This is a genomic window from Arthrobacter liuii (assembly GCF_014639275.1).
GTDB lineage: Bacteria > Actinomycetota > Actinomycetes > Actinomycetales > Micrococcaceae > Arthrobacter > Arthrobacter liuii.
On record NZ_BMFW01000009.1, the window covers coordinates 55763 to 108863 of the forward strand.

General features: G+C 65.7%; 60 protein-coding genes, 3 tRNA genes, 2 pseudogenes and 1 riboswitch (1 of these 66 only partly in view). Of the genes and pseudogenes, 41 read left to right on the top strand and 24 right to left on the bottom strand.

Annotated features, from left to right (window positions below; all coding sequences use genetic code 11):
- The 3 genes from IEW19_RS11430 to IEW19_RS11440 form a co-directional block, all read right to left on the bottom strand.
- A protein-coding gene (locus IEW19_RS11430; RefSeq protein ID WP_188571751.1) for a metallopeptidase family protein crosses the window boundary here: on the bottom strand, positions 1–166 show its 5' portion. 296 nt of this gene lie to the left of the window's left edge; only the first 166 of its 462 coding nucleotides appear in the window; its start codon is at positions 164–166; its stop codon lies off the left edge, out of view.
- Between the two features lie 9 nt (positions 167–175).
- Entirely contained in the window at positions 176–1183 is a 1008-nt protein-coding gene (locus IEW19_RS11435; protein WP_373283594.1) for a DMT family transporter, read from the bottom strand.
- Positions 1184–1267: 84 nt separating this feature from the next.
- Positions 1268–2284, bottom strand: coding sequence for a PHP domain-containing protein (locus IEW19_RS11440; RefSeq protein ID WP_188571752.1), 1017 nt, complete (start codon positions 2282–2284; stop codon positions 1268–1270).
- A 163-nt stretch (positions 2285–2447) separates the two neighbouring features.
- Here IEW19_RS11440 and IEW19_RS11445 point away from each other — a divergent pair.
- The 8 genes from IEW19_RS11445 (at position 2448) to IEW19_RS11480 (ending at position 5183) form a co-directional block, all read left to right on the top strand.
- Positions 2448–2520: transfer RNA gene (locus IEW19_RS11445), tRNA-Glu, on the top strand.
- Positions 2521–2610: 90 nt separating this feature from the next.
- Positions 2611–2684, top strand: a tRNA-Asp gene (locus IEW19_RS11450).
- 48 nt (positions 2685–2732) lie between these two features.
- Positions 2733–2808: transfer RNA gene (locus tag IEW19_RS11455), tRNA-Phe, on the top strand.
- Between the two features lie 117 nt (positions 2809–2925).
- Positions 2926–3375 carry an Asp23/Gls24 family envelope stress response protein gene (locus tag IEW19_RS11460; protein WP_188571753.1) on the top strand — a complete coding sequence of 150 codons (450 nt, stop codon included), beginning with the start codon at positions 2926–2928 and terminating at the stop codon, positions 3373–3375.
- Positions 3372–3563 carry a hypothetical protein gene (locus IEW19_RS11465; protein WP_188571754.1) on the top strand — a complete coding sequence of 64 codons (192 nt, stop codon included), beginning with the start codon at positions 3372–3374 and terminating at the stop codon, positions 3561–3563. The genes IEW19_RS11460 and IEW19_RS11465 overlap by 4 nt, the downstream gene beginning before the upstream one ends.
- Positions 3560–3940, top strand: coding sequence for a hypothetical protein (locus IEW19_RS11470; RefSeq protein ID WP_188571755.1), 381 nt, complete (start codon positions 3560–3562; stop codon positions 3938–3940). The genes IEW19_RS11465 and IEW19_RS11470 overlap by 4 nt, the downstream gene beginning before the upstream one ends.
- Complete coding sequence (locus IEW19_RS11475) at positions 3937–4575, top strand: Asp23/Gls24 family envelope stress response protein (protein ID WP_188571756.1); 639 nt, start codon at positions 3937–3939, stop codon at positions 4573–4575. Before IEW19_RS11470 ends, IEW19_RS11475 begins: the two co-directional genes overlap by 4 nt.
- Positions 4572–5183 carry a hypothetical protein gene (locus IEW19_RS11480; RefSeq protein ID WP_188571757.1) on the top strand — a complete coding sequence of 204 codons (612 nt, stop codon included), beginning with the start codon at positions 4572–4574 and terminating at the stop codon, positions 5181–5183. The genes IEW19_RS11475 and IEW19_RS11480 overlap by 4 nt, the downstream gene beginning before the upstream one ends.
- A 30-nt stretch (positions 5184–5213) precedes the next feature.
- On the opposite strand, the gene IEW19_RS11485 is transcribed toward IEW19_RS11480, so the two are convergent.
- A complete protein-coding gene (locus IEW19_RS11485) occupies positions 5214–7022 on the bottom strand; it encodes a glycoside hydrolase family 13 protein (protein ID WP_229748438.1) in 1809 nt (602 codons plus the stop codon).
- Positions 7023–7162: 140 nt separating this feature from the next.
- Between IEW19_RS11485 and IEW19_RS11490 the strand changes: the two genes are divergently transcribed.
- The 5 genes from IEW19_RS11490 to IEW19_RS11510 all read left to right on the top strand — a co-directional run bounded on the left by IEW19_RS11490 (position 7163) and on the right by IEW19_RS11510 (position 11847).
- Positions 7163–8452: an ABC transporter substrate-binding protein gene (locus IEW19_RS11490; RefSeq protein ID WP_188571758.1), complete on the top strand. Its 1290-nt coding sequence runs from the start codon at positions 7163–7165 to the stop codon at positions 8450–8452.
- 7 nt (positions 8453–8459) lie between these two features.
- A complete protein-coding gene (locus tag IEW19_RS11495; protein ID WP_188571759.1) occupies positions 8460–9497 on the top strand; it encodes a carbohydrate ABC transporter permease in 1038 nt (345 codons plus the stop codon).
- Positions 9494–10393 (top strand): carbohydrate ABC transporter permease, encoded by a 900-nt coding sequence (locus tag IEW19_RS11500; RefSeq protein ID WP_188571760.1) that lies wholly within the window; start codon positions 9494–9496, stop codon positions 10391–10393. The genes IEW19_RS11495 and IEW19_RS11500 overlap by 4 nt, the downstream gene beginning before the upstream one ends.
- Positions 10393–10638 (top strand): hypothetical protein, encoded by a 246-nt coding sequence (locus IEW19_RS11505; protein WP_188571827.1) that lies wholly within the window; start codon positions 10393–10395, stop codon positions 10636–10638. Before IEW19_RS11500 ends, IEW19_RS11505 begins: the two co-directional genes overlap by 1 nt.
- 156 nt (positions 10639–10794) lie before the next feature.
- On the top strand, positions 10795–11847 hold the full coding sequence (locus IEW19_RS11510) for a LacI family DNA-binding transcriptional regulator (protein ID WP_188571761.1): 1053 nt from the start codon (positions 10795–10797) through the stop codon (positions 11845–11847).
- A 35-nt stretch (positions 11848–11882) separates the two neighbouring features.
- Here IEW19_RS11510 and IEW19_RS11515 read toward each other — a convergent pair whose 3' ends face one another.
- The gene (locus tag IEW19_RS11515; protein WP_188571762.1) at positions 11883–12767 is read right to left on the bottom strand and encodes a DUF8083 family protein; all 885 of its coding nucleotides are present in this window, start codon (positions 12765–12767) and stop codon (positions 11883–11885) included.
- A 34-nt stretch (positions 12768–12801) separates the two neighbouring features.
- Entirely contained in the window at positions 12802–13608 is an 807-nt protein-coding gene (locus tag IEW19_RS11520) for an exodeoxyribonuclease III (RefSeq protein WP_188571763.1), read from the bottom strand.
- 161 nt (positions 13609–13769) lie between these two features.
- Between IEW19_RS11520 and IEW19_RS11525 the strand changes: the two genes are divergently transcribed.
- The 4 genes and pseudogenes from IEW19_RS11525 (at position 13770) to IEW19_RS11540 (ending at position 17387) form a co-directional block, all read left to right on the top strand.
- Entirely contained in the window at positions 13770–14894 is a 1125-nt protein-coding gene (locus IEW19_RS11525; RefSeq protein ID WP_188571764.1) for an enoyl-CoA hydratase/isomerase family protein, read from the top strand.
- A complete protein-coding gene (gene mmsB, locus IEW19_RS11530) occupies positions 14887–15906 on the top strand; it encodes a 3-hydroxyisobutyrate dehydrogenase (protein WP_188571765.1) in 1020 nt (339 codons plus the stop codon). Before IEW19_RS11525 ends, mmsB begins: the two co-directional genes overlap by 8 nt.
- Positions 15903–16679, top strand: a complete 777-nt coding sequence (locus IEW19_RS11535; RefSeq protein WP_188571766.1) for an enoyl-CoA hydratase — start codon at positions 15903–15905, stop codon at positions 16677–16679. Before mmsB ends, IEW19_RS11535 begins: the two co-directional genes overlap by 4 nt.
- 36 nt (positions 16680–16715) lie before the next feature.
- Positions 16716–17387, top strand: a pseudogene (locus IEW19_RS11540) (DedA family protein).
- Positions 17388–17552: 165 nt separating this feature from the next.
- Here the strand turns inward: IEW19_RS11540 and IEW19_RS11545 are convergent.
- From IEW19_RS11545 to IEW19_RS11570, 6 genes are all read right to left on the bottom strand, one after another.
- On the bottom strand, positions 17553–17888 hold the full coding sequence (locus IEW19_RS11545; RefSeq protein ID WP_188571767.1) for a hypothetical protein: 336 nt from the start codon (positions 17886–17888) through the stop codon (positions 17553–17555).
- A gap of 115 nt (positions 17889–18003) precedes the next feature.
- Entirely contained in the window at positions 18004–18207 is a 204-nt protein-coding gene (locus IEW19_RS11550; protein ID WP_009357211.1) for a cold-shock protein, read from the bottom strand.
- Positions 18208–18371: 164 nt separating this feature from the next.
- Positions 18372–19565, bottom strand: a complete 1194-nt coding sequence (locus IEW19_RS11555) for an acetyl-CoA acetyltransferase (protein ID WP_188571768.1) — start codon at positions 19563–19565, stop codon at positions 18372–18374.
- Entirely contained in the window at positions 19562–20233 is a 672-nt protein-coding gene (locus tag IEW19_RS11560; RefSeq protein ID WP_188571769.1) for a CoA transferase subunit B, read from the bottom strand. The genes IEW19_RS11555 and IEW19_RS11560 overlap by 4 nt, the downstream gene beginning before the upstream one ends.
- 29 nt (positions 20234–20262) lie before the next feature.
- The gene (locus IEW19_RS23930) at positions 20263–20397 is read right to left on the bottom strand and encodes a hypothetical protein (RefSeq protein WP_268236252.1); all 135 of its coding nucleotides are present in this window, start codon (positions 20395–20397) and stop codon (positions 20263–20265) included.
- A 32-nt stretch (positions 20398–20429) separates the two neighbouring features.
- The gene (locus IEW19_RS11570) at positions 20430–21146 is read right to left on the bottom strand and encodes a CoA transferase subunit A (RefSeq protein ID WP_188571770.1); all 717 of its coding nucleotides are present in this window, start codon (positions 21144–21146) and stop codon (positions 20430–20432) included.
- A 164-nt stretch (positions 21147–21310) separates the two neighbouring features.
- Here IEW19_RS11570 and IEW19_RS11575 point away from each other — a divergent pair, with 164 nt between their 5' ends.
- Positions 21311–22102, top strand: coding sequence for an IclR family transcriptional regulator (locus tag IEW19_RS11575; protein WP_188571771.1), 792 nt, complete (start codon positions 21311–21313; stop codon positions 22100–22102).
- 103 nt (positions 22103–22205) lie between these two features.
- Here IEW19_RS11575 and nadE read toward each other — a convergent pair whose 3' ends face one another.
- On the bottom strand, positions 22206–23060 hold the full coding sequence (nadE, locus tag IEW19_RS11580) for an NAD(+) synthase (RefSeq protein WP_188571772.1): 855 nt from the start codon (positions 23058–23060) through the stop codon (positions 22206–22208).
- An 84-nt stretch (positions 23061–23144) separates the two neighbouring features.
- On the opposite strand from nadE, the pseudogene IEW19_RS23500 reads away from it, so the two are divergent.
- The 5 genes and pseudogenes from IEW19_RS23500 to IEW19_RS11600 form a co-directional block, all read left to right on the top strand.
- A pseudogene (locus IEW19_RS23500) lies at positions 23145–24395 on the top strand (FAD-dependent oxidoreductase); the annotation flags it as partial.
- A 48-nt stretch (positions 24396–24443) separates the two neighbouring features.
- The gene (pyrE, locus tag IEW19_RS23505) at positions 24444–25028 is read left to right on the top strand and encodes an orotate phosphoribosyltransferase (protein WP_229748446.1); all 585 of its coding nucleotides are present in this window, start codon (positions 24444–24446) and stop codon (positions 25026–25028) included.
- A 144-nt stretch (positions 25029–25172) separates the two neighbouring features.
- Entirely contained in the window at positions 25173–25919 is a 747-nt protein-coding gene (locus IEW19_RS11590) for a GAF and ANTAR domain-containing protein (protein WP_229748439.1), read from the top strand.
- An 81-nt stretch (positions 25920–26000) separates the two neighbouring features.
- Positions 26001–26621, top strand: coding sequence for a hypothetical protein (locus IEW19_RS11595; protein WP_188571775.1), 621 nt, complete (start codon positions 26001–26003; stop codon positions 26619–26621).
- Positions 26622–26691: 70 nt separating this feature from the next.
- Positions 26692–27732, top strand: coding sequence for an alpha/beta hydrolase (locus tag IEW19_RS11600; protein ID WP_188571776.1), 1041 nt, complete (start codon positions 26692–26694; stop codon positions 27730–27732).
- Here IEW19_RS11600 and IEW19_RS11605 read toward each other — a convergent pair.
- On the bottom strand, positions 27729–28565 hold the full coding sequence (locus tag IEW19_RS11605; protein WP_188571777.1) for an HAD-IIA family hydrolase: 837 nt from the start codon (positions 28563–28565) through the stop codon (positions 27729–27731). The two genes, IEW19_RS11600 and IEW19_RS11605, sit on opposite strands and share 4 nt — an antisense overlap.
- Positions 28566–28635: 70 nt before the next feature.
- Here IEW19_RS11605 and IEW19_RS11610 point away from each other — a divergent pair, with 70 nt between their 5' ends.
- From IEW19_RS11610 to IEW19_RS11625, 4 genes are all read left to right on the top strand, one after another.
- Positions 28636–29313 carry a TrmH family RNA methyltransferase gene (locus IEW19_RS11610; protein WP_229748440.1) on the top strand — a complete coding sequence of 226 codons (678 nt, stop codon included), beginning with the start codon at positions 28636–28638 and terminating at the stop codon, positions 29311–29313.
- Positions 29314–29422: 109 nt separating this feature from the next.
- Positions 29423–30361 carry a putative endonuclease domain-containing protein gene (locus IEW19_RS11615; RefSeq protein WP_188571779.1) on the top strand — a complete coding sequence of 313 codons (939 nt, stop codon included), beginning with the start codon at positions 29423–29425 and terminating at the stop codon, positions 30359–30361.
- Between the two features lie 185 nt (positions 30362–30546).
- Entirely contained in the window at positions 30547–31566 is a 1020-nt protein-coding gene (gene fbaA, locus IEW19_RS11620; protein ID WP_188571780.1) for a class II fructose-bisphosphate aldolase, read from the top strand.
- Positions 31567–31989 carry a DUF3151 domain-containing protein gene (locus IEW19_RS11625; RefSeq protein WP_188571781.1) on the top strand — a complete coding sequence of 141 codons (423 nt, stop codon included), beginning with the start codon at positions 31567–31569 and terminating at the stop codon, positions 31987–31989.
- Between the two features lie 71 nt (positions 31990–32060).
- On the opposite strand, the gene IEW19_RS11630 is transcribed toward IEW19_RS11625, so the two are convergent.
- Together IEW19_RS11630 and IEW19_RS11635 are read right to left on the bottom strand one after the other, a co-directional pair.
- Positions 32061–32690: a uracil-DNA glycosylase family protein gene (locus tag IEW19_RS11630; RefSeq protein ID WP_188571782.1), complete on the bottom strand. Its 630-nt coding sequence runs from the start codon at positions 32688–32690 to the stop codon at positions 32061–32063.
- 208 nt (positions 32691–32898) lie between these two features.
- A complete protein-coding gene (locus tag IEW19_RS11635) occupies positions 32899–34107 on the bottom strand; it encodes a cobalamin-independent methionine synthase II family protein (RefSeq protein ID WP_188571783.1) in 1209 nt (402 codons plus the stop codon).
- 13 nt (positions 34108–34120) lie between these two features.
- Positions 34121–34225: riboswitch (SAM riboswitch) on the bottom strand.
- Between the two features lie 220 nt (positions 34226–34445).
- Between IEW19_RS11635 and IEW19_RS11640 the strand changes: the two genes are divergently transcribed.
- The 6 genes from IEW19_RS11640 (at position 34446) to IEW19_RS11665 (ending at position 39264) form a co-directional block, all read left to right on the top strand.
- A complete protein-coding gene (locus tag IEW19_RS11640) occupies positions 34446–34982 on the top strand; it encodes a M14 family zinc carboxypeptidase (protein ID WP_188571784.1) in 537 nt (178 codons plus the stop codon).
- 202 nt (positions 34983–35184) lie between these two features.
- Positions 35185–36474, top strand: coding sequence for an adenylosuccinate synthase (locus IEW19_RS11645; protein WP_188571785.1), 1290 nt, complete (start codon positions 35185–35187; stop codon positions 36472–36474).
- Positions 36475–36651: 177 nt separating this feature from the next.
- Entirely contained in the window at positions 36652–37026 is a 375-nt protein-coding gene (locus IEW19_RS11650; RefSeq protein WP_188571786.1) for a DUF1508 domain-containing protein, read from the top strand.
- Positions 37027–37314: 288 nt separating this feature from the next.
- Positions 37315–37866 carry an RNA polymerase sigma factor gene (locus IEW19_RS11655; protein ID WP_188571787.1) on the top strand — a complete coding sequence of 184 codons (552 nt, stop codon included), beginning with the start codon at positions 37315–37317 and terminating at the stop codon, positions 37864–37866.
- A complete protein-coding gene (locus IEW19_RS11660; protein WP_188571788.1) occupies positions 37863–38819 on the top strand; it encodes a hypothetical protein in 957 nt (318 codons plus the stop codon). The genes IEW19_RS11655 and IEW19_RS11660 overlap by 4 nt, the downstream gene beginning before the upstream one ends.
- Positions 38820–38838: 19 nt before the next feature.
- Entirely contained in the window at positions 38839–39264 is a 426-nt protein-coding gene (locus IEW19_RS11665) for a CoA-binding protein (RefSeq protein WP_188571789.1), read from the top strand.
- A 15-nt stretch (positions 39265–39279) separates the two neighbouring features.
- Here IEW19_RS11665 and IEW19_RS11670 read toward each other — a convergent pair whose 3' ends face one another.
- Positions 39280–40311, bottom strand: coding sequence for an isopenicillin N synthase family dioxygenase (locus IEW19_RS11670; protein WP_188571790.1), 1032 nt, complete (start codon positions 40309–40311; stop codon positions 39280–39282).
- A 45-nt stretch (positions 40312–40356) separates the two neighbouring features.
- Here IEW19_RS11670 and IEW19_RS11675 point away from each other — a divergent pair, with 45 nt between their 5' ends.
- From IEW19_RS11675 to IEW19_RS11695, 5 genes are all read left to right on the top strand, one after another.
- The gene (locus tag IEW19_RS11675) at positions 40357–40770 is read left to right on the top strand and encodes an MmcQ/YjbR family DNA-binding protein (protein WP_188571791.1); all 414 of its coding nucleotides are present in this window, start codon (positions 40357–40359) and stop codon (positions 40768–40770) included.
- Positions 40763–41311, top strand: coding sequence for a DUF1990 domain-containing protein (locus tag IEW19_RS11680; RefSeq protein ID WP_188571792.1), 549 nt, complete (start codon positions 40763–40765; stop codon positions 41309–41311). The genes IEW19_RS11675 and IEW19_RS11680 overlap by 8 nt, the downstream gene beginning before the upstream one ends.
- The gene (locus IEW19_RS11685; RefSeq protein WP_188571793.1) at positions 41308–41628 is read left to right on the top strand and encodes a putative quinol monooxygenase; all 321 of its coding nucleotides are present in this window, start codon (positions 41308–41310) and stop codon (positions 41626–41628) included. The genes IEW19_RS11680 and IEW19_RS11685 overlap by 4 nt, the downstream gene beginning before the upstream one ends.
- Before the next feature lie 15 nt (positions 41629–41643).
- Positions 41644–41937 carry a DUF503 domain-containing protein gene (locus tag IEW19_RS11690; RefSeq protein WP_188571794.1) on the top strand — a complete coding sequence of 98 codons (294 nt, stop codon included), beginning with the start codon at positions 41644–41646 and terminating at the stop codon, positions 41935–41937.
- Positions 41938–42060: 123 nt separating this feature from the next.
- Positions 42061–43002: a type IV toxin-antitoxin system AbiEi family antitoxin gene (locus tag IEW19_RS11695; protein WP_229748441.1), complete on the top strand. Its 942-nt coding sequence runs from the start codon at positions 42061–42063 to the stop codon at positions 43000–43002.
- A gap of 70 nt (positions 43003–43072) precedes the next feature.
- Here IEW19_RS11695 and purL read toward each other — a convergent pair whose 3' ends face one another.
- Genes purL through purS form a run of 3 tightly spaced genes read right to left on the bottom strand, consistent with a single transcriptional unit; the run spans position 43073 to position 46405 of the window.
- The gene (gene purL / locus IEW19_RS11700) at positions 43073–45382 is read right to left on the bottom strand and encodes a phosphoribosylformylglycinamidine synthase subunit PurL (RefSeq protein ID WP_188571795.1); all 2310 of its coding nucleotides are present in this window, start codon (positions 45380–45382) and stop codon (positions 43073–43075) included.
- Positions 45379–46152 (bottom strand): phosphoribosylformylglycinamidine synthase subunit PurQ, encoded by a 774-nt coding sequence (purQ, locus tag IEW19_RS11705; protein WP_188571796.1) that lies wholly within the window; start codon positions 46150–46152, stop codon positions 45379–45381. The genes purL and purQ overlap by 4 nt, the downstream gene beginning before the upstream one ends.
- 1 nt (position 46153) lies before the next feature.
- The gene (gene purS, locus IEW19_RS11710; protein ID WP_015935902.1) at positions 46154–46405 is read right to left on the bottom strand and encodes a phosphoribosylformylglycinamidine synthase subunit PurS; all 252 of its coding nucleotides are present in this window, start codon (positions 46403–46405) and stop codon (positions 46154–46156) included.
- Between the two features lie 266 nt (positions 46406–46671).
- Between purS and IEW19_RS11715 the strand changes: the two genes are divergently transcribed.
- Both IEW19_RS11715 and IEW19_RS11720 read left to right on the top strand, forming a co-directional pair.
- Entirely contained in the window at positions 46672–46857 is a 186-nt protein-coding gene (locus tag IEW19_RS11715; RefSeq protein ID WP_188571797.1) for a hypothetical protein, read from the top strand.
- Positions 46858–47110: 253 nt separating this feature from the next.
- The gene (locus tag IEW19_RS11720; protein WP_229748442.1) at positions 47111–50242 is read left to right on the top strand and encodes a S8 family serine peptidase; all 3132 of its coding nucleotides are present in this window, start codon (positions 47111–47113) and stop codon (positions 50240–50242) included.
- Positions 50243–50314: 72 nt separating this feature from the next.
- Here IEW19_RS11720 and IEW19_RS11725 read toward each other — a convergent pair whose 3' ends face one another.
- The 4 genes from IEW19_RS11725 to IEW19_RS11740 all read right to left on the bottom strand — a co-directional run bounded on the left by IEW19_RS11725 (position 50315) and on the right by IEW19_RS11740 (position 52677).
- Complete coding sequence (locus IEW19_RS11725) at positions 50315–50647, bottom strand: subtilase-type protease inhibitor (protein ID WP_188571798.1); 333 nt, start codon at positions 50645–50647, stop codon at positions 50315–50317.
- Entirely contained in the window at positions 50644–51597 is a 954-nt protein-coding gene (locus IEW19_RS11730; protein ID WP_188571799.1) for a 3-methyladenine DNA glycosylase, read from the bottom strand. The genes IEW19_RS11725 and IEW19_RS11730 overlap by 4 nt, the downstream gene beginning before the upstream one ends.
- Positions 51554–52132 carry an SSI family serine proteinase inhibitor gene (locus IEW19_RS11735; RefSeq protein WP_188571800.1) on the bottom strand — a complete coding sequence of 193 codons (579 nt, stop codon included), beginning with the start codon at positions 52130–52132 and terminating at the stop codon, positions 51554–51556. Before IEW19_RS11735 ends, IEW19_RS11730 begins: the two co-directional genes overlap by 44 nt.
- Positions 52133–52209: 77 nt before the next feature.
- Positions 52210–52677, bottom strand: a complete 468-nt coding sequence (locus tag IEW19_RS11740) for a MarR family winged helix-turn-helix transcriptional regulator (protein WP_229748443.1) — start codon at positions 52675–52677, stop codon at positions 52210–52212.
- 78 nt (positions 52678–52755) lie between these two features.
- Here IEW19_RS11740 and IEW19_RS11745 point away from each other — a divergent pair, with 78 nt between their 5' ends.
- The gene (locus IEW19_RS11745) at positions 52756–52998 is read left to right on the top strand and encodes a hypothetical protein (protein WP_188571801.1); all 243 of its coding nucleotides are present in this window, start codon (positions 52756–52758) and stop codon (positions 52996–52998) included.
- Positions 52999–53101 lie beyond the last annotated feature (103 nt).

Here is a 53101-nt window from a genome sequence, read left to right on the forward strand (position 1 = left end):
CAAGCTTGTCCGGAATACTGTCCAGGGCATCCTGGACGGCGGCCTCAAACTCGTCAGGGGACATGCTGAAACCGGGCGCTTGTCCATCCGGGGGGTGGTGGTCCGGCGTGGGCCCGTCGGGCCCGGAGGGGACGATCGGCAGGCCCGGAGGAAGGCTGGTTGGCATACTCCGACTCTAGCGTCGAGCAGGCTGGCCGCCCCGTTCTGTCAGCGCCCGTTCCGTAAGCGCCCGGCCTCCCCGGGTCCTGCGCCGGGTCAGCCCCACGCCCACCAGGCACACCAGGCCGCCCACCAGCCCCCACGCGGTGGGAATCTCGCCGAGCAGCACCCAGGAGATGAGGACCGTGGTTCCGGGGACCAGGTAGGTGGTGGCGGCGAGCTTACCCGCGTCCACCAGGGACAACGCGTAGGCCCACGTGGTGAAGGCGATGGCGGTGGGAAAGACGCCCAGGTACACCAGGGCCCACGTCGCCTGCGCCGGGGCGGCCTGCACTTCGGACGCCAGCTGCCCGGCGAAGGGCAGGCAGCACAGCGCCCCCACTACGATGCCGAACCAGGTTGCCTGTGCTGCCGGGAATTTCCGCACCACTGGCTTCTGGATGATGACGCTGACTGAGGCGAGCACCGCCGCAAGGAGGCAAAGCGCCACACCTGCCAGGTCCGCCGTCGAACTTTCCCCTGGGGAATGCGGCTGTCCTGAACCAAAGGCGATCAGCGCCACGCCGGCGAACGCCACGGTGCTGCCAATGAGCAGCCAGCGCGGGAAGCCCTCCTTGAGGAAGACGCCGGCCATGATCGCCACCAGGATCGGGTTGACGTTGATCAACAGGGCGCTGGTGCCGGCATCCAGGATGTGCTCGGCGGCGTTAAGGGCCACGTTGTAACCGCCAAACCACATCACGCCATAGGCCAGGATGGGCAGCCATTCCCGTCCCTTCGGCAGCATCCGGCTCTTGAGCAGTTGAGGCACCACCAGGAAGGCCAGGACGACGGCGGCAATCGCCAGCCTGCCCAGCGCCAGGGAGCCAGGGGAGAAGTGCGGGCCGATGGCCCGGATGCCCACGAACGCCGAGGCCCACAGCACCACGGTAACCACCATGGCGGCCACGCCAAAGGCCTTCACGGGAGCAGCCGCCGCGGCCGGGGGAGTGGGTGGTCTGCTGGCGGGGCTGGTGGAAGGCATGAGACAAATGTACGGCGGGGAAGGACGCAGGGCTGGCGGAAATCGGTCGACGCGGTGCCTTCGGCCAGTAGTTTTGCGCCCGCCTTATTTCTTGCGGGCCCAGGCAAGCAGGTCGTCCAGCGGCCAGGTAGTGACGATCCGCTCGGCCGGCACGTTGTTGCTGGCTGCCCGCTCGGCGCCGTACTGCAGGAAGTCCAGTTGCCCGGGTGCGTGGGCGTCGCTGTCGATCGAGAACAGGCAGCCCGCCTCCAATGCCAGCTGGATCAGGGCGTCCGGTGGGTCCTGCCGCTCCGGGCGGGAATTGATCTCCACGGCGACGTCGTGTTCGGCGCACGCAGCGAAGACTTCCTTGGCATCAAAGTCCGACGGCGGCCGGGTTCCGCGCGAGCCCTCTACCAGCCGTCCAGTGCAGTGGCCCAGGACATTGGTCTGCGGATCCCGGATACCCGCGAGCATCCGGGTGGTCATCGTCTTCCTGTCCGCGCGCAGCTTTGAGTGGACGCTGGCCACGACAATGTCCAGGCGGTCCAGCAGCCCGGGTTCCTGGTCCAGCTCGCCGGACTCCAGGATGTCCACCTCGATTCCGGTCAGGAGCCGGGTACCCCCGCCATTGCCGTTGATGCCTGCCACCACCTCCAGCTGATCCAGCAGGCGCCCGGCCGAAAGCCCGTTGGCGATGGTGAGGTTGGGGGAGTGGTCGGTCAGGGCCAGGTACTCCCTGCCCAGCACCTCCGCCGCGGCCACCATCAAGTCGATGGGGGAGCCGCCGTCGGACCATTCGCTGTGGCTGTGCAGGTCGCCCCGCAGGGCCTCGTGGATTTCGGCCCCGCCGGAGGCGAGCGGCTGGGCGCCCTTCTCCCGGAGGTCTGCCAGGTAATCGGGAACCTGCCCGTCCACCGCCTGCCGGATCACGGCGAAGGTCCGGTCACCGATTCCCTTCATTGATTTGAGCCGCCCGGACCAAGCCCGCTCGGCCACTTCCCCAGGCCCGAGGGGGCTGATGGCGGCGGCCGCCTTGCGGAAGGCCTGGACCTTGAACGTGGCGGCGCGTCCGCGCTCCAGCCAGAAAGCGATCTCGTTGAGCGCTGCGACGGCATCCATCTGTCCATCTTTACCTGTCTGGCGCCCAACGGAGCGGTTTTCCGCCGATTTTGGAATATTCCCGCATAGCCCCTATAGTTGTTGAGTCCAGTTCGGAGAAACGCAAAGGACAAAGACGGAAAGCCTCGCTTGACGCCTTTTATTTTGTTCCGAACGGGTTCTGGCCCCCATCGTCTAGCGGCCTAGGACACCGCCCTTTCACGGCGGCGGCACGGGTTCGAATCCCGTTGGGGGTACGCAAGGAACTGGTCAGGCAGGCTGAAAAAGTCTGGTAGGCTGGAAGCCTTGAAAAAAGCGGTAGGGATACCGCAAAGCAAGAAAATCAAGGCCCTGTAGCGCAGTTGGTTAGCGCGCCGCCCTGTCACGGCGGAGGTCGCGGGTTCAAGTCCCGTCAGGGTCGCTCTGATTGTTGGAAGAAATTCCGGCTGTCATGGTGACTAGTCACCTAGGCTCTGTAGCTCAGTTGGTAGAGCGTTCGACTGAAAATCGAAAGGTCACCGGATCGACGCCGGTCGGAGCCACCACTGGGAAGCATCAGTTCTTCGGAGCTGGTGCTTTTCTGCTTTAACCCTTTGACCACTCTTCCCGCGCAGTGTCACAGCCTGGGGATAGGGTGGAAGCAACAGAAGGGGGAGTGCCTGATGGAATACCAGAACCCACAACCCGTGGTGCCAAACCGTCCAGCCACCAGCCCGGCTCCGGGTCCGGGCCGGACTGTAATTTCCGAGACCGCTGTGGCAAAGGTGGCGGGAATAGCTGCGCGGGCGGTACCCGGCGTCTACTCCCTGGGTTCGGGCCCGTCCCGTGCCCTGGGTGCCATCCGGGACGCCGTCGGAAGTTCTGACCACGCCGCGGGTGTCCACGCGGAAGTGGGCGAAACGCAGGTAGCCGTGGATATCACCCTGGTAGCCAGCTACGGAACGCCTCTGCATGCGCTGGCCAATGCCGTCCGCGTTGCCGTTTACCACGCGGTGGAGGAACTGGTTGGGCTGCAGGTTATCGAGGTGAACGTCGAGGTCACTGACGTCTACGTGCCGCCGCCGGTCAAAACAACTGCCCCGGCTGCTCCCGAACGGGAGGCGCTGCTGTGAACCTCACCGTTACAGGCACGGCCATGGGCGCCTTCGTGGCATTCATGTCCCTGCAGTTCGGCCTTTGGGGCTTCCTTGTCTCCCTGCTCTTCATGGCCATTGGAGCGCTCCTGGGCCGTGCCGCCGAAGGCAAGCTTGACCTGCGCGGCGTATTCGATGCCATCACCGGCCGGCGCTCGTCCTCATGAGCTCGCCCGCGCCGGTTGTGCGTGGGCAGGCGCTCAGCGGCCATAACCGGATCAGCACCCAGGCGTTGACGAGCCTCGCCAAGGCAGCTGCGGCGCAGGCATTGGGCGTTGACGCCCAGGACGTGCGGGCGGACTGGACGGACGACGACGGCCTGCTGGCTTTGTCCCTCGTCGCCCCCATCAGCATCCCGCCTCTGCAGTCCGTGGTGCTGGATCCCGCAACAGTGGACGCGTCAGGGGGGCCCATCTGGGATCGCGCAGTCAGGGCCAAGGCAAGCATCCTGGCGACGGTCTCGGAACTGAGCGGTTCCCGGTTGAGCCGGGTGGACATCCGCGTTAGCGGGGCAAGGATCAGTACAGGAGGGCGGGTGCGGTGAGCAGCAGCGTGGAAAACCGCCAGTTGAACAGCGGATCGCAGAGCAGCAACGGCCCCGACATGCGCAGGGTCGTATACCGCGAGACCCATTCGTCGCGGGCTGCAGTGTCGGTTGCCGGTGCCACCCTTGTCCTGGTGCTGGCGGCCTACGGCGTCCTCGAATCCGGGGTCCACGCTGTGGGGCAGCCGGCATGGCTGATTGAGCCGCAAGCGGCGGCCCAGCGCATCGTGGACCTTCCGGCCGGAATCCCGCCGCTGCTGCTGGTGGCGATCGGCGCCGTGCTCGCCATGTTGGGACTGATCTTCCTCCTCAACGGGGTGCTCCCGGGGAAGCGCGCCCGCCATCTCCTGGCCGGTGCGCCGGGGGAGCGGCTTCCGGCCGTGGTGGTGGATGATGAGGTGATCGCATCTTCCCTGGCACGTCGCGCCCGGCTCGCGGCCAACGTCACTCCAGACCAGGTCATGGTGATTGTTTCCCAGCGGCAAGTGCTGGTGAATGTCCGCCCCACCTCCGGCATCCCCGTGGACCTGGACAGGGTGCTTGATGCCGTGCGGGATGAGCTTGACCAGATGCTGCTGGATCCGCCCCCTGTTCCCCGCGTCAATGTGGCCCCGTCAGGGGTGATCGGAGCATGAACAGCACCCCGGCACTGCTCAACCGCATCCTGCTCACCGTGCTCGGCCTGATCTTGCTGGCGACGGGGGTTCTGCTGGTGCTGTTGGCAACGGTGCCTGCCATGGGATCGTGGTGGCACTCCTGGTCCGCCGGGGTATGGGGTGGGATCAACCGGCTCTTCGACGCCACCCGGTTCCCCGGCCGGCCCGAAAGCTGGCTGTGGATCGTAGTGGCCCTTGCGTTGCTGGCACTGATGGGGCTCATGGTTGCCTGGATCGCCCAGCAGGGAAAGGGCCGGTCAAACTTCTTGGCCGCCGAATACGATCCCGGGAATACTCCGGGCGACGTCCAAATTGGCGGCGGGGTCGCAGAGCAGGCGCTCAGGCATGCCCTTGAGGGACGGCCGGACCTTGCCGGTGCCACCGTAACCACCTATGGCGTGAAAGGATCACCGGCGTTGAAGGTGCGTCTCCTGCCGCGCCAGGGTGTGGCACCGCACCTGCTCGCAGCCGAGGTCTCGGGACTCCTGGACGCCCTGGAAGCCGTGGTGGGCAAGCAGATACCGGTCCTTATCCACATCGGGGCCGGCGCGCGGACGCGCTTTAGCCGTGCGGAACGCGTTCGCTGAACTCTTCTGCAGCCGCTGCTCCCTTTGCGGCTACTGGACCCGTTGGAGATAGACAGTGCAGTCCACGGGAACTTCCCGCATTGCTGCCCGGTCTTCGGCGGGTTCGGGTCCGCTGGACAGCGCAACGGCATAGCCGTCGGGCACGGGGGCGGAGGCGAAGCCCATGTTGGACACCACCACCACATCTCCGTTCCGGAACGCCAGCAGCCCGCTGTCAGGCTCGTGTTCGTCAGTCCACTCCACGGTGCCGCTGCCCAGCTGCTGGCTTGACCTGAAGGCAAGGGCCGCCCGGTACAACTCCAGTGTGGAGCCTTCCTCTCCGTCCTGCTGGTCTGCGGCCAGGGGGCCGAAACTTCCCGGCTGGGGCAGCCAGGGCCCGGAAGCGTCCGCGGAAAGTGTCCCAGAGAAGCCAAAACCGGGCTGGTCCCCGGCCCACGGAAGGGGGACGCGGCAGCCGTCACGGCCGATTTCGGCGCCCTGCGTCCGGAAGAACGTTGGGTCCTGCCTGGCAGCGTCGGGAAGTGTCGTGTGTTCCGGAAGCCCCAGCTCCTCGCCCTGGTAAAGGTAGGCCGAGCCCGGCAGCGCCAGGGCAACCAGCGTCGCGGCACGTGCCCGGGCAAGGCCCAGGGCCGCGTCGGGCTGTTCGTCTTGGGCGCCAATGCCTTTGGGGAAAGTGGTGGGGTCCTTGAGCCCGAACCGGGTGGCGTGCCGCACGGTGTCGTGGTTGCTGAGCACCCAGGTACACGGAGCCCCCACGGATGCTGCCGCTGCCAGGGATGCGTCGATGGCTTCTGCCATGCGCTCGGCATCCCATCCGGCCAGCAGGAAATCGAAGTTGAAGGCCTGCTGCATTTCATCTGGCCGGACGTACCGGGCCAGGCGCTCGGCAGGTTCCACCCAGGCCTCAGCCACCATCATCCGGTCCCCGCCATATTCGGCCAGGACCCGGTTCCAGTCCCGGTAGATGGCATGAACCCCATCCTGGTCGAAGAAGGGGGACGGCGGATACATCGGGGACACCGCCCTGTGCGGTTCCTGGGCATCAGTGTGGGCATGGGGAGCATCACCCGGCAGGTGGCTCTCCAGCCGCGGAGCGGAGGTTCCTTCCACCATGGCTGCCACGCCCTCCCAGTCCGGAAGTCCTGCCTCCTTAACCAGGCCGTGGGCAACGTCCACCCGGAAACCGTCCGCGCCACGGTCCAGCCAGAAGCGCAATACCGAGCGCATTTCCTCCTGCACTTCCGGGTTTTCCCAGTTCAGGTCAGGCTGCTTGGTGTCGAAGAGGTGCAGGTACCACTGGCCCGGCGACCCGTCGGCGTCGGTTAACCGGCTCCAGGCAGGGCCGCCGAAAACAGATTTCCAGTTATTGGGGGCGCGTTTGCCGTCCCCGGATCCCGGTACCTCGTCCTTGCCATCCCGGAACATGTACCGGTTGCGTTCCGGGCTTCCCGGGGCCGCCGCGAGGGCCTCCCGGAACCACACGTGTTCGTCCGATGTGTGGTTGGGAACCAGGTCCACGATGACCTTCAGGCCGCGGCGGTGAGCTTCCTGCAACATGGCATCGAAGTCGGCCAGGGACCCAAAAAGCGGGTCCACTTGCCGGTAGTCTGCTACATCGTAGCCGCCGTCGGCCTGCGGCGACTTGTAGAATGGGGACAGCCAGATGGCGTCCACTCCCAGCCCCGCAAGATAGGGGAGCCGGTCAAGGACACCGCGGATGTCGCCCATCCCATCGCCGTTGCCGTCGGCAAAGGACCGGGGATAGATCTGGTAGACGACGGCGTCCGTCCACCAGGCATAGGGCATTTGGCGGGGCTCCGGAACGGTTGGGTCGGGCATTTGGTTCCCCTCTGATAACTTTTTGATGTAAACGCTTGCATTCTCGACAGCAACGTTACTAGTGTGATGGTCACCACATCAACCTCACCTAGCAAACGCACTGTCGACTTACTTGTCACTCAGCGAGGAGCTTCAAGCTAATGAAAACCCCGAGATTCCTGCTTCCGGCTGCTACCGCCGGCATTCTGGCCCTGACGTTGTCCGCCTGCGGTGGCGGAGGTGGAGGTGGCACCACGGGCGGCGGAGGCAGCGACGCCGATCAAAACCTTGACGCCCGCGGCCCCATCACGTTCGTCCAGGGCAAGGACAACAACAATGTGATCCGCCCCCTCATCGATAAGTGGAATGCGGCTCACAAGGATGAGCAGGTCACCTTCAAGGAGCAGACCGACCAGGCAGACCAGCAGCACGATGACCTGGTCCAGCACTTCCAGGCCAAGCAGTCCGACTACGACGTGACCGACGTGGACGTCGTTTGGACGGCAGAGTTTGCCGCCAAGGGGTGGCTGCAGCCGCTGAAGGACAAGATGGCGGTTGACACGGGTGCCATGCTCCCGGCCACAGTGAACAGTGCCACCTATAAAGGCACTCTGTACGCCGCACCGCGCACTTCCGATGGCGGTATCCTCTTCTACCGCAAGGACCTGGTTCCCAACGCGCCCAAGACCTGGGACGAGATGATGGGCATGTGCTCCGTCGCCAAAGCCAACAACATCGGCTGCTACGCGGGACAGTTCAGCAAGTACGAGGGCCTGACTGTCAATGCTTCCGAAGCCATCAACTCCGCCGGCGGCTCAGTCCTTGACAAGGACGGCAAGCCCAGCCTGAACACCCCAGAGGCAAAGGCGGGCCTGGGTAACCTGGCCACGGCCTACTCGAATGGCAACATTCCCAAGGAAGCAATCACCTACAAGGAAGAGGACAGCCGCCAGGCGTTCCAGAGCGGCAAGCTCCTGTTCCTGCGCAACTGGCCCTACGTCTACAGCCTCATGAGCACTGAAGGTTCGTCGGCTGTGAAGGACAAGTTTGGCATGGCTGCCCTTCCGGGCAAGGACGGCCCCGGTGCCTCGTCCCTGGGCGGCCACAACACCGCAATCAGTGTCTACTCCAAGCACAAGGCCACCGCCCTGGATTTCGTGAAGTTCCTGACCTCCGCCGAGAGTGAGAAGTTCTACGCTACGCAGGGCTCGCTGGCTCCGGTCCTTGGATCGCTGTACACGGACCAGGACCTTGTCGCCAAGCTGCCCTACCTGCCGGTCCTGAAGACGTCCATCGAGAAGGCTGTGCCCCGTCCCGTGACGCCTTTCTACCCGGCTGTTACAAAGGCAATCCAAGACAACGCATACTCCGCAATCAAGGGAGAGAAGTCAGTGGAAACCGCACTTTCTGACATGCAGAAGTCCATCGAGTCCGCCGGTGCGGGATCGTAGTTCTGCCATGGCAACCGAGCTAGGCCCGACGCCGGTCAAGGCACCGGCGTCGGGCGGTACCCCCGTCCATCACGCCCCTAAGGGTGTGGGGGAAGACAATAGGATCGCAAGCCAGGGCCGCTGGGCGGCCTGGCTGCTCGCCCCGACCATCGTCGCCCTGGCCGTGGTGATCGTTTACCCCATCATTAGCGCCATCGTCATGTCGTTCCAGAAGGACGCCGGCCTGGATCCCGCTACCGGCCTGTTCACCGCAGGCGGACCGGCAGGCATCCAAAACTACGTGAACTGGCTTGCGCAGCAGTGTTCGGCGCCATCGGGCGGAACCGTCGCCTGTCCGCCCGGCACCCTGGGCGGACAGTTCTGGTCCGCCACGGCCACCACGTTCTTCTTCACAGTGGTGACGGTGGCGTTCGAAACCGTCCTGGGCTTCTGGATGGCCATGATCATGGCGCGCACGTTCCGAGGCCGGAGCCTGGTCCGCGCCGCCGTGCTGGTGCCGTGGGCCATCCCTACCGCCGTGACGGCCAAGCTTTGGTTCTTCATCTTCGCTTTTGAGGGCATCGCCAACAAGCTGTTCAACACCACTATCCTGTGGACGGGCAGCGAGTGGCCGGCCAAGTGGGCCGTGGTCATTGCGGACGTCTGGAAGACGACGCCGTTCATGGCGCTGTTGATCCTTGCCGGGCTGCAGATGATTCCGGCGGAAGTGTATGAGGCTGCAAAGGTCGACGGAACCACCGCCTGGCAGCGGTTCCGGTTGATCACCTTGCCGCTGGTAAAGCCGGCGCTCATGGTGGCCATCCTGTTCCGTACCCTGGATGCGCTGCGCATGTTCGACCTGCCGTACATCCTCACCGGCGGGGCGAACAACACCACCACCTTGTCCATCCTGGTGATCAACCAGATCAGGCAAGGCTTCAACTCGGCGGCAGCACTGTCCACCATCACATTCATCATCATCTTCCTCGTCGCCTTCATCTTTGTCCGCTTCCTCGGGGCAAATGTGGTTGAGCAGAGCGGCGCCTCAGGAAAGGGGAAGAAATGACCACGGCAACGGCAGACGCCTCAGCGCTGCGCGCCCAGCAGGACAAGGGCCGCAAGGCAGCCCAGAACCGCGAAAAATGGGCCCAGGGGCGCACCTATATCAGCGCCGTCGTGATCCTGTTCTGGTGCCTGGCGCCAGCCTACTGGATGGTGGTCACCGCGTTCCGCGAGGTCGGTTTCACCTACGACACGTCCATCCTTCCCACCCACGTCACCCTGGACAACTTCAAAACCGCTTTTGACACGTCGTTCGGCAACAGGTTCGGCCAGGCCCTGTTGAACAGTGTGTTCATCGGCGGGGTGGTGACGATTGTGTCCCTGCTGATCGGCGTGTTTGCGGCCTACGCGCTGGCCCGGTTGAATTTTCGTGGCAAGTTCCTGGTGCTCGGCTTCATCCTGGGAGCCTCGATGTTCCCCGGCGTTGCCCTGATCACCCCGCTCTTCCAGCTGTTCACCAACATCGGCTGGATGGGCACCTACCAGGCCCTGATTATCCCGAACATCTCCTTCGTGCTCCCGCTGACGGTCTACACCATGACCTCGTTCTTCCGGGAAATGCCGTGGGAGCTGGAGGAATCAGCCCGCGTCGACGGGTGCACGCAGGGACAGGCATTCCGTAAGGTCATCATGCCCCTGGCAGCACCGGCGATCTTCACCACGGCCATCCTGGCATTCATTTCGTCGTGGAATGAGTTCCTGATTGCCAGCCAGCTGTCCAGTGACGCAACCCAGCCGGTGACCGTGGCCATCGCCAACTTCGCCGGTGCACAGCCCAACCAGATCCCTTACACAGCCATCATGGCCGCAGGCACCATCGTCACCATCCCGCTGGTGATCCTGGTACTGGTCTTCCAGCGCAAGATTGTCGCCGGCCTCACGGCAGGTGCAGTCAAGTGATGCACAACGGTTCCCGTCCCCGTACACGGGGGGCGGGAAACCGCAGCCGGCTGGTCCGCTCGGGCGAAGATTTCGACATCATCATCGGCTTCCTCGCATTCTGGGCCCTGGTCCTCCTTGTAGTCACGGTGTGGATGGAAGTTACCGCCCAGCCCGCTCTTGGATGGGCGCTGGGACTGCTGGCAGCACTGCTGGCGTTGTATGGCATGGTCCGGCTGCGCCGAAAACTTCCCGCCCGCCGGTAGGCGCGCCGACCGCCACGGCAACCGCTGCAACAAGTGCCCGTCGTGGCAATGCGTGAGTTACCACTGCCCGTCCGCGTAATGGAAAAATACAGGGCCGGGGGGAACGCAGGGCCAGCCGGCCCTACGCCGAAAAGGAGTTAAAGAGGGGGACTCAGAGTGGCACGGACAACCGAAAGGTCCCAGCGGGGCGGCCATAATGGCGTCAGTATCGAGGACGTGGCGGCGGCCGCCGGAGTCTCAACAGCCACTGTCTCCCGCGCGGTGCGCGGGTTGCCCCGCGTCTCGCCGGCCACCCGGGAGAAGATCCTGGAGGTGGCCGGGAACCTGGGCTACGTGGCATCCTCCTCGGCCTCCGGCCTGGCCACGGGACGGACCAAAACCATCGGCGTCCTGGCTCCATTCGTCAGCCGTTGGTTCTTCTCCAAAGCCATTGAGGGCGCCGACCGTGAGCTGCATGCCCGGCACTACAACCTCTCACTTTTCAACCTGGGCGGCCACGGGAGCAACCGTGAGCGGCTCTTCAGCAAGACCATGGTCTACAAGCAGATCGATGCCCTCCTGGTTCTGTGTATGGCGCTTACCCACGAGGAGATCGAGCACCTGCAAAAGATCGACATCCCCCTGGTCGTGGTGGGAGGACACGTCGAGGAGTGCTTCTACATCGGCATTGACGACTATGCCGCCGCCTCCACGGCGGTCCGGCACCTGATCGACCTGGGGCACCGGGACATCGCCCTCCTGCATGGCGACGACGAGACCGACCTGAACTTCGACGTCCCCCGCGTGCGCATCCTGGCGTTCAAGGACGTCATGGCGGCGGCCAGCCTGCCCACCCGGCCCGAATGGGACGAATGGGGGGATTTTACGGTCCGCAGCGGCCAGGAGGCCTTCCGCCGCCTGTGGGCCAGGCCCGGAGAGAAGCCCACGGCAATTTTTTGCGCCTCGGACGAGATGGCCATGGGGGTCATCTTCGAGGCAAGCCGGATGGGCGTCAGCGTTCCCGGCGAACTGTCCGTAGTGGGCATCGACAACCACGATTTCGCTGAGGCCATGGGCCTGACTACCGTTGGACAACGCCCGGACGAGCAGGCAGAGCTGGCCACCAAGATGCTTCTTGACGAACTGGACGGCGAGTCCGGATCGGTCCGCTTCGCCGTGGCACCCCATGAACTCATCATCCGGCGCACCACGGCCCCGCCCAGGAATTAGCCCTGCCGAAGAATTGGGCCCGACCGGAAACCGAATCAGGACGCGCGCGCCAGTTGCCGGATGGGAATCCAGCGCGAGGCCAGCCGGCGGTAGGCCGCAGCGGCACCTGTCATGTCACCCTCCGCCAGGCATTCAATGCCGAGCCTGATATCCATGGGGGACTCGTCCGGATAGACCTTGTCCGCCACGGCGCCATAGTCCAGTTCCACCATGGAGTCCACGTGGAACTGCTCAAGCCATGCCGTCAGCTGGGCCAGGTCATCGAGCATGTCCAGGTCCGGGGCGGCGAGCGCCAAATTGGCCACGGCGTACCGGGCCCGCTCCAGGGCATCGGTGATGGAGGTCCAGACGCGGACGGTGAGGATGCGCCCGGCGGCCTCCACCACATCCTTGCGGTCGGATTCCATGAACAGCGAGAACCAGCTGAAGGGGATGCCCCAGGTGGAGGCCCGGGTGTGTACGCGGATGGATCCGTCCCGGGCCTTCACCAGGTCGATCCGCTCCTGGTGCCGGTCCCGTTGCTCCTCCGGGATCAGCAGTTCCGCCAGCGGTCCATGGATTCCCTCCATGAGGGCGTTGGCGGCCAGCCCGGCGCGCAGGACAAGCTGGCTGGGGCAGTACAGGAGGACGGGATCGGTGTCGGCGTCAGCACCGTCTTCGGACGTTCCGCCATCCGGAGCGGCGGTGACGCGCACCAGGTCGGTGCGCCCGGTGGGGAAAGGGTCCCCGCCGGAGCGGGTGATGCGTCCCAGCGAGGCCAGCAGTTCAGCGTTTTCGACGGCGGCACGCGAGACAGCGTGCGCCCCGGCCGCCTGCAGGGCGGGGCGTTGTTCCTCCGGGAAGGCTTCCAAGGGTTCGTAGACGCGCAGGGTGGAGGAAAAAGGCAGGCCTGCCTGGCCCCGGTAGAGGTTTCCCGTCATGACGGTCTCCTTGGATGGGTGCCGGGTGCAGTCATCAGTCCGCCAGTTCCACCAGCACCGGAGCGTGGTCCGAGGCGCCCTTGCCCTTGCGTTCCTCGCGGTCGATGGAGGCGCCGGTGACCCGCGCGGCCAGGGCCGGGGAAGCCAGGACGAAGTCGATCCGCATGCCTTCCTTCTTGGGGAACCGCAGCTGCGTGTAGTCCCAGTAGGTGTAGACGCCGGGGCCCGGCGTGTAGGGGCGCACCACGTCGGTGTAGCCGGCAGCTTCGAATGCGTGGAACGCCTCCCGCTCCGGCGGGCTGACGTGCGTGGACCGGTTGTTGATGAACAGCTCGATGTCCCAGACGTCGTCGTCGAAGGGTGCGATGTTCCAGTCACCCATCAGGGCCACCTGCGCCTGGGGGTTGTTCGTGACCAGGGCCTGGGCGTGTGTCTTCAGGCTTTCCAGCCACTTGAGCTTGTACGGCATGTGTTCGTCGTCCAGCGAGCGGCCGTTGGGGACGTAAAGGCTCCAGACGCGGACGCCGGCGCAGGTTGCAGCCATGGCACGAGCTTCCTGGACGGGATCCTTGCCGGCCTTGCCGAACATGGGCTGGTCCAGGAACGTCCGTTCCACGTCCTCGAGCCCCACCCGGGACGCGATGGCCACGCCGTTCCACTGGTTCACACCGAAGTGGGCCACCTCGTAGCCCATCCGTTCAAACAGCTCCCACGGAAAGTTCTCGTCCTTGCACTTGGTCTCCTGGATGGCCAGGACATCGCAGTCGCTGCGCTCGAGCCAGGCTTCAACACGGTCGGCACGGGCACGGAGCGAATTCACATTCCAGGTAGCTATCTTCACGGTTCCTAACTTACCTTGGCAGCCGCGCGCCGGGTAAAGCCTCGGAAGCCCCTGGCCCGGGATGCCCGTGCAGTTGGTCCCCGGCAGGAAAGGGCGGGTATATTCGCAACAGAATGAGCTGGATCACACATCCGGCCACCATGCGAAGGAGCACCCAGCCGATGACCGCAGCCACGGACAACACAAGTGACAGCGCGGCAGGGGGCCGGGGCGCGGAAGTGCTCTTTGGGCGCCGCGGCCGGCTCGGCGTCATTACCCTGAACCGGCCCCGCGCGGTCAATGCGCTCACGGCGGGAATGGTGGACCTGCTCCTGCGGCAGCTCACCGAATGGGCAGCGGACGACGGCGTGGCCACCGTCCTGGTGCAGGGCGCCGGGGAGCGGGGCCTGTGCGCCGGCGGAGACATCGTGGCCATGTACCGGGACATGCTGCACGGCGGAAACAGCACCGCGGAGTTCTGGCAGGCCGAGTACCGCCTCAACGCGCTGATTGCCCGGTACCCCAAACCATACGTTGCCCTCATGGACGGCCTGGTCCTTGGCGGCGGGGTGGGCATCTCGGCGCACGGTACCGTCCGTGTGGTCACCGAACGGACCAAGATGGGAATGCCCGAGACCACCATTGGGTTCGCGCCCGACGTCGGCGGGACCTTCCTGCTTTCGCACGCACCAGGCGAGGCGGGAACCCATGCGGCCCTGACCGGAGCGCATCTCGGCGCGGGGGATGCCCTGTTCCTGGGCCTTGCCGACCACTACGTTCCGTCGCAGGCGCTGCCCCGGCTGGTGGCGTCGCTGGAAAACGAAAGCCCGAAAGACGCCGTCGCCCGTTATGCCGGGGAACCCCCTGCTTCGGTGCTGGCAGGGCAGCGGGACTGGATCGATGCGTGCTACGCCTCGGACGACGCAGGGGAGATCGTTGCCCGCCTCCGGTCCTGGACCGGGCCCGGGCAGGACGATGCCGTTGAGGCCGCCAGGACGATCGAAGCCAAGTCACCCACGTCGGTCAAGGTCACCCTGGCGTCCCTGCGCCGTGCTGCAAACCTGAGCCTGGAAGAAGCCCTGGCCCAGGAGTACCGGGCAGGAATCCGCTTCCTGGCCGGACCTGATTTCCGCGAAGGAATCCGCGCCCAGGTGGTGGACAAAGACAGGAACCCGCAGTGGAAACCGGCAACGCTGGCCGAGGTGCTGCCCCACCAGGTGGACAGGTTCCTCCAGCCGCTGGACGGCGGGGAGCTGGACTTGCGGCCACGGCCGGAACTGCAAGTGGAGGAGCCAGACCATGCCTGAAAAAAGCCGCGTGGCCTTCCTGGGCCTTGGACACATGGGCGGTCCCATGGCCCGGAACCTGGTCCGGGCCGGTTACCGGGTGACCGGTTTCGACGTGGTGCCGTCCGCCCTGGAAGCGGCGCAGGCGCAGGGTGTTCCCGTGGCCGGTACGGCGGTGGCTGCATTGGCCGGCGCCGACGTCGTGCTGACGATGTTCCCCAGCGGGCAGCACGTCCTTGACGCCTACCGGGGCGGCGCTGGGCACCCCGGGCTGCCGGCGGAACCCGGACTGCTGGCCGCGGCGCCCCCTGGGACCATGTTCCTGGACTGCTCCACCATCAACGTCGACGAGGCCAGGGAAGCCGCCCGCCTGGCCATCGGGGCAGGCCACCGCTCCGTCGACGCTCCAGTGTCCGGTGGCGTGGTCGGAGCCGAGGCAGGGACCTTGACCTTCATGGCCGGCGGCGACGAGGCAGACTTTGAGGCGGTGCGGCCGCTCCTGGAGGTTATGGGCAGGCGCGCGGTGCACTGCGGCGGCCACGGGGCTGGACAGGCTGCCAAAATCTGCAACAACCTCATCCTGGGCGTCTCCATGATCGCAGTCAGCGAGGCTTTCGTCCTCGGCGAAAAGCTGGGACTGGCCCACCAGGCCTTGTTCGACGTCGCCTCCGCCGCGTCCGGCCAGTGCTGGGCACTGACCACCAACTGTCCCGTGCCCGGACCGGTCCCCACCAGCCCCGCCAATAGCGATTACCAGCCGGGGTTTGCCTCAGCGCTCATGGCCAAGGACCTCAATCTCGCCGTCAACGCGCTCCACGGCACTGGGGTGGCGGGACAGATGGGAGCGCTCGCAGCCCGGATCTACGATAAGTTTGCCGCGGAAGGTGGCGCGGGCCGCGACTTCTCAGCGATCATCACGGACATCCGCGGCGCATTGGAGCAGCAAGCCGGGGCAGCGGACGGGTCCACCGGCACGGAGGGTCCGCGCCGGCGCGGAACCACAACAGCACACGACGACGGGAGCCCCGAATGACGGAGTATGCCAACATCCTGGTGGAGCAGCAGGGCAGGGTAGGGCTGGTGACCCTCAACAGGCCCGCGGCGCTGAACGCGTTGAACAAAGCCACCATGGAAGAGTTGGTGGCCGCCGTCACCGCCATGGATTCCGATCCCGGCGTGGGTGCGGTGGTGATCACCGGCTCGGGCAAGGCCTTCGCGGCCGGAGCCGACATCAAGGAGATGGCGGAACAGGGGTATATGGACATGTACGCGGCGGACTGGTTCCGGGGCTGGGAGGACTTCACCCGGCTGCGGATTCCCACCGTCGCTGCGGTGTCAGGCTTTGCCTTGGGCGGCGGCTGCGAACTGGCGATGATGTGCGACCTCATCATCGCCGGCGACAACGCGAAATTCGGCCAGCCGGAAATCAACCTGGCGGTGCTGCCTGGAATGGGCGGATCGCAGCGGCTCACCCGGGCTGTGGGCAAGGCGAAGGCCATGGACATGATCCTCACCGGCAGGTTCATCGAGGCAGGCGAAGCGGACCGTTGCGGGTTGGTTTCCCGGGTGGTTCCGGCAGCTGATGTGGTGTCCGAGGCACTCAAAGTGGCCGGAGTGATCGCTGCCAAGTCGAAGCCTGCGGCGATGGCCGCGAAGGAGGCCGTCAACGCTGCCTTCGAAACAGGGCTGGCGCAGGGGGTCCTGTTCGAACGTCGGCTCTTCCACTCCCTGTTCGCCACCGAGGACCAGAAGGAAGGCATGGCGGCCTTCGCCGAAAAGCGCCAGCCGGAGTTCAAGCACAGGTAACCAGGGCCGGGAACGGGACAGGCGTATGTGGACATCATGACCGCTGCAGCCAGCCCCACTGAGGGACTCACAGGACTTGTGGGCTTTGCGGCCAGTGCCATCGACAATCTGGGGGAGTGGGGCGTGGGGGCCTTCACGCTCGCGGAGACGGTGGTACCTCCCATTCCCAGCGAGGTGATCCTGCCGCTGGCGGGCTACCTTGCCAACCAGGGCTCCCTGAACGTCTTCCTTGTCTTTGCCACCAGCACCCTTGGCGCATACCTGGGGGCGCTGTTGCTCTACTGGCTGGGAGCCAAACTGGGGCTGGAGCGCTCCATCCGATGGTTGTCCAAGCTGCCCTTGGTGGACCGTGAAGACTTCGAGCGTGCGGCAGGCTGGTTCCACCGGCACGGCAGGTCGTCCATCTTCTTCGGCCGGCTCCTGCCCGGCGCCCGCAGCCTGATTTCACTGCCGGCGGGAGCGGCCGCCATGTCCTTCGGAACCTTCAGCCTCTTTACCCTTGCCGGCAGCGGGCTCTGGAACGGCGCCCTGATCGGCCTGTGCTACCTCCTGGGTACCCAGTAGAGGCTCATCGAGGAGTATTCCCGGTTCCTGGACTATGCCGTCTACGCTGGATTGGCCGTTGCCGTGGTCCTGCTCGTCGTCCGCCGGACTAAAAGGGCCAAAGCTGGACGGGCGGGGACCAAGAACGCCCAGGACCAGCGCTGACCCCGGCCCGGCAGCTTGTGTCCTACAGGTGCTTCCCGGCAAAACTGCGGAGCGCGACCCGCGCGAAGCGCGCACCCTCCACTACGCCGTAATTCGCGGCGAAGCGTGGGTCTTCCGCATACACGTCCGCCAACCCCGCGAGGTATTCCTTGATGTGCTGGATCGTCAGGGGGCGGGCCGGTCGCGGGGTGCGCGGTGCCGGGCCTGGGCCACCAGCCGGGTGAACGCGAAAACAAAGACTGCCTCGATCAGCAGCATGAGGCCCAACAGCAGCCACTGTTGCCGGGCGATGAAGACGATGCACCCTGTCAGGGCCAGGATCGTTCCCAGTGCCAGCGCGTAGATGGCGAAGCCGACTGCGACCCGGGCGCTGCGTACCCCGGTGCGGAAGCCAAAGCCGTGCGGCTCGCCGCCGGGCTGTCCCGGGACGCGGTCAGGAGCGGCGGGGCCGAGCGCGTCGAACTCCTCCCACGGGTCCCTGTCCTGGTCCTGTCCGGTCATGGATCCATTATCCCAAAACCGAAAAGCACTGCCGCCCAAAAACAGCGGCTCCTCCAACGTGTGTTGGAGGAGCCGCTGGATGGGGTCCCGGCAGCTGCCGGTGCCTTCCGAAGACTTAGAGCGGGCGGATGTTCTCTGCCTGCGGGCCCTTGGGGCCCTGGGTCACATCGAATTCGACCTTCTGGTTCTCGTCCAGTGAGCGGTATCCGCTGGTGGCGATTGCCGAGTAGTGGGCGAAAACGTCAGCGGACCCGTCATCGGGGGCAATGAAGCCAAAACCCTTTTCGGCGTTGAACCATTTAACTGTGCCTGTTGCCATGGCTGCATTCCTTCATGTGACTCTGATTCTCTCCCCGGGAATCGCCCCGGGGTGTGCGGGAGTTAGTCCCCCACCTCCCCAACGTACGGGGCGCAGGGCCCGGGTGCAAGGGTAAGCGCCATAATCGGCCCTCAGCGCATGCCTTCACGGCGGATTGCGGTGGACTAGACGGCCTCGAGGATGCTGACGTAGTTGGCTATGCCCACGCCGCCCATATTCTGGACGGCAGCGCGGCGCGGAGCTGCGAGCTGCATGTCGCCCGCGGTGCCGGTGAGCTGCATGGCCGCCAGGACATGCTGCGACACCCCGGTGGCGCCGACCGGGTGGCCTTTGGCTTTGAGGCCGCCTGAGACGTTGACCGGCAGCTTTCCGTCCTTGAACACCCAGCCCTCATCAAGCGCCCTGGCCCCCTGGCCAGGTTCGGCCAGGCCCATGGCCTCATACATGACCAGCTCGGCAATGGTGAAGCAGTCGTGGACTTCTGCGAGGTCCAGGTCCTCGATCCCGACGCCGGCCATCGCCAGGGCACGCTGCCAGGAGACCCGGGTGGCCTCGAAGGCCGTGGGGTCCCGGCGTGCGGCAGGGAAGAAGTCGTTGGCCTGGCCGAAGCCTGCGAGCCGCACGGGGGAGGCCGTTCCGCCCGTGGCGGAGGTGGACAGCACGACGGCGGCAGCACCGTCGGAGACGGGCGAACAGTCAGTGCGGCGCAGGGGATCGGCAACCATCGGGTTCTTGTCCGATACCGTCCGGCAGAACTCCTCGCCGAGGTCCTTGCGGAGCTGGGCGTACGGGTTGTCCACGCCGTTGCGGTGGTTCTTGGCCGCGATGGTGCCCAGGACATCGCCAAGCCTCCCGTCCGTGTCATAGCGCTTGGCGTAGTGCTTGGCCACCTCGGCGAAGAGACCCGTGAAACCCGTGGTGGAGGGCTTGCCGGCCGTGTCGTAGTCGGCGCCGAGCAGTGCGGCACCAACGACGTCGGCGCCGGCGTGGGTCATCTTTTCGGCGCCGATGACCAGGACAGTCCTGGCAGTCCCGGCCAGCAGCGACTTGGTGCCCTGCTGGAATGCGGCTGAGCCCGAGGCGCAGGCGTTCTCCACGCGGGTGGCGGGAACGTTGGCCAGGTCCGGGGAGACCTGCAGCGCCAGCGAGGACGGGAACGCCAGCGGCATCATGCCGGAGTTGAACTGGCCCACATAGATCTCATCGATTTGGCCGGGTTCTATCCCCGCCGTGCTGATGGCGTCCGTGGCCACCTGCACGATCAGTGATTCCAGGGTGTCGTCGGCAAGCTTCCCGAACCTGCTGTGCCCCCAGCCGGTAATCAGGACATCCTTGCCGAACTGGTCCTTCAGGCTCATGCCGCCACTTCCTTCTCATCCAGCCGGATGTCGAAGCCGGCTTCGGTCTTCTCCCGGATCTCCTCTTCGGAGACCCCCGGTGCCAGCCTTGTCAGCGTGAGCCGCCGGCCGCCGTCGTCCGTCCTGTAAAGGTCGAAGACAGCGAGGTCGCTGATGATCCGGTCCACGCAGCTGAGCCCGGTCAGGGGGAGCGTGCATTCGCGGACGATCTTCGCGGTGCCGTCCTTGGCATTGTGCTCGGTGAGGACCACCACGCGCGGTGTTCCGGCCACCAGGTCCATGGCCCCGCCCATGCCCTTGACCATCTTGCCCGGGATGGTCCAGTTGGCCAGGTCGCCGTTGCCGGAGACCTGCATGGCGCCCAGGATGGCCACCTTGACGTGGCCGCCGCGGATCATGCCGAACGAGGTGGCAGAGTCGAAGATGCTCCCGCCCGGCAGCACCGTGACGGTCTGCTTGCCGGCGTTGATGAGGTCCGCGTCCTCCTCGCCTTCATAGGGGAACGGTCCCATGCCGAGCAGGCCGTTCTCGCTCTGCAGGACCACCCGCACGCCCTCGGGCAGGTTGTTGGCCACCAGCGTGGGGATGCCGATCCCGAGGTTCACGTAGTCGCCGTCGTTCAGTTCCTCGGCCGCGATCGCAGCCATTTCATCCCTGGTCCATCCCATGGGTTTCTCCTTAGTCTTGTTGGCTGTACTCAGTTGGGTATTACCGGCGGCGCGAACTCGAACGTCATTCCCAGCAGCCAGGCCAGCAGCAGGACCACCGGCAGGTGGAACAGGAACTGCTGGAACGTGAAGCCCACCAGGTCCCCGGCGCGCAGGCCCAGCACTGCCAGCAGCGGCAGCCGGGTCAGCCTGGCGGTCAGGCCGGGACAAGGCCTGCGCGCTGCCTGACCGTCCGCTGCTCGATGTCCTTGGCCCGGTCCGTGGCCTGCACCAGCCGCTGGACGAAGACGCCCGGGGTGGCGATGTGGTTCGGGTCCAGGCGGCCGGGTTCCACGATCACCTCCGCCTCGGCGGCGGTCAGGATCCCGGCCGTGGCCACCACCGGGTTGAAGTTCCGGGCCGTGTAGCGGTAGATGAGGTTGCCGTCCGTGTCCGCGGTGTGGGCGTGGACCAGTGCGACGTCGGCCCGGATGGCACGCTCCTGGACGTACGTTTCGCCGTCGAACACCTCGTGCGGCTTGCCTTCGGCAACCAGCGTTCCCACACCAGTCTTGGTGTAGAAGGCCGGGATGCCGGCGCCGCCGGCGCGGAGCCGCTCCGCCAGGGTGCCCTGCGGGGTGAATTCCACCTCAAGCTTGCCGGCGAGGTACTGCTCGGCAAACAGCTTGTTTTCGCCCACATAGGAGGCGATCACCTTGCGGACCTGGCCCGCCTCGATCAGGATGCCGAGCCCCTTGCCGTCCACCCCCATGTTGTTGGAGACGACCGTAAGTTCCCGCACGCCGGAATCGCGGACGGCTTCGATCAGGTCGGCGGGGATGCCGCTCAAGCCAAACCCACCGACGGCGAGGGTGATGCCGTCCTGCAGGGCCCCTTCCAGGGCTGTGGCGGCAGAAGCCTGGACTTTCTTCATGACGTCTCCTCGTTGAGCGCGGTGGTGTCCACTTAGTGGACGCCGGGGATCTGAGTTTGGAGACTACGGGTGCGCGGACGTGGGTGTCAAGAATCACCAATCCGCGCCTTATAGTGTGGACGGTACGATGCATTGCATCCATATTGTGGACATTAGGAGGGGTTATGGCTGCAGCGCCGGTGCAGGGCGCCCAGGTGGTAACGCGGATCGCGGGGCTGCTGCGGCTGGTGGGCACGAGCGCCGAAGGGATGCCGCTCGCGGCCCTGGTCCGGGAATCGGGCCTCACCCGCCCAACGGTCCACAGGCTCCTGGCGTCCCTTGCCGCGGAAGGTTTGCTGGACCACGACCCCGTCACGGGCAACTGGGTCCTGGGCCCGGAAATCCTGCTCATGGGGTCGGTCGCGTCGGCCCGCTTCCCGATGGAGGACATTGCCCGGCCCAGCCTCCGCAGGCTGGCCCAGGCTACGGGCGAGAGCGCCTTCTTCTCCATCCGCCGCGGCGCCGAGACGGTGTGCCTTTTGCGTGAGGAGGGAAGCTTCCCTGTCCGGTCCTTTGTCCTGCATGAGGGCGTTCGGTTTCCGCTCGGGGTTGCGTCGGCCGGAACGGCCATCCTGGCCTTCCTGCCCAAAAGCGAGCAGGAGGAACTGCTCAGCCACTGGAGTGAACACGCACGGGCCTTCGCCGCGACCCACACGCCTGCACTGGTTAGGGAGAACCTGGCCCGCACCCGGTTGGCCGGTTACTCGGTGAACCCCGGGCTGGTGCTGGAGGGAAGCTGGGGGATGGGCGCTGCGGTGTTCGACCGTTCCGGCAAACCGGCCTGGGCGCTGTCGCTGACCGGCATCGAACCGCGTTTCAAGCCCGAACGGCAGGAGGAGTTGGGAGGCCTCCTGATGGCGGAGGCGCACCGGATCACCCAGCAGCTCGGCGGCGACGGCCGGCGGCGGACCCGCTGAGTCTCCCCGGCTTTGCTTGGGAAGTACGACGGCGGCCCGCGCCTTCCCGGTGCGGACCGCCGTCGTACTCCCCAAAGATGGGGAAAACCAGCGACTCGGCTGGTTACAGTCCCGCGCGGGCCTCCTCCGGGCCCTGGTCTTTCCACCAGGTATCAAAAATGGTCACCGGCACGGTGCGCTTGTGGCGGGTCCGGAGGTACTTCTGTTCGATCGATTCGGCAACGTTGTCCGGGACGTCCCGGCCTTCGAGGTAGTCGTCGATCTGGTCGTAGCTGAGGCCCAGCTCGTCCTCGTCCGTGCGCCCCGGCCGGTCATCGAGCAGGTCGGCGGTGGGCACCTTCTCCCAGACGCGTGCCGGGGCACCCAGTTCAGCCAACAGGGCGCGGTTCTGCCGCTTGTTGAGGCCGAACAGGGGCAGGATGTCCGCCCCGCCGTCGCCGTACTTGGTGAAGAAGCCGGTGACGGACTCCGCGCCATGGTCGGTGCCGAGCACAAGGTAGTTGTATTCCCCGGCCAGCGCATACTGGGCAGTCATGCGGGTCCGGGCCTTGGTGTTTCCCTTGTGGAAGTCGGAGATCTCCGAGCCCACCGTCTTTTCGAACTCTTCCTCGAAGCCGTCCACCGCTGCCGAGATGTTGAACGTCCATTCCGTCTTGGCCTTGATGAAGTCCAGGGCCGCCTGGGCGTCTTCCTCATCGTGCTGCACGCCGTAGGGAAGGCGGACGGCCACAAAGTTGGCCTCCACGCCCTCGGCCTCAAGCTCATCCACCGCAAGCTGTGCAAGCCGGCCGGCGAGGGAGGAATCCAGGCCGCCCGAGATGCCCAGGACAAAACCCTTGGTATGGGTGGCCTTCAGGTATTCCTTGAGGAACGTGACGCGTTTGCGCACCTCCCCTGCGGGATCGATCCGGGGCTGAACGCCCATTTCTTCAATGATCTTGGCCTGGAGTTCGCGCATGTGGTCCAGCCTAGCCAGCGCTGTCAACAACCCTCAACTGTTCCCGGCAGCCCCTGCGCGGCGTACCGTGAACGCATGGAGCGGATGGGGTGTGCCGTGGTGGGCGGCGGCCCGGCAGGGATGATGCTGGGCCTGCTGCTGGCCCGCGCGGGAGTACAAGTGGCGGTCCTGGAGAAGCATGGTGACTTCCTGCGGGACTTCCGCGGAGACACGGTGCATGCGTCCACCATCCGGCTGATCGACGAACTGGGCCTTGGTGCCGGGTTCCGGGACCTGCCGCAAAGCCGGCTGAACAACGTGGCCGTCCCGGTCCCCGGCGCCGGGCTGGTCACGCTGGCGGCTTTCGACTCCCTGAAACCGCCGTACAACTACGTGGCCATGATGCCCCAGTGGGATTTCCTGGACTTCCTTGCCTCGGCCGCCGCCGCTGAGCCGACGTTCACCCTGCTCATGGAAAGCGAAGCCACCGGTCTTGAGTTCGACGGCGGACGCGTCACCGGTGTGCGCTACCGGGCCACCGGCAACGGTGCGGCGGACGCTGAACAGGTACTGCACGCCGACGTAGTGGTGGCCGCGGACGGCAGGCATTCGGTGCTGCGCCAGGCTGCCGGAATCCGGGCCAGGGAGTACCCGGTGCCCTTCGACGCGTGGTGGTTCAAACTCCCGCGCCGCGCCTCTGAAAAGGGCGAGGTGGCCGGCGTGGTGCCGTCGCTGGGGGACCGGGATGCCCTGATTGCCCTCAACCGCACCGACTACTACCAGATGGGGTACCTCGCCCCGAAGGGCTCGGACGCCCGGATCCGCGAAAACGGCGTGGAACAGTTCCGCCGGCGGGTGGCTGCCCTCCGCCCGGACCTCGCCGACCGCGTTGATTCCATCCATACCCTGGCGGACCTTCACTGGCTGGATGTCAGACTCAACCGCCTGCCGCGCTGGTACATTGACGGCTTCCTGTGCATTGGGGATGCGGCGCACGCCATGTCACCGGCCGGCGGGGTGGGGATCAACCTTGCCATCCAGGATGCCGTGGCGGCAGCGGAGCGCCTGGCGCCTGACCTGCGCCAAGGGCATGTGCGGACCACGACCCTTGCGGCCATCCAGCGCCGGCGCCGCATGCCCACGGTGGTGGTCCAAACCGTGCAGCGCATCATGCACCGGGTTGTGTTCGTACCGCTCTTCGCCGGGACATTGTCCGGTAAAACGCTGACCGGAGCGGCGGCCGGAAACGGGCTCTCCATCCAGCGGATACTATTCTTCTTCCTGCGCCATAACCCGGTGGTGAAGCGAGTCCTGCCCCGGGTCGTCGCAATCGGACCCCGCCCCGAGCACGCGCCAGGCTTTGCCCGCCCCCTCACGCTCCGCCCACCCACTAAACTTGGGGCCATGACCTCGCCCACTGACACTGCGGTAGACACCGCGGCTGCCCGCGCCCGACTGCTCGAACTGATCAAGGAACTTGCCGTGGTCCGCGGCAAGGTGATCCTCTCAAGCGGAGCCGAGGCCGATTACTACATCGACCTGCGGCGCATCACGCTGCACCATGAGGCATCCAAGCTGGTGGGCCAGGTAATGCTGGCACTGGCGGACGACGCCGGGATCGACTTTGAGTGCGCCGGCGGCCTCACCATGGGTGCAGACCCTGTGGGCACCGCAGTGATGCACGCTGCCGTTGACGCCGGCCGGACGGTTGACGCGTTCGTGGTCCGCAAGGCCCAGAAGTCCTACGGCATGGGCCGCCAGGTGGAGGGCCCCGCTGTTGAGGGCCGCAAGGTGCTGGTCCTGGAGGACACGTCAACCACGGGCGGCTCCGCGCTGACAGCGGTGGAAGGCGTCCGGAAAGCCGGCGGCAACGTGGTGGCGGTGGCCGTGATCGTGGACCGCGATACCGGTGCCAAGGAGAAAATCGAAGCCGAAACCGGAGTTCCCTACCTGTTCGCCTTCGGCAAGGACGAGCTGGGGCTGGACTAGTCCGGCCGGAGCCGGCCTCCGCGGCCGGCTCCGGCGACGTATTAGGCCTGGCTGTTGGCCCGCCGCTCCAAGCTGCCATATCATATGCGTTAACACTTTTCAGTTGCTTGGAGATACTGCATTTTGCTCCCCCCACAACAGCCTTTGAGCGCAACCGACCAGGTCCAGAACCTCATCCTGGAAAGCGCTGACTTCGAGGACTTCCTCAACGAATTGGCGCGCTTCTCTGCGCACCAGATGGCAGGCGACGGCGACGACGCCCTGTGCGGCATCACGCTGCTCCGCGACCGCAAGGCAGCCACCATCGGCTGGAGCAGCGAGACTGCCCGGCAAGTCGATGAAATCCAGTACTCCCTTGCCCAAGGTCCCTGCCTTTCTGCGGCACAGGACGAACGCGAAGTCTACGTCCCGGACCTTTTGCAGGAGGACCGGTGGGGTCCGGATTACGCTGCTGCGGTTGCTTCCCACGGGCTGCGTTCGGTGCTGTCCCTCCCGTTCAACCTGCAGGGGGAAGCCAAGGCGGCACTGAACCTCTACTCCGACGCACCGCACAAGTTTGACGGACGGGCCGCGGACAGGGCGCGGGACTTCACCCGGGAGATTTCCGAAGCCCTGCGGCTGGCCGTGCGGTTCTCGCTGCACGCAGACAGTGCGTCGAACCTCCGGGCCACGCTGGAGTCGCGGACCATCATCGACATCGCCATCGGCATCGTCATGGCACAGAACCGGTGCAGCCAGGAAGCCGCCGTCGAAATCCTCACAGAGGCGTCCAGCAACAGCAACACCAAGCTGCGGGACATTGCCAAGTCGCTGGTGGACTCGGTGGGCGGTGCCGGTGCCCGCACCCACTACCAGGAGCCTGGAAAGGTCAGCCCCGGTTCCCGTTCCTGAACGGCGGGTTGTGCAGGGGTTCCGGGAGGGTTACGCTTGCGGAGGTTGAGCCGTCGGCCATAGACCTCTTTTGGAGTACCTATGGACCGCGCATTAGACGCACTCGTTAACCTTGATGTCCCTGCGGACATCGTCCGGATTGAAGTCCGGGGAGCCCTTCACCACGATTCCCGTGCTGAACTGGTCCACATAATCCGCCGTGTCCGGAGGATGGGCATCCGCTGCCGCATCTGCGTGGATCTTTCGCAGGCCGGGCTTATTGAGTCCTCCGCCCTTGCTGGGCTGCGCAGCGACCTCAACGCCATGGACACCAATCTGCTGCCGGGCGTTCCGTCCGCCGGGGTGTCCCTTCAGCTCGTACCCGCCGCATCCGACTGGGCAACAGAGGGCACTTCCAGCCGCCAGCCGCTCCTGATGGACGACGACGTCAGGGAACTCTTTCCCGGCGGTGATTTCGCGGGCGACTTCCCCCAATTGCCGGTCATGTGGATCGAGGAGCTGTACGGCCGCCCACTGACCGAATACACGGACGAGGAACTGCTCCAGGCCAGTGACTGCGTGTTCGCATTGCTGGATAACCCGGAGGCGCTTGACGGCGCTGACCTGCTGGGCCGTTACAACGACATCGGCCTGGAGATCCTTCGCCGCCAGCAGGAACCGCAGACGCCATTCCCGGCCACGGAAGGGCAAGCGGCCAGCTGACGGCGGCGCCGCCGAAAGATATACGCCTGCTCCTTGCGGCGGAATCTTCCTGTGTGCCTACGGTAGTGGTGTGCCGTTTGAGGGGGAAGTGAATCCGCAGGACCGGCGCGGGACTCCCCAGGCCCGGCTGCTGGCGGAAGCGGCTGCCCTTAAACGCTTCTCACGCCGCACTTTCCTGGCCGGTGCCGGGGCCTCCGGACTGCTGGCTGCGGACATGCTGATGACCCGCGAAGTGCAGTCGCAGCGCCGCACCACAAGGATCCTTTCCGTTGCGGACGACTTCGCCGACGCCTATTACCCGGACGCCAGCTGGTTTTTGTTCCCCGGGTACAAAACCAGCTGGGAAGAGGCGCAGTGGATACTGAACACGCTCAGGGGTTCGTTGAACAAGCGCGCCCGGCTCGCCGCCGTCGGATATTCCAACCTGGGGCTGAACATCACCGAGGTGGTCAACGCGATCACCGACTATGTCACCGCTGAGAAAATCACCAAGCTCTTCTTCTACGGGCACAGTTTCGGCGGCATGCTCGCCACCCAGGTGGCTGCCCGGCTCCTTGCCCTGCAAGGCATCCAGGTGCAGTTCATCCTGCTGGACTCCAGCCCCTACGGCGCCCACGACGTCCTGGACCAAAGCTGGTTCGACGGCGTGGTGTTCCTCTACGAAAGCGGCGTCAGGTTCCCCTCCACGCTGCGCGGCGGGTACGAACTGGGGGAACGGATCATCCACAAGGACGAACGGAGCTGGCGCCAGATCCTGGACCAGACGCTGGAGCAGCTGTCACCGATCGCCCCGTCGAACGTTTTGGTGCAGACGGAGTCCGCCTACATCTACCACTTCGAGGGAAGCCAGTTCGCAGGGAAGCTCGGCACAGCCAAGATGGCCTACCTCGGCAACCCAAAAGACGGGACCGTGGACTACGAAACCGCAGTTGAGACGTGGGCTGTGGTTTTCAAGGACAACATGGTCTCAAGCAACCTGCAGACCAAGGGTGCGGCGCCCGGGCACGCCAGCCCCGGCTGGAACCCGCAAATCTACCGGCCCCTGCTGACGGAGCTGCTGGACGAGTATTTCCCGTTGCCCCGGGGCGGTGCCCGGGTCAGCATCTTTTAGATCTGGTTCTTCAGGTCCGCTACCGAATTCAGCACCTGGTTGGGCCGGAACGGGTACGCGGCAATGTCGTCCTTGTGCGTAATGCCGCTGAGGACCAGGACGGTATGCAGGCCTGCCTCCATGCCGGCGATGATGTCCGTGTCCATCCGGTCCCCGATCATGGCCGTGGTCTCGGAGTGCGCATCGATCTGGTTCATCGCGCTGCGGAACATCATGGGGTTCGGCTTGCCCACAATGTACGGTTCGCGGCCGGTGGCTTTGGTGATCAGGGCCGCGATGGCGCCGGTGGCGGGCATGGGGCCGTCCTTTGACGGGCCGGTGGCATCCGGGTTGGTGGCGATGAACCGGGCACCGGCCAGGATCAGCCGGATGGCCATCGTGATCGCTTCAAAAGAGTACGTGCGCGTCTCGCCGAGCACCACGAAGTCCGGGTTCTGGTCGGTGAGGATGAAGCCGGCCTCATGCAGCGCCGTCGTCAGCCCTGCCTCGCCGATGGTGTACGCGCGGTTGCCCGATTCCGAGCCCCCGGCGGATACCTGGTCCTTCAGGAACTGGGCCGTGGCAAGGGCAGAAGTCCAGATGTTCTCCTCCGGGATCTCCAGCCCGGAAGCGCGCAGGCGGGCAGCGAGGTCACGCGGGGTGAAGATGGAGTTGTTGGTCAGCACCAGGAAGCGTTTGGACGTGTCCACCCAGCGCTGGATAAGTTCCGCCGCCCCCGGGATGGGCTGGTTCTCGTGGACCAGCACGCCGTCCATGTCCGTCAGCCAGCACTCGATTTCCTGGCCGCTGCGGTACACCGCCGGGTTGCCTGCTACCTGGTCTGCTTCTGCCATGCCTGCCTCCGCCTGTGATAGTTGCCCGAAGAGTCCAGTCTAGTGTTGAAGGGTGAACCAAACGCCCGGCATGACAGACGAACCCAACCACGAGCCCGGGGAGGACCAACCCGCAAAGACGGAGGTCGGCGTCGGGCCTTGGGAAGGGGAGCTGCCCGAAGGCGACCACTGGGACCCTGACCTGCTGGCCGACGGCGACCGTCGCAACGTCCTGGACAAGTACCGTTACTGGAAGCACGAAGCGATCGTGGCGGAGCTGGACTCCCGGCGGCACAACTTCCACGTGGCCATCGAGAACTGGCAGCACGACCTGAACATCGGCACCGTAGTGCGCACCGCCAACGCCTTCCTCGCCAAAGAAGTGCACATCATCGGACGACGTCGGTGGAACCGGCGGGGCGCCATGGTCACCGACCGCTACCAGCACGTCCGCCACCACCCCACCGTTGAGGATTTTGTCCAGTGGGCGCAGGGGGAGGGACTGGCGATCATCGGGATCGACATCTTCCCGGACTCGGTGCCGCTGGAGACGTACGAGCTGCCCCGCGACTGCGTGCTGGTCTTCGGGCAGGAGGGCCCGGGCCTGACCCCGGAAGTCCACCAGGCTGCCGTCGCAACCCTGTCCATCGAACAGTTCGGCTCCACCCGGTCCATCAACGCCGCCTCCGCAGCCGCCATCGCCATGCACGCCTGGATCCGCCGGCACGTCTTCAACCAGCACGTCCAGCCCCCGCGAGATGGCAGATGAGGGCAGTCGCGGGCCCGGGCACTGCGGTTAAATGCCATCTCGCGGGTCCTTAGACGGGTCGGCCTGTGGATAACCTCAAGCTGGGGTCATCGGCGGGCCAAAATGGGGCATGCGCAGGGCACCCCTTCCAGAACAGCTGACCACGGGTTCGTTCTCCCTTCGGGCCTCGGACAAGGCCGGCGTCTCCCGGACACGGACGGCTGCCAACGACCTGGTGACCGTATCCCGGGGGATACGGGTGCCGGTGCGGTCGGCGGCTGCCGGCGCAGCAGCTTTGCGCGCCTATACCGACCTGGATGACACCTCCATCCTGGCTTCCGTGTCCGCGGCGCACGTTTGGGGAGCGCCGTTGCCCTCCACGTGCAGCGGTGACTGGCGAATTCACTTGGCTCGGCGGCGGGGCTTCAGCTTCCCGCGCCGCTCCAACGTCGTGGGCCACGTCCTGTCCTTCCTCCCGGACGAGGTAGTGGAGTACGACGGCGTCAGGGTCACTTCGCCTGCGCGGACGTGGTTGGACTTGGCCTCAGTGCTGGCGGTGCAGGATCTTGTGGCGGTCGGCGATTATCTGGTGTGCTCCCACGGGCAGGGCTTTCCGCACCCAAGGGAGGCGCTGTGCGGGATTGGCGAACTGCGGGGCGTTATCAGCAGGCATTGCGGCATGCGGGGTGTGAAGCGAGCCCGGGAAGCGGTCGAACTGGTGCGCGTAGGGGCCGATTCCGCTCCGGAAACATACATGCGGCTCGCGCTCATTGACGCCGGCTTGCCGGAACCGGTCCTGAACCACGTCCTGCTCGACCGATGGGGGCTTCCATCACTCTGGCCAGACGCCGCCTATCCGCGGTGGGGCATCGCGCTCCAGTACGACGGCGGCCACCATTCAGAGCCCGAGCAGCATCTGCGGGACATCGAACGCCAGGACCGGACCCTGGCCGTTGGCTGGCTTGAAGTACGCATCGGTAAGCAACACCTCGAGGGCGACCGGCCCGCCGTCGTACGCAAAGTGCGGGAGGCACTCCAAAGCCGCGGTTGGACGCGAGATGGGAGATGAGGGCAGTCGCGGTCCGGGACATTGCCGTCAAGTGCCATCTCGCGGGGTGGGTGGAGGTGGTAGGTGGGCCCGTGGGGCGTAACCCACAGCACTCCCGGCCCGGGAATGGCTAGGATGGTGCCTAGCCGTAAGCGGTCTACTTGAGGGTCTTCCACCCACAGACGAAACTCAGCAGAGGAGCCAGCATGCCCATTGCAACCCCCGATATCTACTCCGAGATGATCGACCGTGCGAAGGCGGGCGGCTTCGCATTCCCGGCCGTGAACGTCACGTCCTCGCAGACACTCAACGCAGCGCTGCGCGGTTTCGCCGAGGCCGAGTCTGACGGCATCGTGCAGGTTTCCACCGGCGGCGCAGCCTACTGGTCCGGTGCCTCCACCAAGGACATGGTTGCCGGTTCCCTGGGCTTCGCGGCCTTTGCCCGCGAAGTGGCGAAGAACTACGGCGTGAACATTGCCCTGCACACCGACCACTGCCCCAAGGACAAGCTGGACGGCTTCGTCCTGCCCCTGCTGGCTGCCTCCGAAGCTGAGGTCAAGGCCGGCCGCAACCCGCTGTTCAACTCGCACATGTGGGACGGCTCCGCCGAGACCCTGCAGGAGAACCTGAAGATCGCCCGCGACCTGCTGGCCCGCACGGCCGCCGCCAAGATGATCCTCGAGGTTGAGATCGGCACCGTCGGCGGCGAGGAAGACGGCGTGGAGAACGCCATCAACGACAAGCTCTACACCACGGTGGAAGACGCCCTGGCCACCATCGATGCCCTGGGTGCCGGTGAGAACGGCCGTTACATCACCGCCCTGACCTTCGGCAACGTCCACGGCGTCTACAAGCCCGGCGGCGTGAAGCTGCGCCCGGAGATCCTCAAGGACATCCAGGCGCAGGTGGGCGCAAAGATCGGCAAGGACAACCCGTTCGACCTGGTGTTCCACGGCGGCTCCGGCTCCTCCGACCAGGAAATCGCGGACGCCGTCTCCTACGGCGTGATCAAGATGAACATCGACACCGACACCCAGTACGCCTACACGCGTCCGGTGGCGGACCACATGTTCAAGAACTACGACGGCGTCCTGAAGGTCGACGGCGAAGTGGGCAACAAGAAGACCTACGATCCCCGCGTCTGGGGCGCCTCCGCCGAAGCCGGCCTGGCAGCCCGCGTGGTGGAAGCCACCAAGCAGCTCGGTTCGGCCGGAAAGACCTTCTAGATGTCGGACGAGTTCCGCAGGAACCTGATGGGGCCGGAGCCCACGCTCCTGCCCGCCGAAACCGAGGTCAACGCCGGGCTGGACGCCGGCCACGAGGCCCTGGACCTGGTGGAAAAGCACCCCACGTCATCGCTGCTCTGGGCCGTCCTGGCCGAGGAGGCGTGGACTGAGGGCCGCACCATCGACTCCTACGCCTACGCCAGGGTCGGCTACCACCGCGGACTGGACTCACTGCGCCGCAACGGCTGGCGCGGCGTAGGGCCCATCCCCTGGGAACACGAGCCGAACCGTGGCTTCCTGCGCGCGCTCTACTCGCTGGGCCGGGCTTCGTCGGCCATCGGCGAGGCCGACGAGCCGGAGCGGATCGAGAAGTTCCTCAACGACTCCGACCCCACGGCGAAGGCAGCCATCGAAGGCAAGTGACGCCTTAGGGCTCAAAGCGCGACGGCGGGCGGTGACTTTCGAATAGAAAGTCACCGCCCGCCGTCGTTGGTCTAAGGTTTGGCGATGCCCGTCCGGGCCATGGCGTCGGCGTAGGCCGCACGCATGTCCTCGAGGTACTCTTCCTGGCGTGCGGGGGAACCGGCGAATGCGCGGCCGCTCAGGGAACGGACCTTGTAGGTCTTCAGGCCGCGGCGCCACAGCAGGGGCACCTCGGTCTTGAGCAGCAGGTTCGCCAGTCGGTTGGCCTCTGTCCCGTGCGCCACGATCACCGAGGCGCGGGGGACCAGGGCCAGGAACTTCAGCAGCGGCTTCAGTCCGGCCTGGATCTGGTCCGGAGTGAACTTGCCGTTGACTTCGCCGGGGACGTGCCAGGGGTGGACATTCCACGGCATCACGAACTCGGGGCGCAGTCCCAGCTTCCACTGGAGGCCAAGCATGCGGGTAGCGGCGTCCTGGTCCCCGGCCGTGACGAACCCGGACGGGTCCGTCTCGCCGATGTTGGAGTACAGGCTGATGATGCGGCATTCCTCAACGTCGTGCATGGGATCCACGTAGGGCACCACCGTTCCGGGCTTGGCCTCCTGCAGGGAATCACACAGTTCGTTGACGGCGGCGACGCTGGGTTCGTAGCGGCGGCTCATGAGCTGTTCGTGGAATGTTTCGGGGGCCAGGGCGGTCATGAAGGGCTGGTTCTCCTGCGGGGCTCGGTGCTGCGTCCAGGCCGGAAAAGGGCGCACGAGGGGACGTGTCATCCGGGCTGGATTGAAAATGGAGTGGACCGATTCCTGGTCGGTCTTTTCCAGTTTAGCAAGTCACGCGAAACGAAACGCCGGGGCTGCGCCGGCAACAAAGCGCAGCGGAGTCCCGGCGTTCCCAAAGTCGCAGGCCCTACCAGAGGCGCGCTGTGGCGCGGCGGGCGCCCTCGCCCAGGGCCTCCAGTTTGGCGAACGCGATCTGCGGGTGCACCCGGCCGCCCAGGCCGCAGTCGGTGGAGGCGATGACGTTCTCGCGGCCCACAACCTCGGCAAAGCGGACAATTCGGTCTGCCACCAGGTCCGGGTGTTCCACCACGTTGGTTGCATGCGACACGACGCCCGGGATGATCACCTTGCCCTCGGGGAGCTTGGTGTCCTCCCAAATCCGCCATTCGTGCTCGTGGCGGACGTTGGCCGCCTCGAAGGAATACGCACCGGCGTTGACCTGGAGGACCGATCCGATAATGTCGGCAAACGGGATGTCCGTGGTGTGCGGGCCGTGCCAGGAGCCCCAGCAGACGTGCAGCCGGATCTGTTCCTGCGGGAGGTCCCGCAGCGCCCAGTTAGTGGCCTCGACGCGCAGCTGGATGAACTTCAGGTAGTCCTCCAGGGACGGCTCGGGGTTGATCTGGTCCCAGCTCTCGGCCAGGGACGGATCGTCGAGCTGCACGGTAAGGCCGGCGTCGATGATTGCCTTGTATTCCTCCCGCATGGCATCCGCGCACGCATAGACGAGTTCCTCGTCCGACGTGTAATACTCGTTGGCCACCCGGGCGCAGGAGCCGGGGGAGAGGGACGCCACGAAGCCGTCCGACAGCCCCGCGGCGGCCAGGCCGTTCTTCAGGTTCCTGATATCCGAACCCACCAGGTCCTGGCCCGTGTAGGTCAGGGGCCCGGCGATCTTGGGCTGGGTGACGCTCTTGCGGTGGGCCAGGATGCCCGAGGACGGGTCGTTGTAGGCCTCGTTGAACGCCTGCCGGTCCCGCCGGTCGGGGAAGGAGGTCAAAACCACGTTGCCGGGGGACGAGCGGCGCACCTGCGCATCTGCCCACCGGTCCACATTGGTTGGCTCCAGGCCGCCAAGCCGTGCGAAGGAATAGTTCCACCAGGCGCCGTAATCCACGGAGTTGGACATCGTGTGCCCGTATTCGCCGTCGTTGGGGATGTCGATGCCGAGGTCCTTTTGGCGCTGGACCACCTCCACCACGGAGGCCTCAAGGAGTTCAAGGAATTCCGGGGTGACGCCGTCGGTTTCCTTGGCGGCGTTGGCTGCGATGAGTTCGGGGGTGCGGGGCAATGATCCCGCGTGGGTGACGCGGATGTGGTCGGTGTTCAGGGACATGCTGGAATCTTCCTTTCCATCGGTCCTGGCAGTAGCACCTTCGGCCGGCAGGATTCCTGCTGGAACGTGGTTGCTGCGGCGTCATCGAGCCAGGTCTCTCGGCCGCTCCGGATGGTTCACTCTCACATAAATCGACATGCCCGCCTTCGGGCAAGTCTGCGCCGCTTTGTGTCGCGCATGCCGTCTCATGACAGACCCGAAGCCGCGTGCATACTTACAGCTTATGTTCAGGTTATTGACAGGTTTTGTTAAGCTTGGTTGGCTGAAGTCACATGCTGCCGCCGCAACGGAGCTGGCCGGCGGCACCCCGATGCACTCGAAAGAGGTAACGCACTGTGATGAAAACCCTGGCAACTTTCAGGACCCTTGCGGTCTCCGGCGCCCTGGCGCTCGCCGTCGTGGCGGGACCGGCCCCCTTGGCGCACGCGGTGGGCGAAGGCCCCAATTACGACGGCAACGGCCAGATCACCACGTCCAAGCTCGCCACCTACGAACAGATGGTCTCCTTCCTGAAGGACCAGGATGCCCGCCAGCCGGCAATGGAGCTGGAGGTCATCGGTCAGGCCGTGAAGGGCCGCGACATCCACCTGGTGAAGTACATCTCGGATCCCGCCAAACCCACCATCCTGCACCTGACCCAGCAGCACGGCAACGAGCAGCTCACCACCGAGGGCGCCGTGGAGTTCATCAAGCACCTCGGGCCGGGCAAGTCCGCAGGCATCCTGGACGGCGTGAACATCCTGGTGGCAGTCACCACGCTGACCTCCACGGCCGCAGCAATTGCGGACGGGTCCATTGCCGACGCCGACACCTCCTTCTGGAACAGCCTCGCGGAACAGACATCCAGGCCCGCCGGGGAGGCTGAGGGCGAGTAACCTTCGCGGCGGGCCACAAAGTGGACAAAGTGCCCTATCGGCTAAACTTGGGTGGTAAGAGCCCCGGAACTCTTGCGTCGCTGTGCCGCGCTGCGGCCGTGCGAAGGCCGGTACGTTCGGGGCATTCTCATGAACGGCGCTGCATGGGCCCGCCACCTGGTGGCCAGGACCCGGGCAGCCCGAACGAATGGGGGAGGATCCCATGCCAGCAATTGTGATCGTAGGAGCCCAGTGGGGCGACGAAGGAAAAGGCAAGGCCACCGACCTGCTGGGCGGCCGTGTTGACTATGTCGTCAAGCCCAACGGCGGCAACAACGCCGGGCACACCGTCGTCGTGGGCGGTGAAAAGTACGAACTCAAGCTGCTGCCGGCAGGCATTCTCAGCCCCAACGCCGTCCCCATCATCGGCAACGGCTGCGTGGTGAACCTTGAAGCCCTGTTCCAGGAAATCGACGGCCTCAAGGCCCGCGGCGCCGATACCTCCAAGCTTCGCGTCTCCGCCAACGCCCACCTGGTGGCCCCTTACCACCAGGTGCTGGACAAGGTAACGGAGCGCTTCCTGGGCAGCCGCGCCATCGGCACCACCGGCCGTGGCATCGGACCCGCCTACATGGACAAAGTGGCCCGCCTGGGCATCCGCGTCCAGGACGTCTTCGACGAATCCATCCTCCGCCAGAAGGTGGAAGGCTCGCTGCGCCAGAAGAACGAACTCCTGGTCAAGGTCTACAACCGCCGCGGGGTAGTAGTGGATGAAATCGTGGAGTACTTCCTGTCCTTCGCCGAGCGGCTCCGTCCGCTTGTCATCGACAGCACCCTGGTCCTGAACACCGCCCTGGACGAGGGCAAGGTAGTGCTGATGGAAGGCGGCCAGGCGACATTCCTGGACGTCGACCACGGCACCTACCCCTTCGTGACGTCCTCCAACCCGACGGCCGGCGGCGCCTCGGTGGGATCGGGCATCGGCCCCACCCGCATTTCCCGTTCCATCGGCATCATCAAGGCCTACACCACCCGTGTCGGTGCCGGGCCGTTCCCCACGGAGCTCTTCGACGAGATGGGCATGTACCTGCAGAAGACCGGCGGCGAGTTCGGCGTCAACACCGGCCGCCCGCGCCGGTGCGGCTGGTACGACGCCGTGCTGGCCCGCCACGCCTCGCGCGTCAACGGCTTCACGGACTACTTCGTGACCAAGCTGGACGTGCTCACCGGCATCGAACAGATCCCCGTGTGCGTGGCCTATGACGTGGACGGCGTCCGGCACGACGAGATGCCCATGACGCAGACTGAGTTCCACCACGCCAAGCCCATCTTCGAGTACTTCGACGGCTGGACCGAGGACATCACCGGCGCCCGCACTCTCGCGGACCTGCCCGAAAACGCCCGCAACTACGTCCTGGCCCTGGAAAAGCTCTCCGGGACCCGCTTCTCCGCCATCGGCGTGGGCCCGGACCGGGACCAGACGATCGTGGTCAACGACCTCATCAACGACTGACGCGCGCTTTCCGGAGCAGAATTACGACGGCGGCAGGCCACCTTTGCGGGTGGCCTGCCGCTTGTTCTTTGCCGGGGTTGGCAGCAATTTACACAGGCTTAACGCGAACGGTCTTGTGAGGCTGCCGGCGCCGCCGCCAGACTCGTTAATACCCCTGGTGCCCAAGGAAGGATCGTCATGGCCGGAAAATTCGAAGCATTCATCGACGCTGATTCGTTTTTCCGGTTCCGGCTCCTGGCGCCGGACGGGGGAGTGATCGCCGTCTCCGGGCCTTTTGAAGACAAGGCAGCGGTGGTTGCCGGGATCGCTGCCGTGCGTGAATGTGCCGGGATGGGCTTGGTCACCGATCTCTGTCCCGCCGGCGCCGTGTCCCGTCCCGCAGCCGTACCAGCTGCGGCTGCTGCCCCTGTTCCCGTCGAGCCGCGCGCCGTCGTCGTACCCGCGTGCGACGACCAGCGCCTGCCGGGAAGGCTGCACGCCTTCGCGCTGGCAAAGGCGCCGCGCCGGCAAGCGACGGCGCCCCGGTGGACCAGGGCAGCAGCAGCCCGCTGACGGCCGGGAAAAAGATTCTGAGAAGTTTTTTTGAAAAGGCGTAACCCTCCCGGGCTCCGGAGCGATTACCCCTATGAAGCGCCGGTCTGGAACCTGTCCCCCATCACGTTCCAGACCGGCCTTTTTGTCTTTCCGCAAGGATGGCTGCACAGGCTGGACCGGCAACGGCCCGCCCCGGCGCCGTGGCGTGCCGGCCGGCTGGTTACTGAAGGGTAAAGTAGGGGCAGCGTTCCGGATGTTCTGAGCGCTGGCCTTGCCGACACCCCCTTGATGGAAAGCACTACGTCAGTGACAGATGCACAGACAGACGAAGCTCCGGAGCGGTCAGCCTCCGGCGCAGCTGCCTTCAGCCTCATCTATCAGACGTACGCATCACAGGTACTGGGCTATCTCACGGCCCGGGGAGTCGAGGATCCGGAGGCCGCCATGCAGGAAGTGTTTCTTTCGGTCCTGCCCCGGCTGGGCAGTGTGCACGGCGGGGATGCCGGCCTGCGGACCTTCATTTTCTCTGTTGCGCACGCGCGCATGGTGGACGACCATCGCCGTCAGAGCCGGAGCCCGGTGAAGCTTCCGTTTGAGCCTGAGCTCGACCACCGCGAGGACAGCTCGGCCGAAACGGAGGCCCTGCAGCGTATCTCGCCCCAGGAAGTCCTTGGGCTGCTGGACGGGCTGCCCCAGGAGCAGCGGGAAGTCCTGTCGCTTCGCCTGGTGGGCGGCCTGACCGTGGAACAGACAGCGGAGGCCATGGACAAAAGCGCAGGTTCGGTAAAGCAGCTCCAACGGCGTGCACTGCTGAAACTCCGGGAACTTGCCGCTGTGAAGGAGTACCTCGCGCCATGACACCCACCTCGAATAACCTCGCCAGCCTTGTTGACGACATGCTCCAGGACGCCGGCTGTGAACAGGACGCCGGACTTCGCGGCGCCCTGCTCTCGCTGGGCACCCTCGGATCACTGCCGGCCCCGCCGCCCACCGGAGAGCTAGCCTTGCTGCTCGCGGCCGGTGGGCCGTCACCGGTACAAGTCCCTGCCTCTGCAGAACAACCGCTTGAACAACCGGCCGGAGACACCGCCATGCACGCCGATGGGCAGCCGGACGACCAACTGGCGCGCCGCCGCCGGCGCCATCGCCCCACGGCGCTGGGCCTGGTCCTGGTGGCCGGGATGGGGCTGGGCGTTGGCGGAGTGGCTGCCAGCTCCACCGCCCCCGGCAGCACCGTACAGCACCTGCTGGAGGACTGGACGCCGCCGTGGAGCAGTTCGCCAGTGCAGCCGTCGGCCGCCGGGCTCGGCTACCGGGCGCCCGCACTGGCGGCGGACGGCCAACTCAACGATGCCGCTCTGCCTGCTGCAGCGGGCAGGGCCGCCGATGCCGGAAACGCTGCCTCCCGCCTCCTGCGGGATTCTGCCGGCGCCGGCCGCCATGCAGGTACACGGGCGTGCGCCGGGCCGGTCAAAAATGGCGGCGGGGATGGTGCATTGACGTGCACGCCCGCGGACGCAGGGGGTGCCCTGCGGGCCAGTGAGGCTGGCGGCGGAAGGGACGACGGCGGAGCAGCTGCGGCAGAGGGAACACCGGCAAGTGCGGGGGGAGCAGGCAACGCCGGGACGCCGGCGTCGAATGGACCGGCAGGCAGCCGGGACGCCGCCGGCGCAGCCGCACAGGCAGCCGCACAGAAGGGGGCAGGCGCCGCTGCCAATGCAGAGCAGGGGCCGGGACAAGGCCAGTCCCAGGGGAGTGGGCCGCAGGGCACACCCCAGGGAAACGGCCAAAAGACCGCCCCCGCAAAATAGTGGAGCGTAGGCTGATCCAATGGGCCACACGAACGATCCTGAAGTCATTGAACGCCTCATGCGAACCAAGGGACGTTGGGCCATCGTCGGCCTCACCACCAACGAGTGGCGGGCGGCCTACGATGTGTCGCTGTTCATCCGCGACAGGCTCGGCATGGACATCATCCCCGTCAACCTGCCCGGCGACCCGGTCCACGGCGAAGCCGGGTACCGCAACCTGGGCGACATTCCTCCGGAAAAGCGGCCCATCGACGTCGTGGACTGCTTTGTGAACTCGCAGAAGGTGGGCAGCGTGGTGGACGAGGCCATTGCTGTGGGGGCAAAAGCCGTGTGGTTGCAGCTGGGGGTCATCGACGAGGCTGCGGCGGAGCGTGCCAAGGCGGCGGGGCTCGACGTGGTGATGAATGCCTGCCCTGCCCAGCTCGCCTGGAAGTACAATCTCTGACGCGCCGGGGCGCTGTCAGCTCCGGCGCTCCGTCAGCTCGGGGTAGTGCCGCTCGGTGACGTCGGGGTGCGCGCGCATCCGGCCCTTGAGCATGTTCATCCCAAAGGACGAGAGGAGCGGATTGGCGGGATCGTCGGTGATGCCCCGGGCCGCGGATTTCAGCTCAGGAGCCAGCGGGACGGGCTTGATGACCGCGTCGAGCCTGGGCGACCAAAAGAACGGTACCGAGTAGCGGTCCACGCCAGGTGGCGGCGCCTGGACGCGGTGGATGGTGGCGGCAAGATATCCCTCCGTGGCCACCTCCAGCATCTCGCCGAGGTTCACTACCAGCGCTCCGGGAAGCGGCTCCACGGGCAGCCACTGGCTGGTTCCGGGCGGCAGGACTTCAAGGCCGCCGACGTCGTCCTGCAGCAGGAGGGTCACGAACCCGTAATCGGCGTGGGAACCGACGCCCTGGTCTCCGGCCGCTTCCACCACGCCGCCCACATAGTGCACCAGCTTGCCCATCCAGGCGGGGGTATCCCGGAACGGCTCGTCAAAGTAGTCCTCCGGCAGCTGCAGGGAAACGGCGATGGCCCGCAGCAGTTCCATTCCTACCTCGGACATGAGTTCCGCCCACTCCATGGCGGCAGGCTTCAGGTCCGGGAATGATTCCGGCCACAGGTTCGGGCCCTGCAAAAGCCAGTAGGGTTGGTCGGCAGGATAACCATGGACGGGCTGGCGCTCGGGAGAGTAGTCGATCTGTTCCCGCGCGTCTGCCCGGCCCTGGGTGACCTCAGTGCCCATGCGGGTGTAACCGCGGAAGTGCGGAGACAAGCGGTTGTCCAGCTTCATGCGCTCCTCAAGCGGCAGGTTGAAGAAGCGCCGGACGATGTCCAGTAGCTGTTCAGCCTGGCCCGGCTGGCCGCCATAACCCGTGATTTGGAAGAAACCGACATCGTGGGTGGCATGTCGCAGTTGCTCAATGAACCCGGGACTGAATGACCCGTAAGGCTGCCGTGCGGAACTCAAATCCAGAACAGGTATGGCTCCCTGGTCGCGTGACATCCTCGCAGACTAGCACCGTGGGGTCCCGCTTTATAGGCTTCGTTCATGGACCCTGCTGCCCTGAGGAAGATCTGCCTTTCGTTTCCCGGCGCCTACGAGGACTTTCCGTTCGGTCCGGAGACCTCGGTCTTCAAAGTCCGTGCCCATATAGCCGGGGGCACGCGCCACGAGGCCAAGTTGTTTGCGTTGTCCACCATGGACGAGCGCGACTTTTCGGTGAGCCTGAAGTGCGAGCCGGCCCTTGCCGTGCAGCTGCGGGCCGTGCATCCGGCGATTACCGGTGCATGGCACATGAACAAAACCCACTGGAACGGCGTTCGCCTTGACGGCTCGCTGCCGGACGGGATGATCCGGGACATGGTGGAGGACTCATACGACTTGGTGGTTTCGGGGTTGAGCAGGAAGCAGCAGGAGCAGTTGGGGTGGGCACGCCTCGAAAAGGCAGGCAGCAATGACTGACAAGGCACCTGTCTGGCTCGAATACCTGGGAGTGGGAAGCACCGAACAAGGGAGCGCCCCCGAGGGATACGCCCGTGTCCTGGAAGAGGTCCGCCTGGGCACCGGGCTGGACACTTACCGCCGAATGGCGGACGGCATCCTCGCCTGGGAACTGCAGCGCCGTGCGGGGCTTCGCGTCACCGCGGATTCGGTGACGGCGGTCCCCGGGGCACGCGTGGTGAGCGGTTTCGGCGTCGGGCTTTTCCGCCTGAACGCCCCCTGCGAGGTGGTGTGGGTCCATGAGCCTTCTGCGGACGGTGTGCCGCAGTCGGCGGGGTTCGGCTACGGGACGCTGCCCGGCCACCCCGCCCGCGGGGAGGAATCCTTTGAAGTGGAGATTAACAGCCAAGGCGAGGTGTGGTTGCGGATCCGGGCGTTCAGCAAGCCCGCCAACTGGTTCTACGCCGCCGGCGGACTGGTGACCCGCGCGGCGCAGCGCTACGTTACTTCCCGGTACATTGAAGGGGCACGCAGTCTCGCCGCGGAAGGAAAATCCCAGTGATCTTTATCGTCGTCAAGTTCAAGGTCAAGCCCGAATGGTCCGAGCGCTGGCCGGACCTCGTGGCGGACTTCACCGAAGCCACCCGCAAGGAACCGGGCAACCTCTGGTTCGACTGGTCCCGCAGCCTGGACGACCCCCACGAATACGTCCTTGTGGAAGCCTTCAAGGACGACGCCGCCGGCGACCACGTCAACAGCGACCACTTCAAGAAGGCCATGGCGGACATGCCGCAGGCCCTTATCGAAACGCCCAAAATCATCAGCAGGCAGCTCGACGGCGACGGCTGGGACCTGATGGGCGAGCTCACCATCGAATAAGGAAGGTCCCGGCCCATGTGGATCGGCTGGATCGAATTCGACATCCTCCTTGGCGACATCCACAGCCTGAAGGGAAAACGCTCAGTTGTCAGGCCGCTCCTGGCTGAGCTTCGGCGCCGGTTCGATATCTCCGTGGCCGAGGTGGGGGACCACAGCCAGTACCGGCGCACCCAGCTTGGCATCGGCCTGGTGGCAGCCGACCGGGCGCACCTCGTGGAGGTGCTCGCCGCCGTCGAGCGCTTCGTCGCTGGCAGGCCCGAGATCGAACTGCTCAGCGTGCGCCAGCGGGAGCTCCACAGCGAAGACTAACCCCCACCTCATCGATTGCTCCGTAGCGGCCCTTTTGAGACGTCAAAACGGCGTTTACGGAGCAATCGATGAGGGGTGTGGATAACTTCTGCGGAGTTTGAACCGTTTTGGTCTGATGTAGCAATGAAGACTGCACGTCCGCTTCCGGAAGTACTTGAGGGCCGTCCCTTTACTGCGGCTGAGGCTGCACGGGCAGGAGTCTCGGCCAAGCGCCTGAGGCATCGTTCCCTCGGCAGGCTTGGTAAGGGCATCAGGGCGGATGGCCCGACGGCGGCACTCCCCTTAAGCGTGCGGCTCCGGCCTTTCATCGAAGTTAACGAGCGATGCGCCGCATCCCACCAGACGGCCGCGGAGCTTCATTCGCTACCGCAGCGGCGCCAGGACGAGGCCTTTGACGCTTGCCACCTCGTCCGTCCCGAGGGCGCAGCCCATCTGGACAGGCCCCACGTCATCGTGCACCGGATGAAGCTGTATGAGGATGAAGTCACCACAATTGACGGGATTCCGGTGACAACGCCGGCGCGGACGTGGCTCGACATGGCTGAGTTGCTGTCCCTTGATGAAATCGTGGCCATGGGGGATGCCTGTGTCCGCGTTCCCCGTCCCGAATTCGAGGGCCGGGACATGCCGCTGTGCAGCATACGGGACCTGCAGCGGACGATTGACAAACACCGGGGAAAACGAGGGCTCCGGAAGGCGAAGGAGGCCCTGGAACTCGTCCGGGTCGGATCGGATTCACCGCAGGAAACGTCGCTGCGGCTCGCTATCGTCCGCGCGGGACTGCCCGAGCCCGAGCTGAACGTTCCGATCATCGCAGACGACGGCAGCAGGCATCACGAGCCCGACCTCTCGTACCGGAGGTACCGGATTGGGATCGAGTACGAGGGCGAGCATCACGGCGAGGAAGGCCAAATCGCCAGAGACATAACGCGCTCCGAACGCTACGCCGCCTTGGGGTGGACGGAGGTCAGGATCTCAAAGCGGCACATGCTCAACGACGCCAAACCGGCCGCGGCCAAAGTACTTGTTGCCTTGGCACAGGCCGGCTGGCGGAGGGGTTCTTAAAAACGAGTGCTCCGTAACCGCCCTTTTGGGGACTCAAAAGGGCGGTTACGGAGCAATCGACGAGGGGAGATCAGCCGAAGTACTTCGGCAGCGTCCCCTCGTGGGCTTCGCGGAGGTCGTCCAGGGACAGGCTCTCCACGCCGTTGATGTCCAGGGTGCCGCTGGCCGCATCCACCACGCCGATGCGGGTGTGGGCAAAGCCGCGGGCGGTGCACATGTCGGTGAAGCGGACTTCCTCGGAACGTGGAACGCCCACCACGGCACGGCCCTGCGACTCGGAGAAGAGCGCCGTGAACAGATCCACGCCGTCGCGGTCCACGATGTCTTGCAGGGCGATCCGGGCTCCCACGCCGTAGCGCAGCGAGGACTCCACCAGGGCAGCCGCAAGGCCGCCTTCGGAGAGGTCGTGTGCCGAATCGATCATGCCGTCGCGGGAGCCGTTGATCAGGATCTCACCGAGTGCGCGTTCGGCCTCGAGGTCAACCTTCGGCGGCTGCCCGCCCAGGTGGCCGCGCATGTTGGCCCACTCGGAACCGTCCAGATCGTCAGCCGTGGTGCCCAGCAGGTAGATCGCCTGGCCGTCCTCACGCCAGCCCGACGGCGTGCGGCGCGCTACGTCGTCGAGCTTGCCCAGGACCGCCACCACGGGGGAGGGGTGGATGGGCGTGGTGCCCGTCTGGTTGTACAGCGAGACGTTGCCGCCGGTGACCGGGATGCCCAGCACCATGCAGGCGTCGGACAGGCCGCGAATGGCTTCTGCGAGCTGCCACATGACGTCCGGGTCCTCGGGGGAGCCGAAGTTCAGGCAGTCGCTGACGGCCATGGGGATGGCGCCTGCGGTGGCAACGTTGCGGTAGGCCTCGGCCAGCGCCAGCTGCGCGCCGTGGTACGGGTCGAGGTACGTGTAGCGGCCGTTGGCGTCGGTGGCCAGTGCAACGCCCAGGCCGGATTCCTCGTCCACGCGGACCACGCCGGCGTCGTCGGGGAACGCCATGGAGGTGTTGCCGCCCACGTAGCGGTCGTACTGGTTGGTGATCCAGGACTTGGAGCACATGTTCGGGGACGCCACGAGTTCCGTGACAGCCGCAGCAAGCGAGGCCGGGCCGGCCGGGCGTCCTGCGTCCTGCACCGAACCGGTGAAGGTGTCGGCCTGGACGGAATCCTGCCACTCGGGGCGGGCGAACGGACGGTCATAGACCGGGCCGTCGTGTGCCACGGTGCGGGGATCGACGTCGACAATCACGTCGCCTTCCCAGGTGATGATGAGTCGGCCGGTGTCGGTCACCTCGCCCAGCCAGGAGTACTCAACGGCCCACTTGTCCATCACTGCCTCGAACGCTTCCACGTTCTCGGGGGTGACCACGGCCATCATGCGTTCCTGCGACTCGGACATCAGGATTTCGCCCGGAGTCAGGGTGGGGTCGCGCAGGAGGACGGAGGTCAGCTCAACCTGCATGCCGCCGTCGCCGTTGGAGGCGAGCTCGGAGGTGGCGCAGGAGATGCCCGCCGCGCCGAGGTCCTGGATGCCTTCAACGAGCGAGCCCTTGAAGAGCTCCAGGCAGCACTCGATCAGGACCTTCTCCGCGAAGGGGTCGCCCACCTGGACGGCTGGACGCTTGGACGGCTTGGTGTCGTCGAAGGATTCGGAGGCCAGCACCGAGGCGCCGCCGATGCCGTCGCCGCCGGTGCGCGCACCGAACAGGACCACCCTGTTGCCCTTGCCGGAGGCGTTGGCCAGACGGATGTCCTCGTGGCGCATGACGCCAACGGCGAGGGCGTTGACCAGCGGGTTGCCCTGGTAGACGGAATCGAACACCATCTCGCCGCCGATGTTCGGCAGGCCCAGGGAGTTGCCATAGCCGCCGATGCCGGCCACGGCGCCGTGCATGACGCGGGCGGTGTCCGGGTGGTCGATGGCGCCGAAGCGCAGCGGATCCATGACGGCCACGGGGCGGGCGCCCATGGAGATGATGTCGCGGACAATGCCGCCGATACCGGTCGCGGCGCCCTGGTAGGGCTCAACGAACGACGGCGAGTTGTGCGATTCGATCTTGAAGGTCACGGCCCAGCCGTCCCCCAGGTTGGTTACGCCGGCGTTTTCGCCGATACCCACCAGCATGTCCTTCTTCATTTCCTCGGTGACCTTCTGGCCGAACTGGCGCAGGTGGTTCTTGGAGGACTTGTAGGAGCAGTGCTCGCTCCACATGACCGAGTACATGGCCAGTTCGGCGCCGGTGGGGCGGCGGCCCAGGACCTTGACGATTTCGTCAAACTCGTTCTGCTTCAGGCCCAGTTCGGCCCAGGGCAGCTCGGTGTCCGGAGTCTTGGCGGCGTTCTCGACGGTGTCGATGTTGAACTTCTTGGTGGTTTCAGTGGTCACTTGTCGCCTCCCACAATCTTGTTCAGGACGGAGGTGAAGAAGCCGAGGCCGTCGGTGTCGGACCCGCCGATGCCATCGAGCGATTCGGGACCGAAGCCCGGCTCCACGGCGTGCTCGGGGTGCGGCATGAGGCCCACCACGTTGCCTGCGGCGTTGGAGATGCCGGCGATGTCGCGGCGGGACCCGTTCGGGTTGAAGCCCACATAGCGGAATACCACGCGGCCCTCGGCCTCAAGGGCGTCCAGGGTCTTCTCGTCCGCGATGTACTGGCCGTCCTGGTTCTTCAGCGGGATGGTGATCTCCTGGCCCGCTTCGTAGTCCAGTGTCCATGCGGTGTTGCTGTTCTCAACGCGCAGCACCTGGTCGCGGCACAGGAACTTCAGGTGGTCGTTCTTGATCATCGAACCGGGCAGCAGGTGCGACTCGGTAAGGATCTGGAAGCCGTTGCAGATGCCCAGCACCGGGAGCTTGGCATCGCTGTTGGCGGCGTCGATGATTTTGGACATCAGCGGCGCGAAGCGGGCGATGGCACCCGCGCGGAGGTAGTCACCGTAGGAGAACCCGCCAGGGATGATGACGGCGTCAACGTCGCCGAGTTCGGCATCACCGTGCCAGAGTTCGACGGCGGTCCCGCCAGCCAGGCGCACGGCACGTGCGGCGTCGCGGTCGTCAAGAGTCCCGGGGAAGGTTACGACGCCGATCCGGGCCCCTGCGAGGCGCGGTTCTGCGGCTACGGCGATGGCCTCGCCGATCAGGGGGAGTTCAGTCATGTCAGGCCTCGACGACCTCGACGTTGACGACGTCCTCGATCACGGGGTTGGACAGGAGGGTTTCGGCGGCATCGCGGGCCTGGGCCAGGATTTCTTCTGTGACCTCGCCGTCGACCGTCAGTTCGAAACGCTTGCCCTGGCGGACAGAGCTGAAGCTGGTGAAGCCCAGCCGGGGGAGAGCGCCGACGATCGCCTTCCCCTGCGGGTCCAGAATCTCGGGCTTGGGCATGACGTCAACAACGATCCGGGGCATCCGGCAACTCCTGTGCGTGAGCTTTGGGTAAGGGCGCAGCGGAGTGGTGCCGTCTCACGCCGTACCGGAGTGTTGGGGACAAGGGGTCACCTGTCGGTTCACCATGAGGTCGGGCGCTCCGCGAGCTTGCCCTACCATTCTACCGGCCCGGGCGCATCCCTTCGCATTCCGCGGCTTTGCGGAGCGGATCGGCGCCGGACGTCTTGGCCTTCGGCGGCTTGCGGGTGGTTCTGGAGTTGCCGGAGGGCCTTCACTAGGATTGCTGGATGGCAGAGAATTCGAAGTCCGTGCTGTTGCCGGTGGTTGCCGCGGCGGTGTTCGCCGGTCTGGGCAGGATGGTGTTCCAGAAGGTGAAGGCCGACCGGTTGGTGCGCGAGAGCCGGGTGGTCGGTCCCTTGGATGAAAAGACCAGGCAATGGATCAGTGATGTGGTGCGCACTCCCCGGCAATAGCGGGGGCAGCCATCCTCCGCCCGTGGGAGGGCGTCCTTCGGGGCGCCCTTTTTTCATGCCCGGATCCTCGGCCCACTCCGGTATGACAAGCGAAAAATTTCCAAATGTGCTCTATGTCATATCGCGCTATCAGTCTGTACTCTGTGAACAGTCTGGTCTCAGCAAATTACAAAACCTGTAATTTTTTCTGCAGTTCCAGTCTTTCGGGCCGGCCCCCACCAAGGCTGGGCGGCACATCGTGAAAGGGTTGCACGTGAAATCAACTGGAAAGAGCCCCTTGCGGGCTGGGGGACTCCGGAAGGTTGCCGCACTGGCTGCCGGGTTGCCCCTTCTCCTTAGCTCGCTGGCAGTGGGTCCCGCATCCGCGGCGCCTGGCGGCCCCGGTGCCGGAAATTTTTCCTCCAGCGCAACGGACAGTCAGTTCAAGGATGGGCGGTACATCGTGGTACTCGCCGGTCCGGCTGCCGCGGCGTACGAAGGGGGAGCTGCCGGGCTGGGTGCCACCAAGCCGCAGCTGGGCAGGAAGCTGGATGCTGGCAGCCCAAACTACAAGGCCTACGATGCGCACCTGCGCAAGCAGCAGAGTGACGTTGCCGCGGCACAGGGAGTCAGCCCCGCCAAGCAGTACACCGCAGCCCTCAACGGGTTCACGGCGGAACTGACCGCGGCCCAGGCGGCCGCCCTGTCCAAGGACAGCCGGGTCCTGGTGGTGGCTCCCGACGTCGAAAACAAGCCTGACTACACCACCACTGACTTCCTCAAGCTCACCGGTCCCGACGGTGCCTGGGCCAAGCAGTTCGGCGGAGAAGCCAATGCAGGCAAGGGCGTGGTGGTTGGCGTCATCGACTCCGGCTACGCCCCGGACAACCCCTTCCTCCAGGGTGAACCGGTGAAGCCGCTGCAGGGCGAGCCGCAGGTTGGCGTCCCCTACCGGGCCGGTGACGGCAGGATTGCCATGCTCAAGGCGGACGGCACTACGTTCGAAGGCGAATGCCAAAAAGGCGACGGCACAGGGGCGGCCTTTGACGGCTCGCTCTGCAATTCCAAGGTCATTGGCGCCCGCTACTTCGCCGATTCCTTCCTCCAGTACGTACCACCGGGGAACCGGGCACCGCAGGAGCAGATCTCCCCGGTGGACGTGGGCAGCCACGGCACCCACACCGCCACCACGGCAGCCGGCAACGCCAATATCGAGCAGGTGATCGACGGGGCTAGCTTTGGAAAGAGCTCTGGCGTGGCCCCCGCCGCCAAGGTCTCGGTATACAAGGTCTGCTGGGAAGACACCAGCCCGGACACCGGCGGCTGCTACTCCTCCGCTTCGGTTGAGGCGGTGGACGCAGCCATCAAGGATGGCGTCGATGTCCTGAACTACTCCATCTCGGGAAATAACAACAGCACCACCGATCCCGTGGCGCTGGCCTTCCTGAACGCTGCTGCCGCTGGCGTCTTCGTTTCGGCGTCGGCCGGCAACTCCGGCCCTGCCGCCTCCACCGTGAACCATGCTTCGCCCTGGCTCACCACGGTGGCAGCTTCCACCTTCCCCAGCGACCTGTTGGGAACGGTCAAGGTGTCCGACGGATCGCTGTACCGCGGCGCGTCCATCATGAAGTCGGAAGTGGCGGACAAGCCCGTTGTCCTCGCCGCTGCCGCCGCCGCCCCGGGTGCCGCAAATCCCAACCTTTGCGGCCCGGGAACCCTTGACGCCACCAAAGTGGCCGGCAAGGTAGTGGTCTGCGACCGCGGAGTGGTGGACCGGACCGCCAAGAGCCGGGAAGTCCTGGACCGGGGCGGCGTGGGCATGATCCTGGTGAACCTCACCAGCAGCTCCGAGGACGCCGACAACCACGTCGTTCCCACCGTCCACGTCAACGCCCCCAAGAGCCTGGAACTGAAGTCCAAGCTTGAAGCCAACCCGGCGCTGACCGTCAGCCTGGTCAAGGGCGACCTGACCGGCCTGCCGCCGGCCGCGGCCCCGCAGATCGCGGGCTTCTCCTCCCGCGGCCCCACCCTCGCATCCGGCGGCGACCTGCTCAAGCCGGACATCTCCGCCCCGGGCGTGAATGTCCTGGCCGGTGTCTCCACCATCGGCAACCACGGCGCCCAGTTCGGGTTCATGTCCGGCACGTCCATGGCAGCACCGCACATCGCCGGTTTCGGCGCCCTGGTGCTGGGCAAGCAGCCCAAGTGGACCCCCGCCATGGTGAAGTCCGCCATGATGACCACCGCCTACCCGCTGGTCAATGCCGATGGCTCGCCCAACGCCGACCCGTTCCAGGGCGGTGCCGGGCACATTGATTCGACCCGTGTCCTCGATCCGGGACTGGTCTATGACTCGGGTATCCAGGACTGGCTCGGCTTCCTGAACGGACAGGGCGTGGAAACCGGAGCACCACAGGCAGGCACCATCGCTGCCCGCGACCTCAACCTGCCATCCGTCGCCCTGGGCAGCCTGGTGGGGGAAGTCCAGGTGAAGCGCAAGCTGACCGCCCTGGTGCCGGGCATGTACCGCGCCGAGGTGAACATGCCGGGATTCAGCGTCAATGTTGAACCCAAGGCACTGAACTTCGCCAAGGCCGGCCAAACGCGGGAGGTGACGCTGACCATCCGGAACGTCAGTGCGCCGATGGGCAAATTCAGCACTGGAAGCCTCAGCTGGAAGGGCCCCCGGACGGTGACGTCACCGATCGCCATCCGCCCCGTTGATGCCCAGATCGCCCCGTCGTTCTCCTTCAGTTCCGCCACGGGCACCAGCAGCGGCACCATGCAACTCGTCTCCGGCTCGGACAGCCCCATCGGAGTCGCCGTGGAAGGCCTGGCACCGCTGAGCCAGACCGCCATCACCAAAACCCCGGGTGCGTACGCCCCCACGAATGACGCGCACAACGCCCTGCTCCAAGTGAAGGTGCCCGCAGGCGCCTCGTTTGCCCGGCTGGGTATCCAGGCGCAGTCGAACGACGTCGACTGGGACATGGTGGTCTACGCACCGAACGCGTCGGGCGGGCTGACGCCCACCCAGGTGGCTACGGCATCTGCCAGCGAGTTCCTGGACCTGGAATCACCGCGGGCCGGTACCTACTACGTGGTGGCCAACCTGTACGCCACACCGGACAATGGGCCTGCAACTGCTTCGGTCCAGGCCGTGACCTTCGCCGGTGACGCGGGCAACCTCACGGTGAACCCGAACCCCATCGTTGCGCCGAACGGAACCGCCACCTCGGCTACCCTGAACTGGACGGGACTCCCCACGGGGTCCTACCTTTCACGGTTGAGCCTCGGCAGCAACGGCATCAAAACCTGGGTGAACGTGCAGGTGGGACAGGGCACTGCCCCCGCCCCGGCCGGCGCTCCCCAGCTTGACCTCGCTCAGGTGGTACCCGCAACCTGACCGGGACGAACATGGGGGGAGGTCCCGGACGGTCACCAGGCCGCCCGGGACCTTTTCGTTGGCCGGGAAAGGCTAGGTTGCCGTCCCGCCCAGTAAGGGGCCCATTGCGTTCCAACGGGCGATCTCGCAGCCGTCGGTGAGGGTGAAGGTCGAGCGGACCGGGCGACCATGGAATGTTCCGGTGACCAGGGCAACCTGGGGACCGCCGTACTGCTGGGTGCAGAGCTTGGGTGGTCCGGGCTTGGGGAAAAAGATGTCTTCGCCGAACCGCTCCACGGCGGACAGGGCAGCCCCGGGCTCCGGCAGGGTGCTCCCGGCGGCCGGGTTGCCATCCGTGGCCACGAGGCGGAATACGTGTTCGGGAGCATCGGGATGGTCCCGGATGCTGATGGTCAGGTCGATCACCGTGGTGCTTCTTCTGCCATGGCCCCGAGTTCCGCCGCGAGCCTTTCCCTCAGGATCCCCGCTTCCGCTGCAAAGGCGCGCTGGTGTTCAACATAGGCGGCCTTTCCCTGGGCCGTCTCGATGGGAATGGCAGGATAGCCCCAGCCGGCCAGGTCGTAGGGGGAGGCCTGCATATCCATGGCCCTGATCCGCCAGGACAGTTCAAAGCAGTCCATTACCAGTTCGCTGGACAGCGCCGGCATCAGCTTGTAGGCCCACTTGTAAAGGTCCATGTTGGCGTGCAGGCATCCAGGCTGCTCCATCTGCCGCTGCGATTCCCGGCTGGGGGAGTGTTCGTTGAGTGGAATGGCATCCGGGGTGTAAAACCGGAATGCGTCGAAGTGGGTACAGCGGATCCTGTTGTCTTCCACCACTTTGTCGGTACCCGCCGCTCCCAAACGCAGCTGCAGGTACTCGTGGCGGAGGTCGAACTTGTCCTGCCGGTAGACCATGGCCCACTCGTGGAGGCCGAAGCAGCCAAACTGCGCGGGCCGGGCGGCCGTGCCACGGAGGATGATGCCGGCGAAGTCCACCGCATCCTTGCGGTCGGCCAGGAAGGTGCGCCGATCGAAGGTGACCCCAGTGCTTCCCGCAGCCAGCCCCAGGGAGGCAAGCTCGCCGTCGTCGAGCATCCGGTAATGCTTCCACCCAAGCCGCACGGCTGCCTGGGCGCCGGTGAGGACTGCTCCGGCGCCGGGGTGCCATCGCTTCAGCTGGCCGGGCTTCTGGGTGTAATAGGTGAAGAGGAAATCCTCTACCGGGTGTTTCTGTCCCGCTGACCGTCGGGCCAGGTAGGGATCGGCATAGCGGCTGACGCGCTGCAGGTGGGCTTCCTCCCTTATCCGCGCACTGTCCGCCGCCAGGAGCTTAAGAGGCGCCACCGGCCGCGCCCAAAACGTCCTTGGCTGCATCCCATGCGCTGATCTCGCATCCGTTGGTCCGCGCAAAGGATGAGTCCACGGCAACACCGTCCACCATGCCCGTAACGGTTGCCGTCTGGGGGCCGCCATATTGCTGGGTGCATGCCTGCGAGGTTCCCGGTGCCGCAGGAGCCGCGATATCAGGGTTGGTCTTCAGTGCCGCGCAGGCCGCAGCGGCATTGGGGTGGCTGCTTTCCGCGGCCGGAGTTCCCGAGGTGCAGACCAGGGTGTAGTCGATTTTCTGCGTGCCCGGGGACGGCACCACGGTGATGGCGAGTTCAGCGTTCCCCTGCCCCGGCCCGGCACTGGGGCGCGATGTGGTGGGGGCCGGAGCCGGTACAGAGGTCTCCGTGTCGGCGGACGGCGTGCCGGAACCTGCAGGAGAACTCCCCGCGGAGGAGGAGCTGGCGGAAGCGGTGGAGGGGGCTGTTGACGCGGACGTGCCGCTGTCAGGTGTGCCGCTGCAACCGGCGATCAGCCCGGCGGTCACCGTCAGGAATGCAGCGAGCATCCGGAAATTGCGCATCAGCCACCTCTCCTTCGTCCAGTTATTCTAGTCGCTTGAGCCGGTACCGGCAGGCTCCCGTCCGGTCATGCCGGCGCTCACTGCGAGGTGGCTGCGATCAGGCTCATCATGGATGCGTGCAGTTCAGTGACCTGTTCCCGGGTCAGCCCCAGCCGTTCCATCATGGTCCCCGGTACCTGCAGGGCCTGCTGCCGCAGGGCGGCGCCTTTGGGTGTCAGCTCGACGGCGAGTGCGCGTTCGTTTCCATCCGCACGGCGCCGCGTAATGAGTTCCGAGGCTTCCAGCCTGCGCAGAAGCGGGGAAATGGTGGCTGGTTCCTGGGCGAGGGCCTCGCTGATGTTCCGTACTGTCCGGGGACTGTCTTCCCACAGGCAGAGCATCACCAGGTATTGCGGGTGGGTGAGGTTGAGTTTCTCCAGCACGGGCTTATAGGCCCCGACCACGCTGCGGGACGCCACCGTGAGGGCAAAGCAGAGCTGATGTTCCAGCAGCAGGTCTTCTTCGTGTGCTGCTTCCATTGTTCCTGCGTCCCTTGGCTCTGTCATTGGTTCTCCAAAATGTTAGTGCGCTAATCATTAGTGTACATTTGTTGCAGGTACACGGTGAGTGGAAGGAACCTCTTCATGGGCAGGGACAGGTCCGCGGACAAGGGCAATGCCTCGCAGCGCTTCATGCGCGCCACGGGAAAGCTGAGGGCCGTTTTCGGTCCCGCCAGCCGCACGGCTTTGGCGCACGACATGTCCGAAGAGAACCGCCGGCTCCTGGCCCAGCGCCAGGCGGAGACCCAGCAGTGGGAGACCATCACCAGGCCGGACGGCAGTACGTATGTGGTGCCGCGGAACCCTGAAGACCGCTCCCTGCGGTAGCAATCCATTTACCCCCGCGCCGGCGCCTTTTCCCTGCACCGGGCATAAAATGAGGGCACTGGCTCCCGCCGGAGCCGGCTGCGCTTTCGCCCGAGGCTCGGGA

Excerpts from the sequence above, each read along its gene's own strand:
- IEW19_RS11435 (WP_373283594.1), bottom strand. The coding sequence starts at position 1,183 with ATGCCTTCCACCAGCCCCGCCAGCAGACCACCCACTCCCCCGGCCGCG.
- IEW19_RS11440 (WP_188571752.1), bottom strand. The coding sequence starts at position 2,284 with ATGGATGCCGTCGCAGCGCTCAACGAGATCGCTTTCTGGCTGGAGCGC.
- IEW19_RS11460 (WP_188571753.1), top strand. The coding sequence starts at position 2,926 with ATGGAATACCAGAACCCACAACCCGTGGTGCCAAACCGTCCAGCCACC.
- IEW19_RS11470 (WP_188571755.1), top strand. The coding sequence starts at position 3,560 with ATGAGCTCGCCCGCGCCGGTTGTGCGTGGGCAGGCGCTCAGCGGCCAT.
- IEW19_RS11480 (WP_188571757.1), top strand. The coding sequence starts at position 4,572 with ATGAACAGCACCCCGGCACTGCTCAACCGCATCCTGCTCACCGTGCTC.
- IEW19_RS11485 (WP_229748438.1), bottom strand. The coding sequence starts at position 7,022 with ATGCCCGACCCAACCGTTCCGGAGCCCCGCCAAATGCCCTATGCCTGG.
- IEW19_RS11490 (WP_188571758.1), top strand. The coding sequence starts at position 7,163 with ATGAAAACCCCGAGATTCCTGCTTCCGGCTGCTACCGCCGGCATTCTG.
- IEW19_RS11495 (WP_188571759.1), top strand. The coding sequence starts at position 8,460 with ATGGCAACCGAGCTAGGCCCGACGCCGGTCAAGGCACCGGCGTCGGGC.
- IEW19_RS11500 (WP_188571760.1), top strand. The coding sequence starts at position 9,494 with ATGACCACGGCAACGGCAGACGCCTCAGCGCTGCGCGCCCAGCAGGAC.
- IEW19_RS11505 (WP_188571827.1), top strand. The coding sequence starts at position 10,393 with ATGCACAACGGTTCCCGTCCCCGTACACGGGGGGCGGGAAACCGCAGC.
- IEW19_RS11515 (WP_188571762.1), bottom strand. The coding sequence starts at position 12,767 with ATGACGGGAAACCTCTACCGGGGCCAGGCAGGCCTGCCTTTTTCCTCC.
- IEW19_RS11525 (WP_188571764.1), top strand. The coding sequence starts at position 13,770 with ATGACCGCAGCCACGGACAACACAAGTGACAGCGCGGCAGGGGGCCGG.
- mmsB (WP_188571765.1), top strand. The coding sequence starts at position 14,887 with ATGCCTGAAAAAAGCCGCGTGGCCTTCCTGGGCCTTGGACACATGGGC.
- IEW19_RS11535 (WP_188571766.1), top strand. The coding sequence starts at position 15,903 with ATGACGGAGTATGCCAACATCCTGGTGGAGCAGCAGGGCAGGGTAGGG.
- IEW19_RS11545 (WP_188571767.1), bottom strand. The coding sequence starts at position 17,888 with ATGACCGGACAGGACCAGGACAGGGACCCGTGGGAGGAGTTCGACGCG.
- IEW19_RS11550 (WP_009357211.1), bottom strand. The coding sequence starts at position 18,207 with ATGGCAACAGGCACAGTTAAATGGTTCAACGCCGAAAAGGGTTTTGGC.
- IEW19_RS11555 (WP_188571768.1), bottom strand. The coding sequence starts at position 19,565 with ATGAGCCTGAAGGACCAGTTCGGCAAGGATGTCCTGATTACCGGCTGG.
- IEW19_RS11560 (WP_188571769.1), bottom strand. The coding sequence starts at position 20,233 with ATGGGATGGACCAGGGATGAAATGGCTGCGATCGCGGCCGAGGAACTG.
- IEW19_RS11570 (WP_188571770.1), bottom strand. The coding sequence starts at position 21,146 with ATGAAGAAAGTCCAGGCTTCTGCCGCCACAGCCCTGGAAGGGGCCCTG.
- IEW19_RS11575 (WP_188571771.1), top strand. The coding sequence starts at position 21,311 with ATGGCTGCAGCGCCGGTGCAGGGCGCCCAGGTGGTAACGCGGATCGCG.
- nadE (WP_188571772.1), bottom strand. The coding sequence starts at position 23,060 with ATGCGCGAACTCCAGGCCAAGATCATTGAAGAAATGGGCGTTCAGCCC.
- pyrE (WP_229748446.1), top strand. The coding sequence starts at position 24,444 with ATGACCTCGCCCACTGACACTGCGGTAGACACCGCGGCTGCCCGCGCC.
- IEW19_RS11595 (WP_188571775.1), top strand. The coding sequence starts at position 26,001 with ATGGACCGCGCATTAGACGCACTCGTTAACCTTGATGTCCCTGCGGAC.
- IEW19_RS11605 (WP_188571777.1), bottom strand. The coding sequence starts at position 28,565 with ATGGCAGAAGCAGACCAGGTAGCAGGCAACCCGGCGGTGTACCGCAGC.
- IEW19_RS11610 (WP_229748440.1), top strand. The coding sequence starts at position 28,636 with ATGACAGACGAACCCAACCACGAGCCCGGGGAGGACCAACCCGCAAAG.
- IEW19_RS11615 (WP_188571779.1), top strand. The coding sequence starts at position 29,423 with ATGCGCAGGGCACCCCTTCCAGAACAGCTGACCACGGGTTCGTTCTCC.
- fbaA (WP_188571780.1), top strand. The coding sequence starts at position 30,547 with ATGCCCATTGCAACCCCCGATATCTACTCCGAGATGATCGACCGTGCG.
- IEW19_RS11625 (WP_188571781.1), top strand. The coding sequence starts at position 31,567 with ATGTCGGACGAGTTCCGCAGGAACCTGATGGGGCCGGAGCCCACGCTC.
- IEW19_RS11630 (WP_188571782.1), bottom strand. The coding sequence starts at position 32,690 with ATGACCGCCCTGGCCCCCGAAACATTCCACGAACAGCTCATGAGCCGC.
- IEW19_RS11635 (WP_188571783.1), bottom strand. The coding sequence starts at position 34,107 with ATGTCCCTGAACACCGACCACATCCGCGTCACCCACGCGGGATCATTG.
- IEW19_RS11640 (WP_188571784.1), top strand. The coding sequence starts at position 34,446 with ATGAAAACCCTGGCAACTTTCAGGACCCTTGCGGTCTCCGGCGCCCTG.
- IEW19_RS11645 (WP_188571785.1), top strand. The coding sequence starts at position 35,185 with ATGCCAGCAATTGTGATCGTAGGAGCCCAGTGGGGCGACGAAGGAAAA.
- IEW19_RS11650 (WP_188571786.1), top strand. The coding sequence starts at position 36,652 with ATGGCCGGAAAATTCGAAGCATTCATCGACGCTGATTCGTTTTTCCGG.
- IEW19_RS11660 (WP_188571788.1), top strand. The coding sequence starts at position 37,863 with ATGACACCCACCTCGAATAACCTCGCCAGCCTTGTTGACGACATGCTC.
- IEW19_RS11665 (WP_188571789.1), top strand. The coding sequence starts at position 38,839 with ATGGGCCACACGAACGATCCTGAAGTCATTGAACGCCTCATGCGAACC.
- IEW19_RS11670 (WP_188571790.1), bottom strand. The coding sequence starts at position 40,311 with ATGTCACGCGACCAGGGAGCCATACCTGTTCTGGATTTGAGTTCCGCA.
- IEW19_RS11675 (WP_188571791.1), top strand. The coding sequence starts at position 40,357 with ATGGACCCTGCTGCCCTGAGGAAGATCTGCCTTTCGTTTCCCGGCGCC.
- IEW19_RS11680 (WP_188571792.1), top strand. The coding sequence starts at position 40,763 with ATGACTGACAAGGCACCTGTCTGGCTCGAATACCTGGGAGTGGGAAGC.
- IEW19_RS11690 (WP_188571794.1), top strand. The coding sequence starts at position 41,644 with ATGTGGATCGGCTGGATCGAATTCGACATCCTCCTTGGCGACATCCAC.
- IEW19_RS11695 (WP_229748441.1), top strand. The coding sequence starts at position 42,061 with ATGAAGACTGCACGTCCGCTTCCGGAAGTACTTGAGGGCCGTCCCTTT.
- purQ (WP_188571796.1), bottom strand. The coding sequence starts at position 46,152 with ATGACTGAACTCCCCCTGATCGGCGAGGCCATCGCCGTAGCCGCAGAA.
- purS (WP_015935902.1), bottom strand. The coding sequence starts at position 46,405 with ATGCCCCGGATCGTTGTTGACGTCATGCCCAAGCCCGAGATTCTGGAC.
- IEW19_RS11715 (WP_188571797.1), top strand. The coding sequence starts at position 46,672 with ATGGCAGAGAATTCGAAGTCCGTGCTGTTGCCGGTGGTTGCCGCGGCG.
- IEW19_RS11730 (WP_188571799.1), bottom strand. The coding sequence starts at position 51,597 with ATGCAGCCAAGGACGTTTTGGGCGCGGCCGGTGGCGCCTCTTAAGCTC.
- IEW19_RS11735 (WP_188571800.1), bottom strand. The coding sequence starts at position 52,132 with ATGCGCAATTTCCGGATGCTCGCTGCATTCCTGACGGTGACCGCCGGG.
- IEW19_RS11740 (WP_229748443.1), bottom strand. The coding sequence starts at position 52,677 with ATGACAGAGCCAAGGGACGCAGGAACAATGGAAGCAGCACACGAAGAA.
- IEW19_RS11745 (WP_188571801.1), top strand. The coding sequence starts at position 52,756 with ATGGGCAGGGACAGGTCCGCGGACAAGGGCAATGCCTCGCAGCGCTTC.